Below are 54671 nucleotides of genomic sequence, written 5' to 3' on the forward strand. Positions count from 1 at the left end.
CCCTGACCGCCTCGACTGCTCCCGACGAACCCCTCACCCGCCCGACACCGCCCCCTCCTGTTGCGGCGGTTGCAAGGTCCCCTGGGTCGTCCTGCTGGGCGTGTCGTGATCGCGTTCTCGCTGCGGGTGCCGGGGTGGAGTCCGAGGGCGGCGAGGTGAGTTTGTCCTCGTAGGTGCGCGGGTAGGTCTTGGCCACGAGACGCTCGTGACGGGAGGAAGGCTATGCCGCAGAGCGCGTGGAACTCCAAGGAGGAGCGGCAGTACGAGCACATCAAGAAGGGCACCAAGAAGCGCGGTTCCAGTGAGGGCCGGGCGGAGGAGATCGCCGCCCGGACGGTGAACAAGGACCGCGCGCAGAAGGGGACGGCCAAGCAGCGCAGCAAGGTCTCCACCGAGGACATCCCGCCGCAGCGGCGTGGCGGGAAGCGCTCCGGGAACCGCCAAGGACCCGGCGGCCGCACCAAGCAGCAGCTCTACGAGGACGCCAAGCGGCAGGGCATCGAAGGCCGTTCCAAGATGACCAAGGATGAGCTGCAGAAGGCCCTCTCGCGGAGGTGAGGTTGAGTCCGGGCGTGGCCGCCGGTCACATCCGGACTCCTTCTCGTTCGGAAGCAATCGGGACTTCGCGTTCGTCGCGGAACCGCGCCGGAACCGGCGACGTCGGAGCCGTGCAGGCGGCGTCCGAGCGCGAGCGAGCCATCCAGCTGCTGGAGCGCTGCGGCGACCGGCTGGAACTCGCCCGCGCGCTGGCCGACCTCAGTCAGGCAAACAGCGAGATCGGACAGCTCCGCAACGCCCGCCAGGTGCTGCGCAAGGCCGACCAGATGCCAAGGGGTGCCAGGCCGACGCCCTGTCCCACCGGGTCCGCGACTCCCTCGACGCGGGCCACACCCACGAAAACGCACACACCCCCACGATCGACCCGGCCGGTGTCGCCCGGGCACTCCGTCTTCCAGTCCTCGAAGAGCGGATGGTGATGGTGCCGGTGGAGGTCCGGGGCGACGGTGGCGACCAACTGCGCCAACCCACGTGCTCGTTCGCTGCGCGGGTTCTTCTCGCACTGCTCGCACAGGTTGAGCAACGCTCGCAGTGATGACTTGCGCGTCCGCTGATCGAGGAAGAGACGCCGGAGGAGTCGCGCGACAGCCACGGGTGCGGGTCGATGAGGATTGGGCTCTCCAGCGTGGGGAGGGATTGCACGTCGTGCTTCGCGTCAGTGAGACCGAGCGCGGCTCGTGGCAGACAACCGGCATCGACGTCTGCTGCTGTGCAGATCCACCGGCTGATCGTCCGTAGCGAAGTGGGGACGGCCAGCGCTTCTCGAGCGATTGGTTGCCACTGAACGGATGAGACCTCGTTGTGGAATCCACATTGTAACGATCTTCACCTCGTTGGAGCAGTGGCGGTGTCGGGTCATGCTCCGGTGAGCGGGTTTTCGGGGTGTGGGTTGTTGACGTTGGAAGTGCGGAATGCGACTACCGTGCGCACCACTGAGCCAGCCGTCGCCGTAGACGGCGAAGTACGGGCCCTCGTACCACCGGCCGTGGCGCATCCCGGCGACCCGGCCGCGGTCAAGAAGTTCGACGAGGCCGCGCTGGAAGAGCGTCACTCTGACATGATCTTGATTATGTCTATTCTATTCCAGTGGCTGCGATCCAGGCCGGGTTCCGACGCGCAGCCGCAGCAGGAGCAGCTGTGGGCGATCCCGGTACCGTCGGACATCCGGCAGGCGGTGCGCAAGCTCATGCTCACCGGTGATCAGGTGCGCGCGGTGTCGACGCTGCGCGAAGCGATTCCCGCGCTCTCGCTGGTGCAGGCGAAGTTGCTCACCGACCGCCTCGCCGAGCAGGACGATCACCCCACCAGCTACGCCGAAGTGGTCCGGGAGCTCCGAACACGCGATCCTGAGCTGGACGCGCAGCTATGGTCGCTGGTCGAGAAAAAAGCGGAGACCGAGATCGTGCGCCTGCTGCGGGAACGACTTGGAGTGGACCTCCGCGTCGCGAACGAAATCGCCGAATTCATGCAGGAATCCGTTTGAGTCCTCGGGTCTGACTAAGACCGTGTCTTAGTTGGTTGTGGCGACGTGGATGCTCGTAGCTGATGGATGATCGCGGAAGGAACGGTCGGGGTACGACCCACTCCCACGGCCGCTGCAGGCGGGGGCGCGGGTTAGGTGGTGCCGGACACGGCAGTCAGCCTGACCCGCCACGCCGCCACCTACGCCCTCACGCAAACCCTGACCAAAGCCGCCTGTACCGGGTGGCCGGCCACCGCGTGCACCCTGCAGCCGAGGTGGCCGGAGCCCTCGCCGAAGGTGCGCTGCACGCGTTGATCGAAGACGGGCGAACGGGAAGCATCGCGGCCCATCGCGCTGCGGCGCCCCAAATGTCCGGTTCTGCACCGCGCATAATGGCAGGCACTTATGTGCGGTAGCCGGTCTCGGGCGATCGGGCCAACCCAAGCGGAGCCGTCGAAGTCGCGCGGCGGGCGCACCCCGGCGTCACCTCGGTGATCTCGAACTTGAAGATCGTTCTCCGGTCAGCGAGTGTTGATCATCAGGCGTCGTCGCGGGGAAGTCGGCCCCGGTGACGTCCTCATCAACCAACCGGCCTCCACCTCATCCGCGTAACCGAGACCGCCGAGAATTCCCACCGCAACTCCGGCAACACGGACGAACTGTTCTCGCGGTGATCGTCGACGTCCTCAACACCTTCACCGCCCAGGTGCTCGCAGGAATCGAAGCCGCCGACGTCGATCCAGCGGAACGCGTCGCAGCCGTGTTCGCTTGGCCCCCCGAGACCGCGCGGGGACCGGTCGGAATGGATCACGCGCCACTGGTCGATCCCCATCGGGAAGGTCGGCCTCCGCGGGCGGGCGTGGCGGTGCCGTGTTCTTGAGGTGTTGTTCGATGAACTGGACGTGCGAGGGACCAGGTCCTCAGCCGCCAGCAGCCCGAAGGAGCGGTCGGGGTACGACCCACTCCAGTTGATGGTGGCCGGCCGCTGCAGGCGGGGGCGCGGGTTAGGTGGTGCCGGGCACGGACTCGGCGCGGGCGCAGCCGCGGGCCAGGCGGTGATCGGTGGTGACCAGCGGGACGTCGAGGTGGGTGGCCAGGGCGACGCGGTCTGCACCCGGGCGCGATGGTCGGCTACCGGGACGTCGAGATCGGCAAGGTGCGATCGATCGACCTCGGCGACGGCACCGCGGTGGCCACGCTCGGCATCGACGACGACGTCCGCGTCCCCGCGCGGGTGAGCGCCGGGATCCGCAGCAAGTCAGCGATCGGGGAGCAGTCGGTCAACCTCACCCCGTCCGGCGACGGGCCGCCCTGGCTGGAACCGGGCGACCGCATCACCGACACGACGTCGCTGCCGCGCACCGACGAGCTCATCACCAGCCTCGACGACCTCGCCGCCTCGATCCCGCATGAGGAGCTCAACGTCGTGCTCGATGAGCTCACCACCGGACTGCGAGGCAAAGACCCGCAGGTCACGACCCTCCTGGAGAACACCAGGACGGTGCTGCACCAGGCCGGGCTCAACCTGGAACCCACCGTCGGGCTCATCGCCGAGCTCGGACTGTTCCTGCGCACCCAGCGCGACATCGCACCCGAAACCCGTTCCACGCTGGGAGATCTCGCCTCGTTCAGCGAGCAGCTGCGGCCCAGCGACGGCGACCTGCGCGGAGTCCTGGCCCGCACCCCGCCCGCGGCCGAGGAGCTGATCGGCCTGCAGGACCGGCTGATCCCGGCGCTGCCGCAGCTGCTCGCCGACCTGGACGCCACCGGGCAGGTGGTCCGGACCCAGCTGCCCGGCGTTTCCCAGACGCTGGTGCTCTACCCGGCGATGACCGCGGCGCTGCAACGCGTCGTCCAGCAGCCCGGTGCCGCGCCCACTCGGGCATCCGCTACTCCGTCAACAGCACGCCGCCCTGCTGCTCGGGGTACACGCCGATGTCGCAGCAGCGCTCCTTCGACGACGAATCGCCCGCGCGGACACCTCCGGACCAGTACTGCGAGGTCGCGCCGGACGATCCCCGCTCGATCCGCGGAACGCGGAATCGCCCGTGCGCCAACGATCCTGGCCGACGCGGACCGACCGCGGCCGCGTGCGGTGCACGACCGGAGGAGGTCGTGGCCGAGTACGACCCGAGCACCGGCAACGCGATGCTGCCCGACGGTCATCTCCCGGTGCTCGGTCACGTGGGTGGACAACGGGGAGGGAAGCCGGCGACATGGTGACCTCCCGGGGCGAGGTGGTCGAGGCGGCGCTGTCGAGCTCCGACGGCACGACGGCGGTCGCGCTCGCCGCGGTGCGGGCCACCGTCGGCAACGCGGCGTCACCGGAAGGCCAGCAGCGCCAGTACCGGCTGCGGATCACCTTGGAGAAGACCGGCGAGACCTGGCTCGTCGCCAACCTGGAGTTCGTGCCATGACCACCGCAGAGGTCGTCGAAGAGCAGGAAGTCGTCGAGAAGCCGGGACGTCGGCGGATCGCCACCGCGCTCGTCGTGGTGGTGCTGCTGGCGGGCAGCGCCGCCGTGGTGTTCCTGCACCAGCGGCAGGACGCTGCCGCGCGGGTCGCAGCGGCACGGGCCGCGGCCACGGAGGTGGCGACCCGGCGCATCCCCGAAGTGCTCAGCTGCAGCCACGAATCGCTCGACCGCGACCTGGCCGCCGCCGAGCGCGCGGTGACCGGCGGTTTCGCCCGCGACTACCTCGAACTCCAGCGCACCACGATCCGGCCCGCAGCCGTCCGCGACCGCATCAGCACGCGCACCACGCTGTCCGCACTCGGTGTCACCGCCACCGACCGGCGGGTGGTGCTGCCGGCGTTCATCAACCAGCTCACCACCAGCAGCCGCCAACCGGCTCCGCTGATCGAGGGAGCCCGGGTCCGGGTCACCATGGAGAAGGTCGGCGACGATTGGCTCATGTCCACTCTGGACACCGTTTGAGCTGGGTCTGCACTTCTCGGAATCGATCGCCTCCATGACAGCGGGGGTGAGACCCGGTTCATGTGCCAGTGCTGGTGTGATGTTGACCCCGGGGTGACGCGGTGCGAGTATCGGTCGCACGACGTTCCCACCACGAGCCGCATCAGAGCCCGTTCCGCTGAGTTCACGAGCTGATCCCCCTCTTGTCGTTCACCGAGGTCGTTCCCCGCTCAGGGCGGAGGTGGTCGCTCGACGGTCGGCCGAAAACTCGGTAGGACCACGCCGTTCTTCCAAAGGGGGAGGAGCAGCAATGGTTTTCCAGCTGGAGAAGGTCAACGAAGCGATACGAAGGCGGGTTCCGCCGCTCACCTCGATGCCGCTGCCGCGCTCGGTGGACCAGCGCATCTTCGAGAAGCGGTGGCCCGTCACCGAGCTCGCACCACCACCGCCCGGCAGCGGCCTCAACCCCGTGCTCGGCGACGCCGGAGCACCGCTGATCGGTCACTCGCTGGACTTCATGCGCTACGGCCCCGCGTTCGCGCTGCGCCGGTTCGAGCTCTACGGTCCGGTCTCCTGGGCGTACTCCCTCGGCCAGCGCATGGTCACCCTCGGCGGCCCGGAAGCCACCTCGGCCGCCCTGGTCAACAAGGACAAGGCGTTCTCCCAAGGCGGCTGGCGCAAGCTCATCGACAGGTTCTTCCACCGCGGCCTGATGCTGCTGGACTTCGATGAGCACCTCGGGCACCGGCGCATCATGCAGCAGGCGTTCACCCGGCAGCGCCTCGCCGGCTACGTCGACCAGATGGGCCCGACGCTGCGCGGAGGTGTCACCGCTTGGGGCGGGCAGGACAAGACCCGGCTGTACTGGCTGCTCAAGCAGCTGACGCTCGACGTGGCGACCCGGGTGTTCATGGACCGGCGCAGCGGTCAGGAAGCCGACCGCGTCAACCGCGCCTTCGTCGACTCGGTGCGCGCGGCCACCGCCGTGGTGCGCTACCCCGTTCCGGGCGGGCGCTGGGCGGCCGGCCTCGCCGGGCGCAAGCTGCTGGAGCGCTACTTCGCCGACAACATCGGGACCGCCCGCGCGGTCGAGGGCGACGACCTGTTCTCCGCGCTGTGCCACGCCCGCAGCGAGGACGGTGAGCGGTTCGGCGACGACGACGTCATCAACCACATGATCTTCCTGATGATGGCCGCTCACGACACCTCCACCATCACCAGCTCCGCCGTGGCCTACTACCTCGCCAAGCACCCCGACTGGCAGGAGCGGGCACGCGCCGAGTCGCTGGCGATGGGGAAGGAGATCCCCGACATCGAGGCGCTGGAGGGGCTCGAAACGCTGGACCTGGTGCTCAAGGAGGCGCTGCGGCTGGTGGCGCCGGTGCCGTCGATGGTGCGCGAGACCGTCCGCGACACCGAAGTGCTGGGTCACCACGTGCCGGCGGGCACGATGGTCGGCGTCTCGCCGCTGGTCAACCACTTCTCCCCGGACCACTGGACCAACCCGTTCGACTTCGACCCGGAGCGCTTCGCCGAGCACCGTCGGGAGGACAAGTCGCACCGCTTCGCCTGGATGCCGTTCGGCGGCGGGGCGCACAAGTGCATCGGCCTGCACTTCGGGACGCTGGAGGTGAAGCTGCTGCTGCACGAGATGCTGCGCGCCTACACCTGGAGCGTCCCGGACGACTACGAGGTCAAGTGGGACTACGTCTCGCTGCCGGTTCCGGTCGACGGGCTGCCGGTGCGGTTGCGGCGGAGGTGACCTTCGCTTCAGTGGTTCCCGGCCCGATCTCCGCGGGGCCAGCACCGTTCCTCGTGGAGATCGGGTTGTCCCGGGCCCCGGCTTCGACCAGCTGCCGGGCACCGTCTCGGTGGTGATGGCTCACCTTGACGATCGCGGGCCGCAACACCCCCGTGCCGCTGTCCCTGCCGTACGCCCTCGACCAGTTCCGCCCGGCCTGGAAGCCGCCGCGGCGAAGTGATCGGCCCGCGTGCGCAGCGGGTCTCGACGTCCGCGTTCTGCGAGAAGTGGCCGGTCCTGGCCCGCAACGTCCATGATCGGAGCTCCTTCTGCCCGGTCGTTCCGGGCCGAGAACCGCTGGTGGTCAAACGAACGACGCGCCGATGAGGGGGAGGGCGCGCAGTTCCTCGATCGTGAAGGTGAGGCCGGCGAGGGCGCAGGTGGCGCGCATGGTCACCGCGTGGTCGAGGCCGCGAACGACGCGCAGGACGTGGTTCGGATCCGCGCAGGCCAGTTCATGATCCACTTCGGACCGCCGTCGTCGTCCAGTGCGTTCGGTGGAAGATGTGGTACGGACACGGATTCTCGCTTCCGATCGCTGATCACGTGCGGGCATCCCGCACCCACCACACGTGCGACGGAGCGAATCCGGATCACTCCGGAAGGTGACGAAGGGCCGCATTGACTTGATTAGTTCAAGAAAATGCGGCAGGCTGCAGGGCGTGACGACGACTGCGGACTACGAGCGCATGTTGCGCGAGGCTGCGCTCCGTGTGACGCGACCTCGGGTGGCAGTGCTGTCCGCAGTGCACGAGAACGCGCACGCCGACACCGATTCGATCATCGGTCAGGTTCGGCACGACCTGCCCAAGGTGTCCCACCAGGCCGTCTACGACGTCCTGCGCGCGCTCACCGTCGCGGGTCTGGTGCGCCGAATCCAGCCGATGGGTTCCGTGGCCCGCTACGAGGCGCGGGTCGGCGACAACCACCATCACGTCGTGTGCCGGTCGTGCGGCGAGATACACGACGTCGACTGCTCCGTGGGCGCCGCGCCTTGCTTGGAGGCGTCGGACTCCCACGGCTTCGTCATAGACGAGGCAGAGGTCATCTACTGGGGGCTCTGCGCAGCCTGCGCCCCCGAATCCGCTGAAGAACTGCTTTGAAATTCGGAAGGATTCCCGTGTCTGACAGCCCTGACACCCAAGAGACGAACCAAACCGGTGGTTGCCCGGTCGCGCACGGGGGCCTGACTCACCCCACCCAGGGTGACGCCAACCGCGACTGGTGGCCGAACCGGCTCAACCTGAAGATCCTCGCCAAGCAGCACCCGAACAAGAACCCGCTGGGCGAGGACTTCGACTACGCCGCCGAGTTCAAGACGCTGGACCTGGCCGCGGTCAAGAAGGACATCCAGGACGTCCTGACGGACTCGAAGGACTGGTGGCCGGCTGACTTCGGCAACTACGGTCCGCTGATGATCCGCATGGCCTGGCACTCGGCGGGCACCTACCGGATCAGCGACGGCCGCGGTGGCGCCGGCGGCGGCCAGCAGCGGTTCGCCCCGCTGAACTCCTGGCCGGACAACGTCAGCCTGGACAAGGCCCGCCGCCTGCTGTGGCCCGTCAAGCAGAAGTACGGCCGCAAGCTGTCCTGGGCGGACCTGATGGTCCTCACCGGCAACGTCGCGCTCGAGTCGATGGGCTTCAAGACCTTCGGCTTCGGCGGCGGCCGCGTCGACGACTGGGAGCCCGAGGACGACGTCTACTGGGGTGCCGAGACCACCTGGCTGGGCAGCGACAAGCGCATCTCGACCGAGTCGGGCGAGCGCGAGCTGGACCGCGCGCTGGGCGCCACCCACATGGGTCTGATCTACGTCAACCCGGAGGGCCCGGAGGGTCAGCCCGACCCGGTGGCCGCCGCGCGCGACATCCGCGAGACCTTCGGCCGGATGGCGATGAACGACGAGGAGACCCTCGCGCTGATCGCTGGTGGTCACACCTTCGGCAAGACCCACGGTGCCGCCCCTGACTCCCACCTGGAGGCGGAGCCGGAGGGCGCCGGTCTCGAAACCCAGGGCCTGGGCTGGAAGAACAACTACGGCACCGGCAAGGGCGCCGACACCATCACCAGCGGCATCGAGGTCACCTGGACCACCACGCCCACCAAGTGGACCACCAACTTCCTGTGGAACCTGCTCAGCTTCGAGTGGGAGGTCTACAAGGGACCGGGCGGTGCCTGGCAGTGGCGTCCGAAGGGCGGCGCGGGCGAGGGCACGGTGCCCGACGCGCACGACCCGTCGAAGCGGATCGCGCCGAACATGCTGACCACCGACATCGCGCTCAAGGTCGACCCGATCTACGGGCCGATCGCGCGCCGCTTCATGGAGAACCCGGACGAGTTCGCGGACGCCTTCGCCCGCGCCTGGTTCAAGCTGACCCACCGCGACATGGGACCGAAGTCGTTGTACCTCGGCCCTGAGGTTCCGGACGAGGACCTGATCTGGCAGGACCCGTTGCCGGCCAACGACAACGACACCCTGTCCGATGAGGACATCAAGTCGCTCAAGGCCAAGATCCTGGAGACCGGCCTGTCCGTGTCGCAGCTGGTGTCCACCGCGTGGGCCTCGGCTTCGACCTTCCGCGGCAGCGACAAGCGGGGCGGCGCCAACGGTGCTCGCATCCGCCTGGAGCCGCAGCGGAACTGGGAGGTCAACAACCCGGACCAGCTGGCCACCGTGCTCTCGGCCCTGGAAGGCGTGCAGCAGTCCTTCGGCAAGAAGGTCTCGCTGGCCGACCTGATCGTGCTCGGCGGTTCCGCCGCCATCGAGAAGGCCGCCGCCGACGCCGGTTCCGACATCGAGGTGCCCTTCACCCAGGGTCGCGTCGACGCCGGTGAGCAGCACACCGACGCGAACTCCTTCGAGGCGCTGGAGCCCATCGCCGACGGTTTCCGCAACTACTCGAGCAAGGCCGCGGAGCTTCCCGCCGAGTACAGCCTCATCGACCGGGCGAACCTGCTCACCCTGAGCGCCCCGGAGCTGACCGTCCTCATCGGCGGTCTGCGCGTGCTGGGTGCGAACTACGACGGTTCGAACCACGGCGTGTTCACCGACAAGCCGGGCGTGCTGAGCAACGACTTCTTCGTGAACCTGCTCGACATGGCCTACACGTGGCGGTCCACTTCGGACGACAAGTCCACCTACGAGGCCACCGACGCCTCCGGTGCGGTCGTCTGGACCGGTACTCGCGCCGACCTGGTCTTCGGTTCGAACTCCGAGCTGCGCGTGCTGGCAGAGGTCTACGCCTCGGCCGACGGCAAGGAGAAGTTCGTCGAGGACTTCGTCAAGGCTTGGGTCAAGGTCATGAACCTCGACCGCTACGACCTGGTCTGACACCTCCGATCGTGGCCCCTGCTCGCTCTGCATCGCGGTGCGGGTAGCGGTCTCTGGCTACGATATCCGCGACCGGTGCCCAACCCGCGGCGTCGCGGCTGTCCTCGCCAGAGGACCCGCGGCGGTGCGAGCTGGGTCCCGCACACTCGGAGCAGCGGCTAGCGCTGCGGTGAGGCCCCGTCCTGTTCAGGGCGGGGCCCTTCCGCGTCTTCGGCGCTACTCCTTCTTGCGGGTGACCCAGATGGTGATGGTGGCGCGGACGACGACCTGGTCTTCCTTGTCGTGGACGTTGACCGGGACGTCGATCTCCTGGCCCTCGTCGCCGAACTCCGGGATGCCGTCGAGCTCCGCGACCGCGCGCAGGCTCGTCTCGGCCTTGGCGAGGTACTCGACGTCCATCTTCTTCGGCAGCCAACGGTGCGAGGTGGGCACGGTGGCTTCGGCGAGCATGCCCATCGCGACTTCGGCGAGGTTGCACGCGGCGATGGCGTGATAGGTGCCGATGTGGTTGTGCACGCCCCACCACTTCGGCGAGGTGACCACGCAGCGGCCGGGCTTCATCTCCTGGACCATCGGCAGGATCGTCCGGAAGTAGGGCGCCTTGAGGCTCACGCTCAACGAGAACAGTCCGCGGCCGCCGAAGACCTGGGAAACCTTGTTCCAGAGCGCGAAGGTCGGAGTCTGGGAGCTCATGACCCGAGAGCGTATATTACTCGGCAGTAACCTCTGCGGTCCGGTGCGCCGGCTCACTCAGCCCAGGAACCTCCGCGCCAGCTTCGCCGCACCCCGCAGCACGCCTCCGGACTCGCCAGGCGGCGGGGGAGGAGGCAGCGGCTGGTCACCGGGACGTGGCGCGGTGCCGGCGAACTGCATCGCCCGGTACGGCCAGTTGCGCTCGGTGTTCCACTGGCTGACGACCAGGTGCAGGTCGTCGAGCGTGGATCCGGGAACGATGTAGCCGCCGTAGAGCTGAGCGACGTGACCGGCGCCGTGGTCCTCGCAGCCCCACGCGCAGCCGTGCAGGACCGTGCCCCGGATCGCCTCGTAGAGGTTCGAGGTCGGCTCGTCGATGTTGAGCACGTCCACCCGGTAGTCGCCGGCGTTGAAGAGCGCCAGGAGCCAGCGGTTCTGCACCTTCCGCAGGCACAGCTCGCCGTAGGAACCGGTGAGCACGACCGTCGGCGGGTTGTGCCACGCCCACTGGCCGTCCCGGAAGCCCCAGCCCTGCCACGCGCCGGGATCGGTGATCCGGTCGGCGGGCACGCGTTGCAGGATCAGGCCCTTGTCGCGCTGGAAACCGGTGGAGAAGGCGTAGACGAACCCGTCGTCGCCGAGTTCCCAGGTCAGCACCTGGAACAGGCCGCCGTGCGCGTCGCCGGGCCAGGTGGCCCCGGTGTGCTCCCAGGTCTCGCCGTTGTCGGTCGAGCGGTGGATCTCCGTCCAGTGCACGTTGCCGAGCCCCTGGCACACCATCACGTGCAGGAACATCTCGCCGCCGATGGTGATGAGGTCGGTGGGAAGCACGGTGCTGACCTGGCGTCCGTGGATGACCGAGTCGTGGTCGTAGGGCAGGGCCTGGTCAGCGTAGTCGCTGCGCGGCCCGCACGAGCCCGTCCACCGGATGCCGGTCAGCGCGCGGGCGGCATCGCCGAAGACCACGACCGGCGAGCGCCAGCCCGGTCCGCCGACACCGGCGCGGTCGAAGGTGTCGCCGAACACCGCCACCAGCCGGCCGTCCGGTGCTACTGCGGTGACCCCCAGATCGGTGCCGCCGATGCCCAGGTGGTCGGTGATCCCCGGTCCGGTGAGGTCCTTGACCTTGCGCAAGCCGTTGCCCTTCGTCCGCTCTCGTCCTTCACCCCGACGGTACGTGCTGCAACTCGGTGGCCGCCTAGCGGCGAAGCTCGTTGATCATGTGGTGGGCACTGGATCGCGCATGAGCGGCGAACATCGGGAACCTCCCTGACGATCACCGCGTGCCCGAACCCGTCAAGGTGCTCCGGTCAAGCCCGTGTAGAGGGCGGGGCGGCGTTCGGCGAGCTGGGTGTTGACCCGCCTGGCGGAGGCGGTGGCCGTCGGGTCGACGCGGGCGTAGAGCAGCTCCTCACCGCTGCCTGCGCGGGCGAGTTCGGTGCCGTCGGGGGCGATCAGGCAGGTCTTGCCGATGTAGCTCAACTCGTCCTCGCGCCCGCAGCGATCGACGTAGGCGACGTGCATCTGGTTCTCGTAAGCCCTTGCCGGGACCAGGGTCTCGGCCACGACGTCCTCCGGCGGCAGCAGCGCCGTCGGCACCACCAGGAACTCGGTGCCCGCCAACGCGTGGGCACGCGCCGGTTCGGGGAACTCGATGTCGTAGCAGATCAGCAGGCCGATGCGGACGCCGTCGAAGTCGGCTTGAACGACCGGCACATCACCGGGGCGGAAGTGCTCCTGCTCCATCGGACCGTAGAGGTGGGTCTTGCGGTAAGCCGCGAGCAGCTCGCCGGTCGCGGAGACGAGGAACGACGTGTTGTAGACGGCATCGCCGTCGCGCTCGGGGTTGCCGTAGACGATCCCGATCCCGTGCTCGGCGGCGATCCGGCGGACGCGCCGGCCGACCGGTCCGTCGGCGGGCTCGGCGAGCCGCTCGATGTCGGCGCCGATGTTGTAGCCGGTCACCGACATCTCCGGGCACACCAGCAGCCGGGCGCCTCCGGCTGCGGCGCGGTGCGCGACCTCGTCGAGGCGCGACAGCGCCGCCTGCGGGGTGTGGCGTTCGATCGGACCCTGGTCCAGTGCGACGGTGAGCATCAATCCGACAGACTAGAGCGCCGCCGTCCGTAAGCGAAGTAGACCAGCAGTCCGGCCAGCATCCAGACGCCGAAGGCCACCCACGTCGCCGAGCCCAGGCTCAGCATCAAGTAGCAGCAGGACAGCACACCCAGCATCGGGACCAGCGGGACCAGAGGCGCCCGGAACGAGCGAGGCAGCTCCGGGTTGCGCCGTCGCAGGACCACGACCGCCAGGTTGACCAGCGCGAACGCGAACAGTGTCCCGATGCTGGTGGCGTCGGCGAGCTCGCCGAGCGGCACCACCGCCGCGAGCACCGCGATGAAGCCCGACACCAGCACGGTGTTCGCCCGCGGGACCCCGGTCCGCTCGTCGACCCGGGAGAACAGGGGCGGGACCAGGCCGTCCCGCGACATCGAGAACAGGATCCGGGTCTGCCCGTACAAGACCGTGAGCACCACGCTGGCCACCGCCACGATCGCACCCGCCGACAGCAGGACCGACCCCGTCGTGCCGCCGAGCACCTTGCTCAGCGCCGCCTCGGTGCCCTCGAACAGCGTCCAGTGCATCGCGCCCACCGCGGCCAGCGCGACCAGGCAGTACAGCACCGTGATCAGCACCAGCGACAACATGATCGCGCGCGGCAGGTCGCGCTGCGGATCGCGGGCCTCCGAACCGGCGGTGGAGGCGGCGTCGAAACCGATGTAGGAGAAGAACAGCTTCCCGGCCGCCGCGCTCACCCCGCCCATGCCCAGCGGCAGCAGTGGCGAGAAGTTGCCGTCCTGCACGGCGGTGAACGCCAGCGCGCAGAACAGCACCAGCGTCGCCGTCTTGATCAGCACCATCGCGGTGTTGATCCGCGCGCTCTCCCGCGCGCCGCCCAGCAGTGCGACCATCGCCAGGACCACCACGACAGCGGCCGGCACGTTGAGGATTCCGCCGTCGCCCGGTGGTGAGCTCAGCGATTCAGGCAGCGACACGCCCGCCACCAGTTGCAAGAGCTCGTTGACGTACTGCCCCCAGCCGACCGCGACGGCCGCGACCGACACGCCGTACTCCAGCATCAGGCACCAGCCGCACACCCAGGCGGCCAACTCACCCATCGTCGCGTAGGCGTAGGAGTAGGACGATCCGGCGACCGGGATCATGCCCGCGAGCTCGGCGTAGGACAGCGCCGAGAGCAGTGCGGTGACACCGGCGATGACGAACGCCAGCGCCACGCCCGGTCCGGCCAGCGGCACCGCCTCGCCCAGCACCACGAAGATCCCGGTGCCCAGCGTGGCCCCGACGCTGAGCATGGTCAGCTGCCACAGCCCCAGGGAACGCCGCAGCGAGCCGCCCTGACCCTGCCCGCTGTCGGCGACGAGGTCCGCGATGGCTTTGCGCCGCATGAGCTGCGCCCCAACGCCGGTCCTCGGTCCGCGCGACGGCGCGGTAGCGTCCTGCACCACGAATTCCTCCACTGTGGACGCCTCGATGCGCCCGGCTCGATGTGAACTGCCACACCACGCTCGGCGGGCAACGTTAGCGAGGCAACCGTGTACAGAGAAGCCGCATTCGTTGCGGAGGAAGCCGCCTCGCGATCGAACGTTGCGGCATCCGGAAATACCGGCGATATCGCCGCATCGGCTCCCGCTGGGGCGGGTTGCGCGGTGCCGGGCCAGGTGGCGAGTAGGGTCGGCGTTTTCGGGAGAGGTGGCGCTGTGGGTGTGCGGTTCGAGGAGCTCGATTGGCGGGAGACGCCGATCGGTGCGATCAGCCTGCGGAGGCGCCGGGACCCGGTGCTCGACGTGGACGTCTTCGAGGTCAAGCTCGACGACGAGTACCTGATGTCGAGCCTGTTCACCGTCGCCGAGGTCGAACTCGCGCGGCTGGGCCTGGCCAAGTCGTCCGGATCGGACCTCGACGTCGTGGTCGGCGGCCTCGGGTTGGGCTACACCGCGCGGGCCGCGCTGGAGGACCGGCGCGTGCGGTCGCTGCTGGTCGTGGAAGGGCTCGGCGAGGTCATCGAGTGGCACGAGCGCGGATTTCTCCCGCTCGCGCCCGAGCTGACCGGTGATCCGCGGAACCGGTTCTTGCGAGGGGACTTCTTCGCCCTCGCCGAGTCACCCGGAGGATTCGACGGCGGTCGGCGGTTCGACGCGATCCTGCTCGACATCGACCACTCGCCGCAGAACGTGCTCGACACCGGGCACGCCGGTTTCTACGCCCCCGACGGCCTGCGGAAGATGGCCGCGCACCTGCGTCCGCGCGGCGTCTTCGCGCTGTGGTCCGACGATCCGCCCGAGGACGGCTTCACCCGCGACCTCGCCGAGGTCTTCGACGACGTCACCGCCCACGTGGTCCGCTTCGACAACCACTACACCGGCGGCACGTCGGCAAACACCGTCTACGTAGGGGTGTCCACCTAGGACGTGTCCCGTCTGCACCCACGTCGCTTCCTCCCTCACGCCCGGGTGGACCGCCGAGCGACGCCGGGCGCGGGGCAAGGGGCTTCCGGTCACGCACCCGCGGTCAGCGCGGCGTAGGCGATGATGTTGTCGCGGTAGCTGTCGCGCTCCGGGTCGAACGATCCGCCGCAGGTGATCAACCGCAGCTCCGCGGCGTTGCTGTTGCCGTAGACCTCCTGGACCGGGAACTCGGTCTTGGGCACCTGCGCGACGCGGGTGACGGTGAACGTCGCGGTGCGGCCGTCGCGGCGGGTCACGATCACCTCGTCCTCGGGCTCGACCTCGTGGAGCCGGGCGAAGATCCCGTCGTGACCGCCGCCGTCGACGTGTCCGAGGATCACCGCCGGGCCGAGCTGCCCGGGTGTCGGCCCGAACCGGTACCACCCCGCCTGCATCGGTGTCTCCACCGGCGGCACCTCGACGGTGTCGTCGGCGTTCAGCCCGAGCGGGACGAGCGTCGACGTGGCCTCGATGGCGGGGATGTGCAGCTCCACCGGGTTCGAGGCGGGAAGCGCGACGCCTTCCCGCGTGATCGGCGTCGGAGGTGCGGTGGGGCCGTTGATGGCGGCCCCACCGCAGCTGGTGAGCGACCCGATCAGCGCTGCGAGCAGCACCGCGCGCAGTCGGTTCACCGGTTCACCGCGACGGCGTGGAACCACGCCGGACTAACGCCCTCCGGGCCACCGCCGGTCTCGGGAGCGCCCTTCGGGATCCGGGTGACCTGCCGCGGCTCCGCGCCGCTGCTCCTGGACGGTGCAGCCGCCTCGTCGCCGTCGTCCGAGGCGTCGGCCGGGTAGACGGTGAACGTCCACTTCAGGTGGTGCCCTCGCCCGCACCACGCGGTGACCGGGTAGTCGCCTGGCACGGTCTTGGGGTCGATGGTGGCGGGCGCCACGTGCGTGTTGATGCCCGAAGGCGTCTCCACCTGCTCGTAGGCGCCGATGTCGAGCACGGGCGAATGAGCCTCGCGCGGTTCGAACGGGCATCCGACCACGACCCCGATGTCGTCACCGGGCTGCGGTCGGCCGTCGCCGGTGATGTGGATGAACGGAGATGGCGGTGGGTAGCCCGGCTCCGTCGTCGTCGGTTCGGTGGGAACCGGTTCGGTGGTGGATGTTTCGGCCAGCGCCACCGGCGCAGCCGCCAGGGTTGCGGTCAACCCCAGCAGCGCGAGCGTGCTGGAAGTGGGCGTGCGCATGGTGTGCCTCCTTCACCAAGCCCCGATCAGGCGGATCGCCTCGGGGTCATGTGAGAGGAACGCCGGTGGCCGGGAAAGGTTGGGCGCGTTGCTCAACCGAGATGTCCGGTCCGGTTCACCGCATGAACAGGCCTCCGTTGACGTCCCAGCAGGCGCCGGTGACCGAGTGGGCACCCGGTGATGCGAGCAGGGCGACCACCTCGGCGACGAACGCGGGGTCGCCGAGGCGGCCCACCGGGATGCTGCGCTGGAACGCCTCCAGGTTCTGCTCGCCGACGATGTCGCGGACCATCGGGGAGTCCTGGGGGCCGGGGGAGACGGCGTTGACCGTCACGCCCCGGGCGGCGAGCTCGCGGGCGAAGACCTTCGTGGCCGACATGACCGCGCCCTTCGACGACGCGTAGTGTCCGCCCGTGGCGGTGCCGCCGTTCTGCCCGGCGAGCGAAGCCATGTTCACGATCCGCCCGTATCCCTGCTCGGCCATGTGGGCACCGAAGACCTGGCAGGCGGTGAAGGTTCCGGTGAAGTTGACGGCCATCACGGCCTCCAGCTCCTGCGGGGTGATCTCGAGCAGCGGCGTGGCGCGGGTGCGGGCCGCGTTGTTCACCAGCACCCGCACCGGCCCGAAGTCCGCGAGCACCGAGTCCAGGAGGCCGGTGAGCGCGGCGCGGTCGGCCACGTCGGCGGAGTACCCGCGCGCGGTCTCGCCGCTGGGATCCAGCGCGGTGGCCAGCTCCACCGCCCCGGTGCCGTCGACGTCGGCGACCGCCACGGCCTGACCCTCCGCGTGCAGGCGCCGGGCGATGGCCTCGCCGAGCCCGTTGGCGCCTCCGGTGACCACGGCGGTCATAGGAGGAATCCCGCCGCCGGGACCGCGTCCTCGCTGTTGACCAGCCGGATCACCTTGCGCGCGATGGTGTCCTCGGCGGGCGCGGCGCCCAGCCGGACGGTGTAGTCGACGTCGGCGGCCCACAGGTCGTGGATGCCGCGCTTGTGGGCCACCAGCACCTGCGCGGCGTGCAACGACACCTCCGAGTCGGAGACCTCGGTGGCCACGAACCGGGAGACCGTTCGAACCGTGGTCGCCGAGTCGACCGCGGCGATCGCGTACCCCTCGGTCATCCGGTTCACCCGCAGCCGCCGCATCCGCTGGTCGTCGTAAACCATGTTGAGGACGTCGTCGAACTCCTCGGCGTCGCGGTCGATCGGGATGACGTAGATGCCGTCGTCGGCGTAGAGCCCCTGCCAGGTGACGTAGTCCTTGCGGTCGAGCAGGTCGGCCTCCCGCCACACCAGCTCGATCGCGCGCGACACGCGCACGTCGCCGAGCGTCGTCGGGTTCGGCAGATCAGTCATCGCCCATCACCTGCTTCCACTTCGCGTAGGCGGCGCGCATGCCGGTCTCGTCGGTGACGTGGGAGGTCGGCCAGCCCTCCGGCGAGGGCTTCTCGCGTCCCAGCCCGCGGTTGACCATGATCGGCATCTCCGGGGCGCCCGCGGTGCCGCGCTGCACGCGGTCCCAGCCCTCGGCGTCGTCGGGCGTGCCGAAGCCGAACGGGCCCTGGAAGTGCTCGTGGACGCGCAGCCGCTCGCGGTTGACCGGACCGGTGATCTCTGCAGGTCCGTCCGGGCCGATCGCGATGTGCTCGACCTCGGTCTCGCCGACGCTGATCGGGCGCAACACCCGGAAGAACGAGATCGACATCGACACGTTCGGGAACAGGTTGAGGTTGAACCCGGTTCCGTGCATCGCCCGCACGAGCCGCCGGATCTCGACCTGGTCGACACCCACCGACTCCAGCTGGGAGATGAGGCCGCCGAAGCGGTCCGGGAGCTTCTCCGTGCCCTCGTCGGCGTCGAGATCGGAGTGCTCGGGCACCATCTGCATGACCGAGTGCCCGTTGCCGAGGTCGTGCGTGGTGGCCGCGGGATCGGTCATGAAGCTCATCATGTTCGCCGTCTCGGCGTCCACGGAGGCCATCCAGGACCGGTGCACGATCGGGAAGTGGTATCCGTCGGTGGTGTTCTCCAGCTGGATCTTCCAGTTCCCGCTGAACCGGAACCGGTGCGTTCCCAGCACTTTCACCGGGTACCCGCCGCCCTGCTTCATGAACCGGTCGATCCACGTCCGCGCATCGCCCAGGAACTCGGCGAGCGGTTCGGCGTCGTCGGCGAACGTCGCGAAGACCATCCCGCCGTAGGACTCGGTGCGCAGCCGCTTGAGCCCCATGTCGCTGCGGTCCACCACCCCGTTGTAGCCGTCGGGGTAGGGGAGTCCGCGCAACGAGCCGTCCAGGCCGTAGGACCAGGCGTGGTAGGGGCAGGTGAAACCGTTGGCGCGACCGGTCTTCCGCTCGCACACGCTCGCGCCCCGGTGGCGGCAGCGGTTGAGCATCGTGCGGACCTCGCCGTGCCGGTCCCGGGTGACGATGACCGGCTGCCTGCCGACGTGGGTCGACTTGAAGGTGCCAGGCCCGGGCAGTTCGCTGTCGTGGGCGACCCACACCCAGGTCCGCTCGAAGACCCGGGTCATCTCCAGCTCGAAGATCTCCGGGTCGGTGTAGACCCGGCCCGCGACCCGGTCGGGTGCGACGAGGTCGGCGGGCGCGAGGTCGTGGACGTTGCTCGCGGTGATCTCGGAGTGCATCGGGTCACCTCAGTACTCGCGCGGCGTGAGCGCCCGGCCGATCCGGGCCTCGATCTTGGCGTACTTCCACAGCTTCCAGTCCGACCGTCCTACCTGGACCGTCCGGAAGAGGTTGCAGGCGGCCTTCACGGTCTCCTGGGTGTCGACGTCGGCCAGCAGGTAGCAGGTCCACGGCCACGAATCGGACGGCCCCACCAGGTGGCCGTCGTCGTCGATGTCGCCGATGAAGTCGACCCCGGGCAGCGCCTTGATGCCGTCCATCATCTCGACGAAGGCCGTCCACACGTCGCCGGCGGTGACCCCGTCGCGCGGGAGGTCGAAGAAGTTCTGGTTGATGCCGATGCAGAACAGCACGCGCAATGGCGGATTGGCCATGGGAACTCCTGTGTCGTGGGCGGCGTCAGCGGAATCCTGGGACGGTCGGCGGCCTGCCCAGCAGCACGGCGCCCGCGGCGTCGTACATCGAGGGCATCAGGAACGCGTGCAGCGCGGGCACCTGCGAGTCCTGGCGCATGCGTTGCAGCGGGTGGGAGTTGTCGATGGTGGAGGTCCCGGAGAAACCGCAGACCTCGTGCACGACCTGCGCCGCCGTCGCGGCCAGGTGGGTGGCCGAGAGCCGGACCAGCGCGTTGTGCTCGTCGCTGACCTCGCCGCCGCGGGCCACGGCGTCCCAGACCTCCTCGGCGACCTCGTAGTAGAACGCCCTCGCCGAGCGCATCGCGGCCACGGCTTGGGCGTACCCGGTGCGGTAGTAGGCGCGGTCGGCCAGCGGTGGAGCTCCGGTGACACCCGTGCGAGAACCGGCCCGGGCGGCGAAGTCCAGCGCGGCCTGCGCTACCCCGAGACCGACGGCGGCGTGCACCTGCGCCTGGTAACCGATGGTGGGGTAGCGGTAGAGCGGTTCGTCCACGCACGCCCCGCCGCCCCGGATGAACGTCCACTCGCGCGGCACCTCGACTTCGTCGACGACCACGTCGAAGGAGCCCGACGCCCGCATCCCCGAGACGTCCCAGTCCCGCACGATCTCGACCTGATCGGGCCGCAGCATCGCCGCGCGCGGCCGGTTGTCGCCGTCGGCGTCGCCGGGGATGCCGACGCTGAGGACGTCGGCGGCCATGCAGCCGCTGGCGAACCGCCACCGCCCCTTGACCAGGTAGCCGCGCTCGGTCGGGGTGACGGGGTTGACCGGGAACATCGCGCCCCCGTACACCACGTCGGGCCCGTCGGCGTAGAGCTCGGCCTGGGTGTCGAGCGGCAGGCACGCCAGGTACGTCCCGGCCGAGCCGAAACCGGCCACCCACCCGGTCGACCCGTCCACCGACGCGATGCGCTCGACGCCGCGCAGGAACTCCGGCGGCGGCATCGGCTCACCGCCGAACCTCTCAGGCGTGGAGGCGCGGAACAGGCCGAGCTCCTTGAGCCGGCCGACGAAGTCAGGAGGTACGTAGGACTGCTCGTGGAACTCATCGCGGCGCTCGGTGAGCTCGGCCAGCACGGCCTCCCACACCGCGTCGCCGGCGAATCCCTGGGACATGGCACGCTCCTGTCGTCGGGTTGTGATCCGACGCTATGCAGCCGCGACCCGACGCGACATCGGGATTGCCCAGACACCCACTAGGGGAATCCTTCAGGCGCGGTGGCGGGATGACCTATCCGCTCACCGGGCCACCGGGATCTAGCCTGGCCCGATGGTGGTCGACTCGCAGGCACCCGAACTGGTGGATTCCGACTTCGTCGCGATGATGCGCGCCTCCCACCTGTGCGTGCTGATCCACGACGCGGCGACCAAGAACATCCTGTGGGCCAACCCGGCGGCCTGCGCGCTGCTGGAGTGGAGTGTCACCGAGTTGCGCCCGCTCAAGGCCAACCACATGAGCAGCTCCGCCCAGCAGTACGACCGGGTGATCGGCCGCGCCTGGTTGCACGAGGCGGTCGAGAGAGGCATGAGCCGCATCGAATGGCACTACCGGTCCAGGTCGGGCCGGGTGATCCCCACCGACGCGATCGCGGTGCGCGTCGAACTGGCCCAAGGACCTGCGGTGATGGTGCAGTTCCGGGACGTCGAGCGGGAGCAGCGCGTGGAGCGCGAGCTGCGCCAGACCACCTCCTACGTCGACGCCCTGGCGCGGCACACCTCGACGGTCGCGTTCATGCTCGACTCGGTCGGCGCGATCCGCTTCGCCACCGACACGGCCCTGGCGCACCTCGGCCTGTCGGGTGACGCCGACCCACCGGTCGGCCTGCTGCTGGAGTCACACGCCCGGCTGCGCCGGGACGGCACCGAGGTCAGCTGGGAGCAGGCGGCCGCCGCGGCCGACCCGGTCGAGCCGGTGCGACTGGAGATCCCGGGAGCCGATCCGGTGACGCTGGAGGGCAGCCTGGAGCGGCTGCGCGACGTCGACGCGTTCCTGATGATCCTGCACGACGTCTCCACCCGAGTTCGCGGTGAGGAGCGGCGCGAGCTGGAGCTGCGCCACGAGAACTACCTGGCCCGCTACAACGCGATGGGCGACATGGCGATGGCCATCGCCCACGAGCTCGGCCAGCCGCTCGCCGCGGCGGCGAACTTCATCGCCGGGGTGCACGCCCGCGCGCAGGTGCTGGAAACCTCCGGGCAGGTTCCGGAGGGCACGACCGGACAGCTCGCGTACGGGCTGGACAGCGCCAACCGCCAGATCGATCGGGTCTCGGCGATCGTCAGCGCACTGCGGTCGTTCGTCGGCCACCTCGAACACGTCGAGCAGGTCGCCGACCTCAACGCGGTGATCGATGAGTGCCTCTACTTCGTGCGGCTGCGCGCCGCGGCCGTCGGCGTGGAGGTCGAGGTGCGGTTGAGCGAGCAGCCGGTGCTGGTGCGCTGCGAACGGGTGCTGACCGGGCAGGTGGTGCTCAACCTGTGCTTCAACGCGGTCGACGAGATCGTCGAGGGCGACGCCGAGCAGCGGCGCATCGAACTGGTCACCGAAACCCGGGAGGCAGGCGGCACCGTCACCGTCGCCGACCGGGGCCGGGGTGTGCGCAAGGACGTGTTCGCCGAGTCGTTCACCAGCAAGGAGCACGGCAGCGGCATCGGACTCGCGCTCTGCTACCGCATCATCAACCGCCAGCACGGCTCCATCTGGTGCCGACCGCGCGACGGCGGCGGCTCGGTGTTCGGCTTCTCCTTGCCCTCGGCGTAGGAGGCCGCTGCCGGTGGGGCTCTAGGGGAAAGCTTCAGGTCGCGCCGAGGAATCCTCGATACCGGCAAGACCGCCGACGGCCGTAGTTTCGAGAGGGATCAGCGGGGAGGAGGCACCGTGGCGGATTCGACGCCCGCCCAGCGGGAGTTCCGCGCGGCGATGGCGAACCTCTCGTCCGGGGTCAACATCGTCACCACCGACGGTCCGCGCGGACGCGCCGGGATCACGGTCAGCGCGGCCTGCTCGGTCACCGACGACCCGCCGACCATGCTGGTGTGCGTGCACCGAGCGAGCCGCGCCCACGACGTGCTGGCGGGCAACGAACGGGTCTGCGTCAACGTCCTCGGCTCGGGGCAGCAGGACCTGGCGCTGCGGTTCGCGGGCGCGACCGGGCTGCCGATGCACGAGCGGTTCGCCGGGGTGGTCTGCGACTTCGCGGAAGTGCCCGTGCTGCGCGACGCCGCCGCGTCGGTCATCGGACACCTCGCGCAGGTGCGCGCGCAGGGTTCGCACTCGGTGATGTTCGTGGAGGTCGAGCGTGTGATCACGCGCTCTGGCAGCGGCGCCCTGGTGTACTTCCAGCGGGAGTTCCACAGCCTCGCAGGAGCACGTCGTGGATGACCGGAACATGACTCTGACCTGCTACAACGACACCCACGGCTACGGGTGGCGACACGTCGACCTGTTCGTGCACGACGCCTCCGGCCGCGAGGTCGAGTGGGTGCACTGGCTGGTCGCCGCCGACGGCCCGGAGGCCGCCGACGCCGCCACCGCCGAGGTGGAGCCGCTGCTGCGCCGCACCTCGCCGTGGCGGCACGGCCTCAGCGCCTCCGGCATGGACTACTGGGTCGCCGACGCCGAGTGGGAGCGACCGTGACGCTGTGGAACCCGTGGTCGCTGCGCGAACTGGTCACCGACCTGGCCGCTGGGCGCACCACCCCCGCCGAGGCGCTGGAGCGCAGCCGCAGCAGGATCGCCGACACCGACCCCGTCCTCCGGGCGTGGGTCGAGCACCTGCCCGAACCCGCTCTCGCGGGAGGCCCGCTGCGCGGAGTTCCGCTGGCGGTCAAGGACATCATCGACGTCGCAGGTGCGCCCACCCGCTGCGGTTCGGCGCTCCGCGCCGATTCGCCACCCGCGACCGACGACGCCGCGATCGTGCGGGCGTGGCGGGCAGCCGGTGCCACGCCGATCGGCAAGACCGTGACCACCGAGTTCGCGTTCTTCTCCCCGGGGCCCACCCGCAACCCGGCCGCGCCCGAGCACACACCGGGCGGGTCGTCCAGCGGATCGGCCGCAGCCGTCGCCGCCGGGCAGGTCCCGCTCGCGCTCGGCTCGCAGACCGCTGGCTCGGTCACCCGGCCGCGTTCTGCGGCGTCGCCTCGTTGGTGCTCGGCCACGGCAGGTTCCCGGCCGACGGCGTCGTGGGCCTCGCACCGAGCCTGGACTCGCACGGCGTGTTCACCGCTACGGCGGGCGACCTCGCCCTGGCCTGGTCGGCGCTCACCGGCACCGCGGAACCGCCGCCGAACCGCGCACCTCGCCTGCTGCGCTGGAACGCGTCCGCGCTGGGCGTCGACCACGAGATGGGCGCGGCGCTGGAGAAGACCTGCGCGGCCCTCACCGGCCGAGGCGCGGTGGTCACCGCCTTCCCGGAGGAACAGCTCATCGCCGAACTCACCGAAGCCCACCCGGTGGTCATGGCCTACGAGGCGGCGCGGGAACGCGCCGACGAACTCGCCGCGGCTGACGAGCTCAGCGACCACCTCGCCACCCTGCTGCGCTACGGAGCGACCATCACGGACGCCGACCACCAGGCGGCCCGGCGGGTCGTCGTCGAGGCGGAACGGCACCTGGCGCGGCTCACCGAGTCCTGCCACGCCATCATCGGTCCCGCCGCCCAGGGGGCCGCTCCGCGCGGTCTCGACGCGACCGGTGATCCGGTGATGAGCCGCGCCTGGCAGGCGCTCGGCCTCCCGACGACCACCGTCCCCGGCCCGCGCGGTGGAAGCGGATTGCCGCTCGGAATTCAGCTCATCGGCCACGACAGCGGTGAAACCACCTTGCTGGCAACGGCCAGGGGAGTCGAAGAAGCCTAGAACTCCACCCCGTGCAGGAGGAGGTCCCGGACGAGCGTGCCCAGGCTCTCGGAACCGGTCTTGGCCTTGATGCGGGCCCGGTGCACGTCAACGGTTTTCACACTCGTGCCGAGGTCGCGGGCGATGAGCTGGCTCGACCGCCCGTCCACGACCAGCCGCAGCACCTCCCGCTCACGCGGCGTCAGCGACGCGACCCGCCCGCGCACGCGCAGCCGCTCGGCGTGGGCGGCGAAGCACTGCTCCGCCTCGCGCAGCTGGTCCTGGACGACGTCGAGCATGCGCTGCGGCTCGTACGGCTTCTCCAGGAAGTCCACCGCGCCCAGGCGCATCGCCCGCACCGACATCGGGATGTCGCCGTGGGCGGAGCAGAAGATCACCGGGGCCGGGTACTCGCGTTCGGACAGCTCCTCCTGCAGCTGGAAACCGCTCAGGCCGGGCATCCGGACGTCCACGACCACCACACCGGGCTCGCCGGGGTCGAACTCGGCGAGGAACCCGGCGGCGTCGGGATAGGTGAGGGCCTGAACACCGACGGTCTGCAGCAGGAACACCAGGGACCGCCGGTGCGCCTCGTCGTCGTCGACGATGTGCACCACCGGCGCGGGAAGCGTCGTCGTCATCGTTGCTCCAGGCGAACCAGGGGAAGACCGCTGTCGAGGGGCTGCGTTGCTCAGCGGTCGAGCAGCGGCACTGGGCGGCGCTGTGGAATCCGCGCCACTGCTCGGGTATGCCAACACGGCGTCGCGGCGTGCTCGCCACAGCACCGCTTGCGGACCGCGGCGGTGCGAGCTGATTCCCTCACCAGGAACAGCGGCTCCGCCGCGCGCCTGAGCAGATCCTAGGCAAGCGGTCCGAGCCTGGGATAGGTCCGTTGGCGTTAGTCCCGCAGCAGCACCGAGGTCGTCGGGTGGTCGGAGGTGAAGCGGTCGGGAAGCGGAGCGGTGAACACGTTCTCCGTGCGGGTGCGGGTGATCTTCCAGCCTTCGGGGTCGCGGCGGAAGGCGTTGTTGAGCCGGCTGGAGCGCAGCAGAGCGCTGCCGTCGGCGAACAGCCAGGGCTGCACGTGGATCCACAGCCCGGTGGCCTGATCGCCGCTCACGTGGATCTGCTCGGAGGTCAGGTAGTGCGCGTTGAGCAGCAGCGCCGGGTCCCCCTCCCGGCTCCAGAACCGCTCGAAGTGCGCCCGGATCGCCGCGTGCCCCTCGGCGCGGCCGAACTGGCCTTCGTAGTGCTCGCCGACGCCCTCCCAGACCGCGTCGGAGGCGTAGAGCTCCATGATCGCGTCGATGCGCTCGGCGTCGTCGCGCACCGCCAACTCCGGGCACGGCGAGTCGCACAGGAACATGTAGCGGGCCTGGATGCGGCGGATGTCCGCCTCGGCCTCCAGGGCCTCGATCCGCCTGGTCAGCGCGGTGATGGTCGACTCGGTCATCGGGCTCCTCTCGTGCGCGCGGGCGCGGTTTCGGGCAGGCGGAGCAGGCACAGCAGGGACACCAGCAGACCGGCGGCGATGTACCAGCCGACAGACGTCGAGCTGCCGGTCACGGCGATCAGGCGGTTGGCGATCATCGGTGCGAACCCGCCGCCGAGCACGCTGCCGATCTGGAACGCCAAACCCACGCCGGACTGCCGCTGCTCGACGGTGAACAGCTCCGAGTAGTAGGTCAGCAGCGGGCCCCACAGGAATCCACCGATGGTGAACCCGATGATGACCGCCAACCCCACCGCGAGCGGCGTGCCGATGTCGGCGATCCGGAACATCACCAGCGCGTACACCAGCGCACCCACCGCGCCGGAGATCATCACCGGTTTGCGGCCCACCCGGTCCGACAACCAGCAGGCCAGCACGATCGTGATCGCGTGGCACAGCAGCCCGACCATGCTGCCGATCACGATCGGCTGTCGAGGCAGCGCGAGCCCCTGCGGTGCGGCGGCCGTGGCGTAGGACAGCATGAACGTCGCCAGGATGAACATGTTGGCGTTCAGGCCCAGGTTCACCCCCGCAGCCAGCAGCAGCCGTCTCCGGTCCTGCCGGAACACCGCGAGGAACGGCACCTCGCGGCCGCGGGCGAGGGCGACGAACTCCGGTGTCTCGGCGATGCCGCGGCGCGCCCACACGCCGAGTGCCAGCACGAAACCGCCGATCAGGAACGGCACGCGCCAGCCCCAGGCGATCACGGCCTGCATCGGCATCAGCAGCACCAGTGCGAACGCCAGGTTGGCCAGCAGCTGCCCGAGCGGCGAGCCCATCGTCGCGAACGACCCGTACAGCCCTCGCCGGTGCGGCGGTGCGTGCTCGACGGCCAGCACCGCGGCACCGCCGATCTCCCCGCCGCGCGCGAGCCCGTGCAACATGCGCAGCGCGATCAGCAGCAGCGGAGCGGTGATGCCGATCGCCAGGTAGGACGGCAGCACGCCCATCAGCAGCGTCGAGGAACCCATCACCACGAACGTCAGCTGCAGCGAGAACCGGCGCCCGTAGCGGTCGCCGAGCCACCCGAACAGCAGCGCCCCCAGCGGGGTGAGCAGGAACCCGACGGCGAAGGTCGCCAGTCCCACGAACGAGCCGAACCACTCGTCGCCGCTGATGAAGAAGATCTGCCCGAACACCAGGGCCGCGGCCGTGCCGTAGATGGCGAAGTCGTAGAACTCCAGCGTGGAACCCACCCCGCTGGCCAGGCCGATCCGTCTGACACCGGCGCGCGAGGCGCCGTCCTCACTGAGCACGGGCATGGCGAGTCCTGTCGGTCGAGGAGACGGGCGCGTCCGCGTTGTCGCTCAACGCTAGGGACGGCCCCGAGACGCCGCCATTGGTGATTTCCCGACCTGCCACTAGGGGATTTCCCTACCGCAGCGCCGCCGCGCGGATCGCCAGGAGCAGTGGCAGCGAACTGGATTCCCGGAGCGACTGCGGAAGGCTGGGCGCTTCCAGAACGTTGGTGCCCGCGCGGAGCGCGCGGCTCATCGTGGCCAGGTCGATGTCTGCGTCGTCCTGGTGATAGCCCATCGACGGCCAGCGCCGGCTTTCCCGGACCCGTACCGCTGTCGGAGACGTAGAGGGCCGGGCATTCCTTGCCGGCGCACTCGGACACCTCGTGCAGCTTCATGGTCGCAAACCTTGACCAGGTGATCAGTTGTGTTCGCGTGCTGTCCGCGCTCCGCGCAGCTCGATCGGGCTCAAGATCACCACGACTCGGTTCCGGGTCCGGGTTGTCGGGTCCGGGCGGTACCGTCGCGCTCGTAGTTGGGGAGGGGGCCGAACGGGGGGAGTCGGAGATGCCGGACGTCGCAGTCGAGGCCGCGTGCTTCATCGCGGGTCATGCCGGGGAGCCGATCACCCTGGCCGACGTCGCCGACCACGTCGGCTACAGCCCGTTCCACCTCGCCCGCGCGTTCGCGCGCGCCCACGGTCAGCCGCCGGGGAGGTTCTTGGCCGCGCACCGCTTCCAACGGGCGAAGCGGCTGCTGCTGGCAACCGACGAACGCGTCAGCGAAATCTGCTGCGAGGTCGGCTTCAGCTCGGTGGGAACGTTCACCCGCCGCTTCACGGCTGAGATCGGCCTGCCCCCGGTGAGCTTCCGCAGGCTGCCCGACCTGCTCAGCGACGCACCGCCGCGCCCGGTGCTGGTACCAGGCCACGACGACTCGGGCGGCGTCGTCACCGGGCAGGTCCACCTGGCCACCGCAGCGCGCATCGCGCTCGGCGGCGCCGCCGCCATCTACGTGGGCCTGTTCGCGCAGCGAACCCCGCGCGGCGTCCCGGTCGTCGGGGCGCTGCTGGACGAGCAGGGACGCTTCGCGCTCACCGGGATCCCGCGCGGGACCTACTGGGTGCTGGCGACCGCCTTCTCCGCGCGGGCCGACCACGCCGAGCAGCTGGTTCCCGGCTGGAACGTCGTCGGGGGCTCACCCGCACCACTGGTCATCGGCCCCGCCCGGCCCCCGGAGCACCGCGAGATCACCTTGCGGGTCGTGCCGCCGTGGTCGGCCCCGGTGCTGGTGGCGCTGCCGCCGCTGGCCGCTCCGATTGCGCAAGATCGGAGAAGACAACCCCTCGCAGCGGGCCTACCTTGAGCTTGACACCAGCCGTGACCAGCGCAGGGATCCCATCATGAGTCGAGTCCGAGTCCTCGTCGGCACCCGCAAGGGAGCTTTCATCCTCACCGCCGACGGCAAGCGCGAGTCATGGGAAGTCGACGGCCCGCACTTCGGCGGCTGGGAGCTCTACCACCTCAAAGCCTCCAAGGTCGATCCCGACCGCATCTTCGCCTCCCAGTCCATGGGCTGGTTCGGGCAGCAGATCCAGCGCTCCGACGACGGCGGTCGAAGCTGGCGGCCGGTCGACAACCACTTCTCCTACGACGGAACGCCCGGCACGCACCTCTGGTACGACGGGACGCCGAGACCGTGGGAGTTCACCCGCGTGTGGCACCTGGAACCGTCGGCCACCGACCCGGACACCCTCTACGCCGGTGTCGAAGACGCCGCGCTGTTCCGCACCACCGATGCCGGGCGCAGCTGGCACGAGCTGCCCGCGCTCCGCGAGCACGAATCGGCGCCGAACTGGCAGCCGGGCGCTGGCGGCATGTGCCTGCACACGATCATCCAGGCGCCGAACAACCCCGACCGCTTCTACATCGCGATCTCGGCGGCGGGCGCGTTCCGCACCGACGACGGCGGCAAGTCCTGGCGGCCGATCAACAAGGGCTTGCACTCCGGCCAGATCCCGGCTCCGGACGCCGACGTCGGCCACTGCGTGCACCGCCTCGCCCTGCACCGCGACCGGCCGGACGTGCTGTTCATGCAGAAGCACTGGGACGTGATGCGCAGCGACGACGCGGGCGACTCCTGGTACGAGATCAGCGGCGACCTGCCCAGCGACTTCGGGTTCCCGATCGACGTGCACGCCCACGAGCCCGACACCGTCTACGTGGTGCCGATCCTCAGCGACGAGCAGCACTTCCCGCCGGAGGGCAAGCTGCGCGTGTACCGCAGCCGGGTCGGCGGCAACGAGTGGGAACCGCTGACCAACGGCCTCCCGCAGGAGAACTGCTACGTCAACGTCCTGCGCGACGCCATGGCCGTCGACGAGGTGGACGACTGCGGGATCTACTTCGGCACCACCGGCGGTGACGTCTACGTCTCGCCCGACTCCGGTGACACGTGGCGGCCCATCGTCAACAACTTGCCCTCGGTCCTGTCGGTGGAGGTGCAAACTCTCCCGTGATCCGCATCCTGCTTCCCGCGCACCTGCGCACGCTCGCGAAGATCCCCGAGCGCGAAGTGGTTGTCGAGGTCGACGGCATCCCGACGCAGCGGCTCGTGCTCGACGCCTTGGAGGCCCGCTACCCGGCGCTGCGCGGCACGGTCCGCGATCACGACACCAAGAAGCGGCGCGCATTCATCAGGTTCTTCGCCTGCGAGCAGGACCTGTCCAACGAGCCGCTCGACGACCCGCTGCCCGAAGAGGTCGCGGTCGGCAAGGAGCCCTACATGATCATCGGAGCGATGGCCGGTGGCTGATCGCGAGCGAGCTGCGGGCATAGCCGCTGTTCGAGGTGTGGGACTCAGCTCGCACCGCTGAGCAGGAGCGCCCCGCAACGGTTCTAGTGTGGTGGCATGAGAGTTCATCACCTGGATTGCGGCCCGATGCGGCCCTTCGGCGGCCGGTTGATCGACGGCGAGGGGTCAGTGCTGCGCCGGGCGCGGATGGTGTGCCACTGCCTGCTGATCGAGACCGAGAGCGGGTTGGTGCTGGTCGACAGCGGTATCGGCACCGAGGACTCCGACCCGGCGCGGACCTCGCTGCCGAAGGCGTTCCGGATGCTGATGAACCCGCAGCTGGATCCGGCGACCACCGCTGTCGCGCAGGTGAGGCGGCTCGGGTTCGACCCGGCCGACGTGCGGCACGTGGTGCTCACCCACCTCGACCTCGACCACGCGGGCGGGCTGCGGGACTTCCCGCAGGCGAAGGTGCACGTCCACGGGCCCGAACTGCGGGCGGCCACCGGCAGTTCGGACATGCGCTACCGCAAGGCCCAGTGGGCGCACGGACCCGACTGGGCCGTCCACGACGACCGTTCCGGGCAGGACTGGTTCGGGTTCGAGGCGGTGCGCGAGCTCGACGGGCTCCCGGAGGAGATCCTGCTCGTCCCGCTGGTCGGCCACACCACCGGCCACGTCGGCGTCGCCGTGGACGCGGGCGAGCGGTGGCTGCTGCACGCGGGCGACGCGTACTTCTGGCAAGGGGAGATGTCGCAGCCCCCGCACTGCCCGCCCGCGCTGCGCGCGTTCCAGCGTGCGATGGCGGTGGACGACCGCGCGCGGCTGAACAACCAGGGCCGTCTCCGCGACCTCGCACGCGCGATCGACGTCATCTCCGCGCACGACCCAGTCGGCTTCGACAGCCACGTGCGCGCTCTCAGCTGACGCTCCGGCTCTTCCCGGTGCAACCGGTGCCCAGCCGCGTTCACCGATCAGCGGCCAGCACTGCGGCGAGTCCTTCTCGCCAGCATCATCGCGGGCGAGCGAGACGGGAGGTTGGCCTTGTGCGCATCGCAGACCTGCCGGGCCGCCTTCTTCGACACCAGTCAGAGCCGCACCCGCAAGTGGTGTGACATGAACACGTGCGGGAACCGCCAGAAGAAGGCGCGCTTGAACGCCAACCAGCGGAAGAACAGGACCGGCGCGCGGATGAGCACCAGCTGACCCGGCCGAAGGGGCGGCCTGCTCCCCGGAACTGGTTTGACCGCTCACCTGCGAGGGCCGCAGACTGGTGCGCGGTCTGGATCGATGCTGGGGGTCGTGGTGGCGGTCGAAACGCGCGCAGATTCCGGTGTGCTGCGTGCTCGCAACGCTGTCGCGGTGGTGTTCGCCCTGAACGGGTTCGCGATGGCCAGCTGGATGTCGCGAATCCCGGAGGCGCGCGACGCGCTGTCGGTTTCGCCGGGCGAGCTGGGCAGGCTGCTGCTGGCGATCTCCGTCGGATCGATCCTCGCGCTGCCGCTGGCAGGTGCGCTGGTGCACCGCTTCGGCGCCCGCGCGGTCATCACCGGCGCTGCCGTGCTCGACGCCGTCGGAGTGGCGCTGGCCGGCACCGGTTCCGGGATGTTCGGCGACGTCTGGGTCACCGCTGCGGGCCTGCTCGCGTTCGGGCTGGGCACGGGCCTGTGGGACGTGGCGATGAACATCGACGGCGCCGCGGTGGAACGCCGGATCGGTCGCACCATCATGCCGCGCTTCCACGCGGGTTTCAGCCTCGGCACGGTCGTCGGAGCCGGGGTGGGGGCGGCCTGCGCCGGGCTGGGCGTGCCGATGGTGGTGCACCTGGTCGGTGCGGCGGTCCTGGTCGCGGTGGTCCCGACGCTCGCGGCACCCTCACTGCTGCCCGCGCACGATGACGAGGAGGAGGAGTCGCCAGGCGGCGGGATCGTCCGCGCCTGGGCCGAACCGCGAACCCTGCTGGTGGGGTTGGTGGTTCTGGCGATGGCGCTGACCGAGGGCACCGCCAACGACTGGCTGGCCGTGGCCCTGGTCGACGGCTACGACATCCCGCCGTGGCTCGGTGCGGTCGGTTTCGCGGTGTTCCTCAGCGCCATGACCGCCGGCCGCGTGGTCGGCACGATCCTGCTCGACCGCTTCGGCCGCACGAAGGTCCTCTGGGCGACCATGGCGACCGCCGGGATCGGCGTGCTGCTGGTGGTCTTCGGAAACTGGCTCCCGCTGGTGTTCTTGGGTGCCGCGATCTGGGGGATCGGCGCGTCCCTGGGCTTCCCGGTGGGCATGAGCGCAGCCGCCGACGACCCGGCCCGCGCGGCAGCCCGCGTCAGCGTCGTCTCCACCGTCGGCTACACGGCGTTCCTCGCGGGTCCGCCGCTGCTGGGCTACCTCGCCGACCACGTCGGCACGCTGCACGCCCTGCTGCTTGTGGCAGCACTGCTCGTCCCGTCCGCACTGGCCGTTCCGGCCGCGAGGCCACCCGCGCACGAACCAGGTTAGGCCTCGACCTCGGAGCGGTCACCGCCCCACAGGGTGTGGAAGGTGCCTTCCCGGTCGGTGCGGCGGTAGGTGTGGGCGCCGAAGAAGTCCCGCTGGCCCTGCGTGAGCGCCGCCGGGAGGCGTTCGGCGCGCAGCGCGTCGTAGTGGGCGAGGGCGGCGGCGAAACCCGGTGCGGGAACGCCCTGTTCGGTGGCACCGACGAGCACCGCGCGCCAGTCGTCCTGGGCTTCGGCGATCTCCTCCGCGAACTCGTCGTCGGAGAGCAGGCTCGGCAGGTCGGGTCGGTTGTCGTAGGCCGCGCGGATGCGGTCCAGGAACGCCGCGCGGATGATGCACCCACCGCGCCAGATCGCGGCGATGGCACCGAGGTCCAACCGCCAGTCGTACTCGGCGCTGCCCGCGGCGAGCTCGTGGAAGCCTTGCGCGTAGGACACGATCTTCGACGCGTACAGCGCCTGCTCAACCCTGTCGGCGAACCTCGCCGCCTCGGCGTCCCCGAGCGCTCGCGGGGTGGGGCCCGCCAAGCCGCGGGAGGCCTCCCGCAGCGCGGTGTGCCCGGACAGCGAGCGCGCGAACACCGCTTCGGCGATGCCCGAGACAGGAACGCCCAGTTCCAACGCCAGTTGCACCGTCCAGCGCCCGGTTCCCTTCTGCTCGGCCCGATCGGCGACCACGTCGACGAACGGTCGCCCCGTCGCAGCGTCCACGTGGGACAGGACTTCGGCGGTGATCTCGATCAAGTACGAGTCGAGCCTGCCGGTGTTCCACGCGCGGAAGATCCCGGCGATCTCCTTCGGCGGATATCCGGCGACGTCACGGAGCAGCTGGTACGCCTCACCGATGAGCTGCATGTCGGCGTACTCGATGCCGTTGTGCACCATCTTCACGAAATGCCCGGCTCCGTCCGCGCCCACGTGCGTCACGCACGGTGCGCCGTCGGCGGCCTTGGCGGCGATCTTCTCCAGCATCGGGCCGAGTGAGGCGTAGGACTCCGCTGAACCACCGGGCATGATGCTCGGACCGTGCAGCGCGCCTTCCTCCCCACCGGAGATGCCGGTGCCGACGAAGTGGATGCCCTGCGCGCGCAGCTCCTGCTCGCGGCGGCGGGTGTCGGCAAGGTGCGCGTTGCCGCCGTCGATGATCACGTCCCCGGTGTCCAGCAGCGGGGCGAACTCGCGGATCACCGCGTCGGTGGGGTCACCGGCCTTGACCATGATGACCAGTCGTCGCGGCCGTTCGAGCGCTGCCACGAAGTCTTCGGCGGATTCGGCCGGGACGAACGTGCCCTCCTGCCCGAACTCGGCGACGAGCTCGCGGGTTCTGGCCGGGGTGCGGTTGTGCAGCGCGACGGCGTAGCCGTTGCGCGCGAAGTTGCGCGCCAGGTTGCGGCCCATGACCGCCAGTCCGCTGACGCCGATCTGCGCTGTTGTGCTCATCGGTGCGACTCCCGTGGTGACGTCGGTTGTCGGCGGGCTCAGCTGCTCGCGGCGGGCTCCGGGACGTCGAGCGGTTGCAGCAGCGAGGTCTCGTCGCGGCCCCAGGCGCCCAGCAGGTGGTCGGCGAGCCTGCCCTCCAGGAGTTCGGTGGCCCGGACGCCGAAGACGACGTCCTCGGCCAGCTGCGGTTCCCGATCGAGCAGATCACCGATCACGTCCCGCCGCATGACCTGCTCGTGCACCGCGTCGGCCTCGACGTGCTCGGTGAAGAAGTGGACGCACTCCTGCGCCGCCCCGAGCCTGTCCAGGGCCTTGGCGAGGCGTTGCGCGCTGGGTGCCGTGGTGATCTCGGCGGCGGCGAAGTGACCGACGAGCGCACCGCGCAGTCCCCGGTGCAGCCCCAAAAGCGACATCAGGTTGACGATGGCGATCTGCGGTGCGGGCACCACGTCCAGGTAGTGCAGGTAGTCGGCGGACAGTCCGGCACCGGCCAGCAGGTCGGCGAAGAGCTGCGCGTGGACCCGCTCACCGCGCCCGCCGCCGAACTCGTCGAACTCCACCGCCACCAGCGACGCCTTGGCCTGGCCCTGGAGGCGCGGGATGACCCACACGTGCGGGTCGGCCTCCTTGAGGTGGTAGATCGAGCGGTGCGCGAAGTACTCCTGCACCTGCCACCACTGGCCCCGGTCGCGCAGGTGGTGCGAGACGCCGTTACCGGGCACGGGTTCCACCAGCAGTGCGTCGAGCACGCTCGCGACGTCGTCGGAGGCGTCGGTGCTGGCGCGCAGCGCGTGCAGGAAGACGCGTTCGAGCTCGCCGCGCAGGGCCAGCAGGCCCGGGTCCCACTCCCACTCCGGTGAGACGCCGTGGAACCCGCGGTAGTGCAGCTCGTAGCAGGTGTGCAGTGCGATCGCGAGGTCTGACCCCCAAGGGTCGCAGTCGTGCGCCAGCTCAGGCGGTGGCGCGGGGGCGGGTGGTTCCCGGCGGAGCGTGGCGGTGACCGCGGCGGACAGCGGGCCGCGCGGTTCCGGCAGGCTGGTCATCGCACCCCTCCCTCGAGTCGGATGGCGGCGAGCAGCGCCCGATCACCTCGGGCCGCCGCAGCGCGTTGTCTGCGGGCGCCGGTACCGCAGTGCAGCAGTCCGGCGATGAGCTTGCGGACCGTCGCAAGATCGCGGGTCTCCTCCAGTTCGGGCGCCGCCCACCGGATCATGCGGTGCACGAGCTCGGCGGACTGCACGCGGCGCTGCGCCACCAGGTCGATGCCAGGCCCGTCGAGCCCGTGGCGGGCTGCGGTCCACACGGCGGCCTGTTCGAGTCGCGGGTCGATCTCGGGTGCCTCGCGGCCGGCGTCCAGCTCGCGCTGCGCGGTGCGCACCAGAGCCCGGGTCACCACCGCTTGCAGCAGCGCCTCGCCCACGGTGGTGGCCGCGTCGGCGACGCGCAGCTCGATGGTCGGCAGATGCGGTGATGGCCGCGCCAGCCAGAACGACATGGCCTCGTCGACGAGCACTCCGCACTCGACCAGCCGTGCGACCTGCTCGTCGTGCTCGGCCGCGGAGCGGAACCGCGGTGGGATTCCCGAGCCGGGGAACCGCGTCTGCTGCACCATGCGCCAGCTCGCGTAGCCGGTGTCGGCGCCGAGGTGGAACGGCGAGTTCGCCGACATCGCCAACAGCGACGGCAGCCACGGGTGGAGGTGGTTGATCACGGCCACGGCCTTCTCCCGGTCGGGCACGCCGACGTGCACGTGGCAGCCGCAGGCCTGGTAGTCGGTGACGACCGCGCGGTAGGTCTGGGCGATCCGGGTGAAGCGCGTGCCGGGTGAGATCGCGCCCGGTTCCCCCAGGAACGGCGGTGTTCCGGACGAGATCAGCGCGAGCCCTTCAGCCTGCGCCGCCCGGCTCATCCGCTCGCGCGCGGAGCGCAGCTGCCCGCGCAGCTGCGCCGAGGAGGTGCACACACCGGTGGCGGCCTCGGCCTGGCTGGTCAGCAGTTCGGGGTGGAAGCTGTGCCGCGGATCGAGGTCGGTCGCTCCGGCCAGCACGGCCGGGCCACGTCCGGACGGCGCACCGCTTTCCGGATCGACCACGAGGAACTCCTCTTCGACACCGAGCGTGCGGGGGAGTTCGGCAGCTTGTTCGACCGCTGGCTCGGCGTTCTCGACCGCGGGAGTGTTCACCGGCGAGCTCCTCCCCATGGCTGCGATCCGGCCTGCATGGCGTTGCTTTCCCTGGTGAGGGCGTGGTCAAACCTCGGAGCTCGTGGTTTGCGGCCCGGCGGGGACGGAAACCTGATGTGCATGAGATTGCTGAGGACCTCGGCTGTCTACCGGCCGCAGGGCGACACCTGGCTACTGGCGCGGGCTTTGGGTGACGCGGGGATCAAGCCGGGCAGCCGGGTGCTCGACGTGGGCACCGGAACGGGTGCTCTGGCGCTGGCGGCAGCCCGAACCGGCGCTGGTGAGGTGACGGCCGTGGACGTCTCGATCGCGGCGGTCGCGGTGGCGGGCGTCAACGCCTGGCTGCGCGGCTTGCCGGTGCGCGCGGAGAGGGGCGACGCGCTGGCGCGCGACTACTCCGATCCGTTCGACGTGGTGGTGGCCAACCCGCCCTACGTCCCCGCCCAGGGCCCCGAGCCACCACGAGGTGCCGCGCGTGCGTGGGACGCCGGGTACGACGGCCGCGCGGTCATCGACCGGCTGTGCGTTCGCGCGCCCGAGCTCCTGGGCAGTGGCGGGACGCTGCTGCTGGTCCAGTCCGATCTGGCCGACGTAGAAGCGACGTTGGCGCGACTCCGCGCCGGGGGCCTGAAGGCCGCTGTGGTGGACCGCCAAGCGCAGGCGTTCGGCCCGGTCCTCGACGAGCGCGCGACCATGATGGAGGACCGCGGGCTGATCCGGCGAGGACAGCGCTGCGAGGAACTGGTGGTGATCCGTGCGGACCGGCCCCGCTGACCCCGACGTCCGGCGGGTCACCGTCGTCCCCGGAGGGCCGGTCCTCGTCGAAGGTCCGGTGCGACTGGTCCTCGAGGACGGGACCACAGTGGACTCCGACCGGTTCGTGGTCGCCGTCTGCGCGTGCCGCCGCAGTCGGAACTACCCCTTCTGCGACACCAGCCACCGCCGCAAGGTGCGCGAGGCCTGAGCCGTGCGCGACGCCTGAGCCGGGGACCAACCGCCGCGCTGATCCGCTTGACGTTTCGCCAGCAGGGCCTCCGGGTAAACCGTGGTTTCCCGAGATGAGGAGGGTGTTCAGATGTCTGCGATGGACAAGGCTCGCCACAAGGTCGAAGAGGCCGTGGGCAAGGCAAAGGACAAGCTCGGCGGTGCCACGGGCGATCGCAGGACCCAGGCCGAGGGCAAGACCGAGCAGACCAAGGGCAACCTCAAGCAAGCCGGTGAGAACGCGAAGGACGCCGTCCGCAAGGACGAGTGACTCCCAGCGCCGGTCCGGAAGTCCGTGCGCGACTCAGCCGGTTCCCCGGCGGGGGCTGCGAGCCCCCGCCGAGTCACGCCCGAAAACTCCCGAGGAGGCTCCCGATGCAGGAGCAGGACTTTCCGCTGCCGGACTACGACCAGTTGTCGACGGGCTCGTTGCAGCACATGATCCGTTCGCTCGGTAAGGACGAGTTGACTCGCGTGCTGGGGTACGAGCAGGAGCACAACGACCGCCCGCAGGTCGTCGAGATGATGCGGCAGCGGCTCGACGAGCTCCGCCGTGGTGCGGAACCCGGGTCGGGTGAGCACCGCGCGGAGCCGGCAGAGGCGCAGGGCTCCACGAAGGGGTCGCCGGTGACTCCGGCCGGTGCCCCGGAACCGATGCATCCGCTGCGGCACGGAAACCACAACCGTCCCGGCACGACGTAGCCCGCGAGAGTCCGCTGACCAGGAAGTCGCGCGCGAGGCGGGGTCGGGGCCACCAGCGGCGCGGACCCGCCTCGCGGTGGCACGACGCTGGGGTCTTGTTCGACCCGGGACGACATCGCCGCGAGCGCATCCGGGCGCTCCTCCCGGACGGTGCCGACCGCCCGGCGAGTCGCAGCGCCCACCGCGGTCCCGGCACGGCCTCACCTGCCTCGGCGTGGCTCTGATCACCGAGGTCAGTCGCTCGTCTTGAGCTTCTTCATGATCATGTGCGAATCGACCCTGGCCACCGCGCGCAGGGCCATGAGCTTGGTCGTGAGGAAGGACTCGAAGGTCGCCGAGTCCTCCACGGCCACGCGGATGAGGTAGTCGGGGCGGCCGAAGAGGCGGTGGACCTCGACCACCTCGTCGTAGGCGGTGATGGCTCCTTCGAGCTCCTCGACGGTCTGCAGGTCGTTGATGCTGATCTCGACCGAGACCATGACCTCGAAGCCGCGACCGGTCGCGGCCGGGTCGATGCGGGCGCGGTACCCGGTGATGATCCCCTCGGACTCCAGGCGCTTGACCCTGCGCAGGCACGGGGCGGGCGTGAGGCCGACCCGCTGGGCGAGTTCGACGTTGGTCAACCTGCCGTCCTGGCTCAGGTGAGACAATATTGCGCGGTCTAGGGCATCTATCGACATCGCGTTGCTCTCAGTGCCGGGAATGGGGAACTCACGGCAACCACATTACTGCTTTCGCCGCCTAAGATTGCAGCCATGCCTGCTGTTCTGGTCGCTGAGACCGCTCCCTCGCCGCGCGCCGACCTGCGGGGTGCTCTGCGCGACTCGAGCTCCGTGGGGCTCGCGATGATCCCGTTGGGCATCGCGTTCGGACTGCTCGTGGCGCACGCCGGTCTCGACTGGTGGTGGGCGACGGCGTTCGCCGCCCTGGTGTACGCGGGGTCGCTGGAGTTCCTGCTGATCGGCCTCGTCGTGGCCGCCGCGCCGCTGGCGCACGTCGCGGTGACGGCGCTGCTGGTCAACTTCCGTCACGTGTTCTACGCGCTGTCCTTCCCGCTGCACCGAGTGCGCGGCCGAATCGGCAAGGTGTACAGCACTTTCGCGCTCACCGACGAGGCCTACGCGCTGTCCACCGGCCCCGCGGCGCAGGAGTGGAGCGGCAGGCGGATCGTGTGGTTGCAGGTGCTGCTGCACTTCTTCTGGGTGGCAGGCGCGACGCTGGGCGCGCTCTTCGGGGCGCTGGTGCCGTTCCGGCTCGACGGTCTCGACTTCGCGCTCACCGCGCTGTTCGTCGTGCTGGCCATCGACGCCTTCCGGGCGCGTCGCAGCGTTCCCGTCCCGGTGCTGGCGATGATCTGCGCGCTGGTGAGCGCGCTGCTGTTCCCCGAGCAGCTGCTGCTGGTCTCCTTCGGCCTGTTCACCGCCTGCCTGCTGGCGAGTCGATTCCTGCTGCGGAAGAAGGACGTCGATGCCTGACCCGATGCACATCGCCGGCGCGGTGGCCGTGTCCGTCGCCGTGACCTGGGCGCTGCGGGCGTTGCCGTTCGCCGCGCTGGCACCGCTGCGCAGCAGCGCGACCGTGCACTACCTCGGCGCGCGGATGCCGGTCGGCGTCATGGTGATCCTCGCCGTCTACACGTTGCACGACACCCAGGCCACCGCGCACGCGCCGACCGCGCTGTCGCTGGTGGCGACGATCGGGTTGCACCTGTGGAAGCGCGACCCGGTGCTGAGCATCCTCGGCGGAACGACCGTCCACGTGCTGCTGACGAGCGTGGTCTTCGCTCAGTCCTGGTAAGTGCGGTAGGCGGCGACGAGCTGGGTCTCGGCGGCGTCGAAGTAGGCGTCGAGCTTCTCCGCCGCCGCCTCCCGGCGTCCCGCGGTGAGCAGGTCGGCGATCTCCCGGTTGAACCCGAGGTAGGGCTTGTGGAACTCCTCCGGGCGCGACATCACGTGGAACGCCAGGCGCAGCTCGGCCAGCAGCTGGCGCATCGTGTCGTTGACCCGGGGACTGCCCGCCAGCGCCGCTAGCGCCTCGTGGAAGCGCATGTTCGCCGTGCCCACGTCCCACCAGCGCTCCTCGGTCGCCGCGCGCTCGCCGTCGCTGACCGCGCGGTCGACCGCGGGGACCAGGTCGGGGTTCTCGCCGCGGCGCACCGCGCTGGTCTCCAGCAGGCGGCGGATCCGGTAGAGGTCGATGACGTCCTCGCCGGAGAGAACCCGGACGAACACGCCGCGGTGGAACTCGTGCACCAGCAGTCGTTCGTGCACCAGCAGCCGGAAGGCTTCGCGCAGCGTGTTGCGGGAGACCGCGAGGGCCTTGCCCGCGCTCTCCTCGGACAGCCGGGTGCCCGGGGACAGGGCGCCGTCGATGATCCGCTGCCGCAGCACGTCGGCGACCCGCTCGGCGGTGCTGGTGCGGTCGAGCAGCGCCCGGTCGGCCGCCAGCAGGTCAGCCCACGGATCGGTCGCGGTCAAGCCGGCTCCCTGTTCAGTAGGTGTAGGTGATCAACAGTCTAACGGGAGAGTTCCAAACGGGGTATTGCGGGATTGTTGAACAATTCTCTATGTTGTTCCGAACCACAGCCACCGCGGGATCGGAGTGCCATGACCGAGACGAGCACACCCCGGCAGAACGGATCGAAGGGGAAGCGCAGCACGCTGCTCGGTGCGGTGTTCCTGATGGCCACCAGCGCCATCGGACCCGGATTCATCACGCAGACGACCCAGTTCACCATCCAGCTCGGGGCCGCCTTCGCCTTCGCGATCCTGGTGTCGATCCTGGTCGACATCGCCGTCCAGCTGAACGTCTGGCGGGTCATCGGCGTCTCCGGCATGCGCGCCCAGGACCTGGGCAACAAGGTGCTGCCCGGCCTCGGCTACGTGATGGCCGCGCTGGTGGTCTTCGGCGGGCTCGTGTTCAACATCGGCAACATCGCGGGCACCTCGTTGGGCATGGACGCGCTGTTCGGGCTCGACGCCAAGATCGGTGGCACGCTCTCCGCGGTGATCGCGATCGGCATCTTCCTCAGCAAGCGCGCGGGTGTGGCGATGGACCGCATCGTCGTGGTGCTGGGGATCGTGATGATCGCGCTGACCGCCTTCGTCGCGTTCTCCTCCGCACCTCCCGTCGGCCAGGCGCTGGTGCAGGCCGTGTGGCCGAGCGAGGTCGACTTCCTGGCCATCACCACGCTCATCGGCGGCACCGTCGGCGGCTACATCACCTACGCCGGGGCGCACCGGCTGGTCGACGCCGGCGTGACCGGACCGGACCAGATCACCGACGTCAGCCGCAGCTCCGTGGTGTCGCTGCTGGTCACCGGCGTGATGCGGCTGGTGCTGTTCCTCGCGGTGCTCGGCGTGGTCGCCGGTGGCGTCGCGCTCGGATCGGCCAACCCCACCGCGGAGGCGTTCCAGCAGGCGGCCGGTGAGGTCGGGCTGCGGCTGTTCGGCATGATCCTCTGGGCGGCCAGCATCACCTCGGTCGTCGGCGCCGCCTACACCTCGGTGTCGTTCCTGGTCACCTTCTCCAGCTCGCTGGAGAAGGCCCGCAACTGGCTGGTCGTGGCGTTCGTGGCGGTCTCAGCGCTGGTGTTCGTGCTGCTGGACCAGGCGCCCACCACACTGCTGGTGCTGGCCGGTGCGCTCAACGGGTTGATCCTGCCGGTGGGCTTCGGCGTGCTGATGTTCGTGGCGGCCCGGCGCGGCGACCTGCTCGGCGGCTATCGCTACCCGCGCTGGCTGCTGGTGATCGGAGCGGTCGCCTGGCTGCTGACGGTCTACCTGGGCGTCAACTCCGTCGGCGGCATCGCGGCGCTGTGGAAGTGAGGGCGACGATGGATCTCAACGCGGACCTGGCCGAGGGTTTCGGCCGCTGGGAACTCGGCGACGATCAAGCTCTGCTGGGCGTGGTGACCAGCGCCAACGTGGCCTGCGGCTTCCACGCCGGAGATTCCGTGGTGATCCGCGCGGCGGTGACCCGGGCCGCCGAGCGCGACGTGGCGGTCGGCGCGCAGGTCGGCTACCGGGACCTGGCCGGGTTCGGCCGCCGGTTCATCGACGTGCCGCCGCGAGAGCTGACCGACGACGTGATCTACCAGATCGGCGCGCTGTCCGGGTTCGCCCGCGTGGCCGGCACCGAGGTCGCCTACGTCAAGCCGCACGGCGCCCTCTACAACGCGATCGTGCACCACGCCGAGCAGGCCGCCGCCGTGGTCGAAGCGGTCCGCTCCTACGACCCGGGACTGGCCGTGCTGGGCCTGCCCGGTTCGGAATGGCTCTCCCAGGCCGAGCAGGCCGGGCTGCGGACCTTCCGCGAGGCCTTCGCCGACCGCGCCTACACGCCGGAAGGCACCCTCGTGTCGCGGCGAGAACCCGGCGCGGTGCTGCACGACCCCGAGGAGATCGCCCAGCGCTGCCTTGACCTCGCCGCGGGCGAACCGATCCGCGCCGTCGACGGCAGCGAGATCCAGGTGTGCGCCGATTCGATCTGCGTGCACGGCGACAGCCCGGGAGCGGTCGCCATCGCCCAGGCCGTGCACGACCGGCTCAGCGGTGCCGGCGTTGCGCTGCGGCCGTTCGTGGCGGGAGGAAGCTGATGCGCTTCCTTCCCTGCGCCGACTCGGGACTGCTGATCGAACTGGCCGATCTGCAGGAGGTGCACGCGTTGTACGCGGCGCTCGCCGACTCGCCGCCCGAAGGCGTCATCGACCTCGTGCCGGCGGCGAGAACGCTGCTGCTGCAACTGGATCCGCAGCGGTCCGACGTCAAGGCGGTCGAGGCCGCGGTGCGCGCCGCCGAACCGCGCGCCGGCCTGCGCGAGGTGGGCGAGCAGCTGGAGGTGCCGGTGGTCTACGACGGCGCCGACCTCGCCGAGGTCGCCCGGCTGACCGGGCTCACCGAGCGAGAGGTCGTCGACAAGCACACCGGAGCGGAGTGGAAGGTCGCCTTCGGTGGATTCGCACCGGGTTTCGGCTACCTCAGCGGCGGTCCGCAAGACCTGGTGGTGCCTCGCCGGTCCGAGTCGCGCACTGCCGTTCCCGCCGGAGCCGTGGGGCTGGCGGGCGCGTTCAGCGGCATCTACCCGCGGGAGTCGCCCGGCGGCTGGCAGCTCATCGGGCACACCGACCTGCAGGTCTTCAGCATCGACCGCGATCCGCCCGCGCTCCTGCGCCCGGGTGTGCGAGTGCGGTTCCGGGAGATCGGATGACACTGGAAGTCCTGGCCACCGGCCCGCTCGCCACCGTTCAAGACCTCGGCAGACCGGGCCTGGCGGGTATCGGCGTGGGCACCTCCGGCGCCGCCGACGCCGCTTCGCTGCGGCTGGCGAACCGACTGGTGGGCAACGACGAGGACAACGCCGCCATCGAGGTCACCTTCGGCGGACTCACCGTGCGCCCCACCTGCGACGTGACCGTGGCGCTCACCGGAGCACCGTGCCCGATCGCGGTCGACGGTCGAGGCGCGGCTGCGAACGCGGTGCTGCGCGTGCCCGCCGGGGCGGTGCTGCGGCTCGGCGTCCCGGCGATCGGGTTGCGCAGCTACCTCGCGGTGCGCGGCGGCATCGACGTCGAACCGGTGCTGGGATCGCGCTCCACAGACGTGCTCTCCGGGCTCGGTCCCGCTCAGCTCCGTCCCGGCTCCGTGCTGCCGATCGGTGCGCCGCCCTCCCGGTTCCCGGTCGTGGACATCGCGCCCGTCGCCGGTCCGGCCGAGCAGGTCGTGCTTCGGGTCCAGCCGGGCCCGCGCAACGACTGGTTCACCGACGAGGCGCTGGAATCGCTGGTCAGCGCGCCGTACGAGGTCACCGCTGAGAGCAACCGGGTCGGCATGCGCCTCGACGGACCGGTGCTGGAGCGCAGCCGGACCGAGGAACTGCCCAGCGAGGGCGTGGTCGCCGGCGCGCTCCAGGTACCGCCGCTGGGAACCCCGACGCTGTTCCTGGCCGACCACCCCGTCACCGGCGGGTACCCGGTGATCGGCGTGGTGCTGGCCGCCGACGTGGCCAAGGCCGCGCAGGCGCGACCCGGCCAGCACGTCCACTTCCGCTGCATCTGAGGAGGCCAGGATGTCCAAGGACATGCCACCCGAGCAGGCCCGGGAAGCGTTCCGCGGTGGGCTGCGCGTGCCGACCTCGGGCTTCAGCGCCGGGTGGGCGCAGGCGAACCTGATCTCGCTACCGCGCGAGCACGCCTACGACTTCCTGCTGTTCGCCCAGCGCAACCCCAAGTCCTGCCCGGTGCTGGACGTGACCGAGCCGGGGGAGACCAGCGCGTCGATCTTCCGGGGAGATCTGCGCACCGACCTGCCCGCCTACACGGTCTACCGGGACGGCGAGCTGGTGGAGGAACGCGCCGAGGTCGTCGACCTGTGGCGGGAGGACCTGGTCAGCTTCTTCGTGGGGTGCAGCTTCACCTTCGAGGCCGCGCTGCTGGAGTCCGGCGTCCCGGTCCGGCACATCGAGGCCGGCAGCAACGTGCCGATGTACCGGACCGCCCGGCAGTGCCGACCGGCCGGAGGACTGTCGGGTCCGCTGGTGGTGTCGATGCGTCCCATCCCCGCCGAACTGGTCGCCACCGCCGTGCGGGTGACTACCCGCTACCCGGCGGTGCACGGAGCCCCGGTGCACGTCGGTCCTCCGGAAGCCCTGGGGATCAACGACCTCGACGCACCTGACTTCGGCGAAGCCGTGGAGATCCGCCCCGGTGAGGTCCCGGTCTTCTGGGCCTGCGGGGTCACGCCGCAGGCCGCGGTGATGCAGTCAAAGCCGCCGTTCGCCATCGGTCACGCCCCCGGCCACATGGCCATCACCGACGCACGCGACAGCGCCTACCAGGTCCCGTAGCCCGGCGGCGGGGTCGTGGGCGCGGACCACGATCGGCTGCGATCCACGTCATGATTGCGACACCGACGCGGTGACCTCCGATTAGCGTGGGCGCGTGACTTTTCGCATTCCGCTCCAGGTCCGCAGCTACGAGCTCGATGCGCTCGGCCACGTCAACCACGCCGTGTACCACCAGTACGGCGAGGTGGCGCGGGTCGCCGGGTTCCAGGCGGCCGGGTGCGACTGGAACCGGCTGGTCGCCCAGGAGCTGTCGCCGGTGCTGCTGAGCACGACGGTGAACTTCCGGCGCGAGCTGCGCGCCAACGAGCAGATCGAGGCGTCCTGCGAGGCGAAGTTCGGCTCCGGGAAGTCCTTCAACCTCGACACGGTGATCACCAAGGCCGACGGCACGACCTCCGCGGACATCACCTGCGTGCTGGGCTTGATGGACCTCGAAGCGCGCAAGCTCGTCGCCGACCCCAAGGGCGCTCTCGAAGCCGTCGGTTTCGACGCCGAGGCGCTCGCACCGGGGGCCTGAGCGGTTCGGCGCACGGCGTCTACCGAGGTGCGCCGACCGGGGAGTCCGAATTCCAGTGCTCGACGAGCGGCGGCCGCGGCATCGCGGTCGAGTCGCCGCCAGTCGTCGTGGGGTTCGGCTTGCGCCCGCAGCGGGGCGAGGTTGTCCAGCAGGGCTCCGCGCGTGGAGCTTCCCGGCGTCGGGGTGTTCGCGCGGCGCGGGGCTCCTCGGTCTCAGCGGCCGCAGTTCGTCCGGTGTGGACGTTCCGGGGGGTCCGCGCACGTCCCGGTGACCGCGGCGGGGCGTTCCGGGACGGGAGGGAAGCCGCCGGCACCCGTCAGCGCGTTCGGAACCAGGACGCCGCGCGGCTGCGGAACTCGCGGGGTTCGAGCGCGCCCACCCCTTCGGGCAGCGCGGCGAGCACGGGCACGCCGGTGGTGCGGGGGAGTTCGGTCAGGTTGCAGCGCTCGGCCAGGCCCGGATCTTCCGGCACGGCGCCGAGCACCAGGCCGGCCGGTTCCAGGCCGCGTGAGCGCAGCGCCTCGACGGTGAGCTCGGTGTGGTTGAGCGTGCCCAGGCCGACCCGGGTGACGACGTGGACCCGGACCTCGTGGTCGCGGGCGAGTTCGGCGGCGAGGTCGGGCAGGGTGCCCCCGGTGGTGTCGAGGCGGACCAGCGCACCGCCCGCGCCCTCCACGATCACCGTGCCGTGCGCTCCGGCCAGCGCGCGGATGCGGGTCGCGTGGTCGCCGACCGTCGGGATGCCCACCTCGCGCAGGCGGGCGGCGGTGTCCGGGGCGAGGGGGTCCGGGAGGTGGGTGAACTGCGCGACCGCGCAGCCCGCCAGGCGGCGGACCACCTCGGCGTCGGGCTCGTCGGTGCCGGTCTGGGTCGGCTTCGCCACCACCAGTTCGGGTCCGAAGTGGACGGCCATCGCCGCCGTGGCCACCGTCTTGCCGACCCCGGTGTCGGTTCCGGTGACGAAGATGATCACGGTAGTCCTCCGTGCTGCTCGACGACGCGCGTCAGCGCCTCGACCGCGTGCTCCCAGGCGTCATCGGCCATCCCGGCCTGGGTGGTGATCCGCAGCCGCGACACGCCGTCGGGCACCGACGGCGGCCGGAAGCATCCGACCCGCACCCCGGCGTCGAGCGCGGCGGCCTGCGCCGCGAGCGCGACCTGCGGAGACGGCATCGGCACCGAAAGCACCGCGCCAGCGGACCGGCTCACCGAGAAGCGGTCGGCGAGCTCGGAGGCCCGCCGGTGGATGCGCTGCGGGAGTTCGGGCCGGTCGCGCAGCAAGCGCAGCGCGGCCAGCGCCCCCGCGACGGGCGCCGGGGCCAGCGCGGTGTCGAAGATGAACGGCCGCGCGCGGTTGACGAGGTGGTCGATCAGCGCGTCCGACCCGAGCACCGCGCCGCCCATCGCGCCGAGGGACTTCGACAACGTCGCCGTCATGACCACCTGCGGCGCCTCGCCCAGACCAGCCACCAGGCCCCGGCCGCCATCGCCCACCACGCCCAACCCGTGCGCTTCGTCGACCAGCAACAACGCGCCCCGCTCGGCGCAGATCTCGGCCAGTTCGGGCAGTGGTGCCGCGTCGCCGAGCACCGAGAAGACCGACTCGGTCAGCACCAGCGCCCGCCGCCCACCGGCTTCGTCCAGCACCGCCCGCACCGCGTCGACCTCGTTGTGCGGCACCACCTCGATCGTCGCCCGGGACAACCGGGCCGCGTCGATCAGCGACGCGTGCACGTGCGCGTCCGAGACGATGAGCGCGTCGCGGTCGGCCAGCGCGGTCACCGCGGACAGGTTCGCGTGGTAGCCGCTGGACATCACCAGCGCCGACCGCCGGCCCGTGAACCCAGCGAGCTCGGCCTCCAGCTCGCCGTGCGCCGTGGTGGTCCCGGTGACCAGCCGGGAGGCACCCGACCCCGCGCCCCACGCCAGCGCCGCGTCGGCGCTGGCCCGGCGCACCTCGGGATGCGTGCTCAAACCCAAGTAGTCGTTGCTGGCGAGGTCGATGACGTCCTCGTCCACCGAGCGCGCCCGCAGCGCGCGCTGCAGCCCCGCCCGCTCGCGAGCCTCCCGCTGCTCGGCCAGCCACCCGTCCCAGCTCATCCGGCTTCCACCGCTGCGGCGATGCCTGCGCACAGCACCGCCACGTCCTCGTCGGTGCACACGTACGGCGGCATCACGTAGATCAGGTCCCGGAACGGGCGCAGCCACGCGCCCTCCGCGAGCGCGGCCTCGGTCGCCGCGACCACGTCGACGGGGTGATCGAGCCGCACCACGCCGACGGCTCCGAGCACCCGCACCTCGGCCGCGTCGATGTCGTGCAGCGCCTGCAAACCGCGGTTGATCCGCCGCACGTCGTGCACCCACCGGCCGGTGGCGAGCAGGTCGAGGCTGGCGGAGGCGACCGCGCATGCCAGCGGATTTCCCATGAACGTCGGACCGTGCATGAGCACACCCGAATCGCTGCCGGAGATGCCGCGAGCCACCTCGCTGGTGCACAGCGTCGCAGCCAGCGTGAGGTACCCGCCCGTCAGCGCCTTGCCCAGGCACAGCACATCCGGGCTGACACCGCCCGCTTCGGACGCGAAAAGCGTTCCGGTGCGCCCGAAACCGGTGGCGATCTCGTCGAAGACCAGCACCAGCCCGTGCTCGTCGGCGACCTCCCGGAACACCCGGAGGCATTCGGCGGGGTAGGGGTGCATCCCGCCCGCCCCCTGCAGCAGCGGCTCCACGATCAGCCCGGCCAGGGTGCCCGCGTGCTGGGCTGCGAGCGCGCGGAAACCCGACGCCCACTCGGCGACGTCACCGCCGAGCCCCGGCGGACGCTCGCCGAAGACCTGCTCCGGCAACACCGCCGACCACATCGAGTGCATGCCGCCGTCGGGATCGCACACGCTCATGCAGTCGAACGTGTCGCCGTGGTACCCACCGCGCACGGTGAGGAACCGCGTCCGCTCGGGCCGCCCGACGCCGCGCTGGTGCTGCAAGCACATCTTCATCGCGACCTCGACGCTCACCGATCCGGAATCGGCGAGGAAGACCCGGTCGAGCCCGTCAGGGGTGTGCTCGACCAGGCGTCTGGCCAGTTCGACGGCCGGCTCGTGGGTGAGGCCGCCGAACATCACGTGCGAGAACCGCTCCGCTTGCTCCCGCAGCGCCTCGTCGAGCACGGGGTGCCGGTAGCCGTGGATCGCCGACCACCACGACGCCATCCCGTCGACCACCTCGCCGGTGCCGTCGATGGTGATCCGGCTGCCCGAAGCACCCGTCACCAGCCGCGTCGGCGCGGGATCGAGCATCGAGGTGTAGGGGTGCCACAGGTGCTCGCGGTCGAAGGCGAGCAGGTCAGCCGCGCCCATCACGCGTTGGGCAGGACGTCGGTGCCCGCGCCCCGGCGCCGGATCGCCGGATCGACGGGTCGCTGCGCGATCTCCTCGTCGGAGCCCAGGACGACGAAGCCGTTGTCGCGGATCATCGCGATGTCCGCATCGGCCTCCTGGCCCTCGGAGGTGAGGTAGTCGCCGAGGAAGATCGAGTTGGCGACGTGCAGCGCGAGCGGTTGGGCGGAGCGCAGGTGCATCTCGCGGCCACCGGCGATCCTGACCTCCCGGTCCGGGCAGACGAACCGCGCCATCGCCAAGATCTTCACGCAGCGGGTGGGGGAGAGCTCCCAGGTGTTCTCGAACGGGGTGCCGTCGAAGGGCATCAGGAAGTTCACCGGGATCGAGTCGGATTCGAGCGCCTTGAGCGCGAACAGCGCCTCGACCAGCTGCTCATCGGTTTCGCCCAGTCCCGCGATGAGCCCCGAGCAGGGCGACAGGCCCGCGGCCTTGGCCTTGGCCACGGTGGCGACGCGGTCGGCGTAGGTGTGGGTCTGGACGATCGTGTCGTGGTGGCTCTCCGCCGTGTTGATGTTGTGGTTGTAGGCGTCCACCCCGGCGTCCCTGAGCCGCTCGGCTTGGCCGTCGGACAGCAGCCCGAGGCAGGCGCACACCTCGACGTCCGGGTGCTCGGACTTGAGCGCGCCGACCATCTCGGTGACCTTGTCGATGTCGCGGTTCGACGGGCCGCGGCCGGAGGCGACCATGCACACCCGGCTGGCCCCGCCCTGGAGGCCGGCTCCCGCCTGCCGCAGCGCTTCGTCCTTGGACAGCCACGAGTACTTCAGGATCGGTGCGTTCGAGCCGAGGGCCTGCGAGCAGTAGTTGCAGTTCTCCGGGCACAGACCCGACTTCAGGTTCACCAGGTAGTTGACCTTCACGGTGTTGCCGAAGTGCGCCCGCCGCAGCCTGCCCGCCGCCGCCACGACGGACATCAGGTCGGCGTCGTCGGCGCGCAGGACGGCGAGCGCGTCGTCGGCCGTCGCCGGAGTTCCGGCCAGGACCGCGTCGGCGAGCTGATCGAAGGTGGTGCCCATGGGGTCCTCTCCCGAAGTCGACCTGAACAGTGTTCACCTGAACAGTGTTCAGGCTAGACTGGGGGCACCGACCGGTCAACTGGAGGTTTTCGAGTGCGCTACCACCGCAGCGATGTCGTGGCTCGGGCCATCGAGGTCCTCGACGAGTACGGGCTGGAATCGCTCACCATGCGCCGCCTCGCTTCGGAGCTCGGCGTGCAGCCCAGCGCGCTCTACCACCACGTCCCCAACAAGCAGTCGTTGCTGGCGGCCGTCGCCGACGAGATCCTCCAGCGCGGCGGCAGACCTCGCCACGCCGAGCGCTGGGACCGGCGGGTGATCGAGGTCTGCGCCGAACTGCGCGACGCGATGCTCGCCTACCGCGATGGCGCCGAAGTCGTCGTCACGGCGCACACCTTCGGGCTCGGGGCCCGCGAGCCCGCGACCGCGCTGCGCTCGGCGCTCGGCGACGGCGGGCTCCCCGGCGACCTGGTGGACGTGGGCACCCGCGCGATCCTGCACCTGGTCTTCGGCCACACCGTCGAGGAGCAGACCGCGATGCAGGCGGCCAGCGCCGGCGCCATCGACCGGAACCCCGACGGCGCAGCTGATTTCGAGCAGGGCCTGCAATTGCTGCTCGACGGTCTCCGCGCTCGGGTCTCGGCGAGCTGAGCCGGTCAGGTCGCTGCGGTGGCGCGATGAGGCTCTTCACCGCCTGTGGGCGTCGTTGCGCTCGGCCGTGGCGGATCTCGCCGACGACGACCTGATGCAGCCGTCCGGGTGCCGCGGCTGGCTGGTGCGAGACCTGGTGCGCCACCTGATCACCACCGATGCGCAGGACGTCCCGGCATGCACCAGGAGTGGCGCACGGAGTTGCGGCACCGGTCTCAGGTCCTGCTACCCCGCACCGCTGCGCAAGGCGAATGCCGAACAGCTCCTGGTCAGTCCCCGACCGTCCCGTACCCGGGGCGGCCCGTGGTCCGGTAGGTCTGGATCGCCACGCCCCGCGGCGTGGTTCGACTCGCGACGAGTTCGAGCTCGGTGTCGAGCCCCCGCTCGGCGAACAGCCGCATCCCCTGGCCGACGATCACCGGGAAGGTGATCAGGTTGAGCTCGTCGACCAGGTCGTTCGCCAGCAAGAACCGCACCAGTGTGGCGCTGCCGTGGACCTGCAGCTCCTCGCCGGGCCGGTCCTTGAGTTCGCGCACGGCCGCCGCGACGTCGCCGTTGAGCACCGTCGTGTTGGCCCAGCTCGGGTCCGTCAGGGTCGTGGAGGCGACGTACTTCGGCAGCGTGTTGAGCTGGGTCGCGATCGGGTTGTCCGGGTCATCGACCTTCGGCCAGTAGGCGGCGAAGATGTCGTAGGTCCGCCGCCCGAGCAGGAAGGCCCCGACCCGCCCGAACATCGCGTCCATGAACTGCCCGACCTCGTCGTCGAACAGCGGCGCGAGCCATCCGCCGCGTTCGAAACCGCCGCTGCGGTCCTCGTCCGGGCCGCCGGGGCCTTGCATCACGCCGTCGACCGAGAGGAACGTGCTCACCGTCAGCTTCATCGTCCTGGTCCTTTCCGTGGTCGTCACCAGGGTGGACTCCCCGCGGCCGGAAAACTCATCGGTGGTCAGTCGCGGCGCGGCTGGCGGTGCAGGAGCCTGAACCGCGACCACTGCGTCTCGGCAGCCTCGATGGAGCGCCGGGTGCGGTCCGGATCCACTGTGGAGAGCTGGGCGGCGATCGCCTGTGCGACCGCGAGCCCGGGGACCAGCGACGGGAAGAAGGCGACGCCCTCGGCGGGGATCAGGAGGATCTGCTCGGACGCGGCCGCCAGGGCGGGGCTGGCCGCGTCGGTGAGGGCGAAGACTCGCGCGCCTCGGTCGTGGGCTTCCTGGGCTGCGGTCACCGTGCTCTGGTAGAGCCGCCAGAAGCTGATCGCGATGAGGACGTCGCCCGGTTCGATCCGGGAGACCGCGTTGGCCAGCTCGGCGTCGTCGTGCACGACCGTCGCCTCGTAGCCGGCCAGCTGCACGTTGTGCCCGAGTGCGGAACCCACCGAGAAGTAGCTCCCGTTGGCCACGATCACGGTCCGCCTGGACTGCGCGATCGCCTCGGCGGTGGTGCGCAGCAGCTGCTCGTCCAGACGGCGGGTGAGCAGAGCCAGCGACTCCAGATCGCGGCGCATCGACGCCCCGCCCAGCTCACCCTCGGTCTGCTGCGCGGCGGCCACTTCCGGAGCGCTGAGCGAGGACAGGTAGCGGGCCCGCAGCTCCTGCTGCAGGTCGGACCAGCCGCTGAACCCCAAGGCCTGGGCGGTCCTGCTGACCGTGGCGACGTTGACGCCGGCCAGTTCGGCGGCCTCCGCTGCCGAGCTGTAGGACACCCGCCGGGGCTGCGTGAGCAGCACCTGCAGAACCGAGGCGCCCTTGCTGCGCAACCCGCGTTCGGGAACGCGCCCGCGCAACCAGCTCTCGAACCCGTCGGGCTCGGCATCGGTGGTCAATCGGGCTCCCCTCGTCGACGCACAGCTTAACGAGCTCAAAACGCAACAGGTATTGCAGTTTGCGATTACTGCACTATATGTTGCTGGTCACTTCGCTCGGTGCTGCGACTCACCTGGACGCACCCCCTCAACTGGAGGCAATCGTGTCCCTGCTGGCCCGACTCGACCGGCTCCCGCTGAGCCGGCCGCACTACCTCCTGCTGCTGCTAGGCGGACTCGGCTACACCTTCGACGGCATGGACTCGGCCGTGGTGGCCTTCCTGCTGCCGAGCGTCCAGGACGAGTGGGGGCTGACCAACGCCCAGCTCGGCCTGATCGGCTCGGCCACGCCCTTCGGCTTCCTCTTCGGCGCCACCTGCGCTGGCCTGCTCGGCGACCGCATCGGCCGCCGCAAGGTCATGATGTGGGCGCTGGCCGTCTACGCGCTGTTCTCCATCATCGGAGCCCTCTCACCCAACTACGAGATCTTCCTCGGCGCCCGCGTGCTCGCCGGGTTCGGCGCCGGGGCCGAGAGCGCGATCATCGCGCCGTTCCTGTCCGAGTTCGTCCCCGCCGCTCGGCGGGGGTGGTTCGTCGGCGCGCTCGCCGGGTTCTTCTCCTTCGGCTTCGTCGCCGCGGCGCTGCTCGGCCGGTTCGTGGTGCAGCCGGTCCCCGAGGGCTGGCGCTGGGCCCAGCTCATCACCGCACTGCCGATCGTGATGCTGCTCTGGTGGCGCCGATCGCTACCGGAATCACCCCGATACCTGCTGGCCAACGGGCGGACGGGCGAGGCGGAGGAGGTCGTGGTCGACCTGGAGGAGAAGGTTCGGGCGGCCACCCGCGCCCCGCTGCCGCCGATCCCCGAAGTCGCGGTCGAGAAGCCGGTGGAGGCGCGCAAGATCGGGCTGGTCTCCGCGCTGAAGTACCTGTGGAGCGGCTCGATGGCACGGCGCACCGCGATCACCTGGCTGATCTGGTTCGTGATCACCTTCTCCTACTACGGCTTCTTCACCTGGATCCCGACCTTGCTCGTGCAGCAGGGGATCGCGGTCACCAAGAGCTTCGAGTTCGCGATCATCATCTACCTCGCGCAGGTGCCCGGGTACTTCTCAGCGGCCTGGCTGGGCGAGTACCTGGACCGCAAGAACACCATCGCGCTCTACCTCGCCGGGGCCGCGGCCAGCGCGTTCTGGATGAGCCAGATGACCGACCCGGTGCTGATCACGACTTCCGCGGCGGTGCTGTCGTTCTTCCTCAACGGCACCTACGCGGCGGTCTACTCATACACCCCGGAGGTCTTCCCGACCTGGATCCGGGCCTCGGGAACCGGCCTGTCCAGCGCGTTCGGCCGCGTCGGCAGCATCATCGCACCCTCGGTGATCGGCATCTCCGCCGCTTCCTTGGGGTTCGCCGGAGTCTTCGGGCTCACCACCGCTGTGCTGGCGGTCGGTGTCGTGTGCACCCTGCTGTTCGGGCTGTCCACCGCGGGCCGGTCGCTGGAGGACCTCACCGAAACCGACCGGATGGAGGCGGTGCCGCGATGATGTTGTCCGAAGTGGAGCAACGCGTCCGCGAGGACGTCGGAGTCCGGCTGTTCACCGTGCTCGCGTGGTTGCCCGGCCGTCGCGTGCTGCACCGCGCGCACAGCAGCCACCCCGAGCAGTACCCGGTGGGGGGTGAGAAGTCCGTCGAGGTCACCGCGGGATGGCTGGACCGGTGCATCACCGCGCAGCTGCCCTACTTCGGCCCCGACGAGGCCGCGGTGCGCGAGGTCTTCGCCGACCACATGCTCATCGCCGGGCTCGGGTGCGGATCGGTGATCAACGTCCCGGTCCTTGGCCAGTCCGGAACGTTGGGCGTGCTCAACCTGCTCGACGCGTCCGGCGCCTACGAGCGGTCCCAGGTGGCGCGGGCCGCAGGACTGGCGGTGCTGGCCGCGCCGGCGCTGAGCGAGCTCGTGCAGCGCATCGACGAACCCGAGGAGGACCCGACACCGTGACCACCCTGCTGCTGCGTTCGGGCACGTTGCTCGACGTCGAGACCGGCGAGTGCGCCGAAGCCGACCTGCTGTGCGCCGACGGCCGCATCGTCGAGACCGGCCGCGGCCTGCGAGCACCGGACGGTGCACGTGCGGTGGAGCTGGCCGGCGCGACGGTGCTCCCCGGTCTCATCGACGCCCACGTGCACGTCACCGCCGCCACCGCCGACCTCGGGGCGCTGACCACCTGGTCCCCGTCCTACGCCACCGCGCACTCCGCGCGGATCATGGGCGGGATGCTCGACCGCGGCTTCACCACCGTGCGCGACGCCTCCGGTGCGGACTTCGGGCTCGCCGACGCGCAGGCCGAGGGGCTCGTTCGCGGGCCACGGCTCGCGTTCTGCGGAAAGGCGCTGAGCCAGACCGGAGGTCATGGCGACAGCCGACCGCGCGGCACCCGCGTGCACGACGGCCACCAGTGCTGCGCGGGGCTGGGCCGCATCGCCGACGGCGTGGACGCGGTGCGCGCCGCCGCCCGCGACGAACTGCGCAAGGGCGCCCACCACATCAAGGTGATGGCTGGGGGAGGGGTCGCCTCGCCGACCGACCGCATCGACTCCACCCAGTACTCGATGGACGAACTGCGCGCCATCGTGCAGGAAGCCGAGGCGGCCAACCGCTACGTCGCCGCCCACGCCTACACGGCGCGCTCTGCAAGCCGCTCGCTGCGCGCCGGAATCCGCTCCATCGAGCA

60 protein-coding genes and 3 pseudogenes (1 of these 63 running past the window's edge) are annotated in these 54671 nt (G+C 70.4%); 34 read left to right on the top strand and 29 right to left on the bottom strand.

The genetic code is table 11. From position 1 onward, the window contains the following. Positions 1 to 222: 222 nt before the first annotated feature. A complete protein-coding gene (locus tag E1161_RS14695) occupies positions 223 to 558 on the top strand; it encodes a plasmid stabilization protein (protein ID WP_132623700.1) in 336 nt (111 codons plus the stop codon). Between the two features lie 202 nt (positions 559 to 760). On the opposite strand, the gene E1161_RS14700 is transcribed toward E1161_RS14695, so the two are convergent. Then, positions 761 to 1024 carry a hypothetical protein gene (locus E1161_RS14700; RefSeq protein WP_132623702.1) on the bottom strand — a complete coding sequence of 88 codons (264 nt, stop codon included), beginning with the start codon at positions 1022 to 1024 and terminating at the stop codon, positions 761 to 763. Positions 1025 to 1450: 426 nt separating this feature from the next. On the opposite strand from E1161_RS14700, the gene E1161_RS14710 reads away from it, so the two are divergent. Beyond that, entirely contained in the window at positions 1451 to 2041 is a 591-nt protein-coding gene (locus tag E1161_RS14710; RefSeq protein WP_207920252.1) for a hypothetical protein, read from the top strand. Between the two features lie 559 nt (positions 2042 to 2600). Here the strand turns inward: E1161_RS14710 and E1161_RS14715 are convergent. Beyond that, positions 2601 to 2852, bottom strand: a complete 252-nt coding sequence (locus E1161_RS14715; protein ID WP_132623706.1) for a hypothetical protein — start codon at positions 2850 to 2852, stop codon at positions 2601 to 2603. Between the two features lie 276 nt (positions 2853 to 3128). Between E1161_RS14715 and E1161_RS14720 the strand changes: the two genes are divergently transcribed. Both E1161_RS14720 and E1161_RS14725 read left to right on the top strand, forming a co-directional pair. Then, on the top strand, positions 3129 to 4958 hold the full coding sequence (locus E1161_RS14720; protein ID WP_268951393.1) for an MCE family protein: 1830 nt from the start codon (positions 3129 to 3131) through the stop codon (positions 4956 to 4958). A 289-nt stretch (positions 4959 to 5247) separates the two neighbouring features. Beyond that, complete coding sequence (locus E1161_RS14725; RefSeq protein ID WP_132623710.1) at positions 5248 to 6699, top strand: cytochrome P450; 1452 nt, start codon at positions 5248 to 5250, stop codon at positions 6697 to 6699. 343 nt (positions 6700 to 7042) lie between these two features. Here the strand turns inward: E1161_RS14725 and E1161_RS14730 are convergent, their stop codons facing one another. Continuing rightward, positions 7043 to 7294: a hypothetical protein gene (locus tag E1161_RS14730; RefSeq protein WP_132623711.1), complete on the bottom strand. Its 252-nt coding sequence runs from the start codon at positions 7292 to 7294 to the stop codon at positions 7043 to 7045. 133 nt (positions 7295 to 7427) lie between these two features. Between E1161_RS14730 and E1161_RS14735 the strand changes: the two genes are divergently transcribed. After that, on the top strand, positions 7428 to 7841 hold the full coding sequence (locus tag E1161_RS14735) for a Fur family transcriptional regulator (protein ID WP_132623949.1): 414 nt from the start codon (positions 7428 to 7430) through the stop codon (positions 7839 to 7841). 17 nt (positions 7842 to 7858) lie between these two features. Next, positions 7859 to 10069: a catalase/peroxidase HPI gene (gene katG / locus E1161_RS14740; RefSeq protein ID WP_132623713.1), complete on the top strand. Its 2211-nt coding sequence runs from the start codon at positions 7859 to 7861 to the stop codon at positions 10067 to 10069. A 216-nt stretch (positions 10070 to 10285) separates the two neighbouring features. On the opposite strand, the gene E1161_RS14745 is transcribed toward katG, so the two are convergent. The 4 genes from E1161_RS14745 to E1161_RS14760 all read right to left on the bottom strand — a co-directional run bounded on the left by E1161_RS14745 (position 10286) and on the right by E1161_RS14760 (position 14229). Beyond that, complete coding sequence (locus E1161_RS14745; protein WP_132623715.1) at positions 10286 to 10762, bottom strand: hotdog fold domain-containing protein; 477 nt, start codon at positions 10760 to 10762, stop codon at positions 10286 to 10288. Between the two features lie 57 nt (positions 10763 to 10819). After that, entirely contained in the window at positions 10820 to 11896 is a 1077-nt protein-coding gene (locus E1161_RS14750) for a DUF4185 domain-containing protein (RefSeq protein WP_132623717.1), read from the bottom strand. Between the two features lie 162 nt (positions 11897 to 12058). Continuing rightward, positions 12059 to 12859 carry a carbon-nitrogen hydrolase family protein gene (locus tag E1161_RS14755; RefSeq protein WP_132623719.1) on the bottom strand — a complete coding sequence of 267 codons (801 nt, stop codon included), beginning with the start codon at positions 12857 to 12859 and terminating at the stop codon, positions 12059 to 12061. After that, entirely contained in the window at positions 12859 to 14229 is a 1371-nt protein-coding gene (locus E1161_RS14760; protein ID WP_132623951.1) for an amino acid permease, read from the bottom strand. Before E1161_RS14760 ends, E1161_RS14755 begins: the two co-directional genes overlap by 1 nt. A gap of 312 nt (positions 14230 to 14541) precedes the next feature. Here E1161_RS14760 and E1161_RS14765 point away from each other — a divergent pair, with 312 nt between their 5' ends. Further along, entirely contained in the window at positions 14542 to 15249 is a 708-nt protein-coding gene (locus tag E1161_RS14765) for a polyamine aminopropyltransferase (protein ID WP_132623721.1), read from the top strand. An 89-nt stretch (positions 15250 to 15338) separates the two neighbouring features. Here E1161_RS14765 and E1161_RS14770 read toward each other — a convergent pair whose 3' ends face one another. From E1161_RS14770 to E1161_RS14800, 7 genes are all read right to left on the bottom strand, one after another. Beyond that, on the bottom strand, positions 15339 to 15920 hold the full coding sequence (locus tag E1161_RS14770) for a class F sortase (RefSeq protein ID WP_132623723.1): 582 nt from the start codon (positions 15918 to 15920) through the stop codon (positions 15339 to 15341). After that, the gene (locus E1161_RS14775) at positions 15917 to 16486 is read right to left on the bottom strand and encodes a hypothetical protein (protein WP_132623725.1); all 570 of its coding nucleotides are present in this window, start codon (positions 16484 to 16486) and stop codon (positions 15917 to 15919) included. Before E1161_RS14775 ends, E1161_RS14770 begins: the two co-directional genes overlap by 4 nt. A gap of 115 nt (positions 16487 to 16601) precedes the next feature. After that, positions 16602 to 17336 carry an SDR family NAD(P)-dependent oxidoreductase gene (locus E1161_RS14780; RefSeq protein ID WP_132623727.1) on the bottom strand — a complete coding sequence of 245 codons (735 nt, stop codon included), beginning with the start codon at positions 17334 to 17336 and terminating at the stop codon, positions 16602 to 16604. Then, a complete protein-coding gene (locus E1161_RS14785; protein WP_132623729.1) occupies positions 17333 to 17842 on the bottom strand; it encodes an aromatic-ring-hydroxylating dioxygenase subunit beta in 510 nt (169 codons plus the stop codon). Before E1161_RS14785 ends, E1161_RS14780 begins: the two co-directional genes overlap by 4 nt. Next, the gene (locus E1161_RS14790; protein ID WP_132623731.1) at positions 17835 to 19133 is read right to left on the bottom strand and encodes an aromatic ring-hydroxylating oxygenase subunit alpha; all 1299 of its coding nucleotides are present in this window, start codon (positions 19131 to 19133) and stop codon (positions 17835 to 17837) included. The genes E1161_RS14785 and E1161_RS14790 overlap by 8 nt, the downstream gene beginning before the upstream one ends. Before the next feature lie 9 nt (positions 19134 to 19142). Next, a complete protein-coding gene (locus E1161_RS14795) occupies positions 19143 to 19508 on the bottom strand; it encodes a hypothetical protein (RefSeq protein WP_132623733.1) in 366 nt (121 codons plus the stop codon). Positions 19509 to 19533: 25 nt separating this feature from the next. Continuing rightward, on the bottom strand, positions 19534 to 20667 hold the full coding sequence (locus E1161_RS14800) for an acyl-CoA dehydrogenase family protein (protein ID WP_132623735.1): 1134 nt from the start codon (positions 20665 to 20667) through the stop codon (positions 19534 to 19536). 154 nt (positions 20668 to 20821) lie between these two features. On the opposite strand from E1161_RS14800, the gene E1161_RS14805 reads away from it, so the two are divergent. From E1161_RS14805 to E1161_RS14820, 4 genes and pseudogenes are all read left to right on the top strand, one after another. Continuing rightward, on the top strand, positions 20822 to 22312 hold the full coding sequence (locus E1161_RS14805) for a PAS domain-containing sensor histidine kinase (RefSeq protein ID WP_132623737.1): 1491 nt from the start codon (positions 20822 to 20824) through the stop codon (positions 22310 to 22312). Between the two features lie 117 nt (positions 22313 to 22429). Then, complete coding sequence (locus tag E1161_RS14810) at positions 22430 to 22933, top strand: flavin reductase (RefSeq protein ID WP_235875036.1); 504 nt, start codon at positions 22430 to 22432, stop codon at positions 22931 to 22933. Next, positions 22926 to 23189, top strand: a complete 264-nt coding sequence (locus E1161_RS14815; RefSeq protein WP_235875037.1) for a hypothetical protein — start codon at positions 22926 to 22928, stop codon at positions 23187 to 23189. Before E1161_RS14810 ends, E1161_RS14815 begins: the two co-directional genes overlap by 8 nt. Continuing rightward, positions 23186 to 24411 (top strand): annotated as a pseudogene (locus tag E1161_RS14820) (amidase). Before E1161_RS14815 ends, E1161_RS14820 begins: the two are co-directional and overlap by 4 nt. Here the strand turns inward: E1161_RS14820 and E1161_RS14825 are convergent. The 4 genes from E1161_RS14825 to E1161_RS27175 form a co-directional block, all read right to left on the bottom strand. Further along, positions 24408 to 25031, bottom strand: coding sequence for a response regulator transcription factor (locus E1161_RS14825; RefSeq protein WP_132623739.1), 624 nt, complete (start codon positions 25029 to 25031; stop codon positions 24408 to 24410). The pseudogene E1161_RS14820 and the gene E1161_RS14825 sit on opposite strands and share 4 nt — an antisense overlap. A gap of 257 nt (positions 25032 to 25288) precedes the next feature. Then, complete coding sequence (locus E1161_RS14830; RefSeq protein WP_132623741.1) at positions 25289 to 25843, bottom strand: nuclear transport factor 2 family protein; 555 nt, start codon at positions 25841 to 25843, stop codon at positions 25289 to 25291. After that, positions 25840 to 27144: an MFS transporter gene (locus tag E1161_RS14835; protein ID WP_132623743.1), complete on the bottom strand. Its 1305-nt coding sequence runs from the start codon at positions 27142 to 27144 to the stop codon at positions 25840 to 25842. Before E1161_RS14835 ends, E1161_RS14830 begins: the two co-directional genes overlap by 4 nt. Before the next feature lie 112 nt (positions 27145 to 27256). After that, positions 27257 to 27418 (bottom strand): hypothetical protein, encoded by a 162-nt coding sequence (locus E1161_RS27175; protein WP_165939800.1) that lies wholly within the window; start codon positions 27416 to 27418, stop codon positions 27257 to 27259. 269 nt (positions 27419 to 27687) lie between these two features. Here E1161_RS27175 and E1161_RS14840 point away from each other — a divergent pair, with 269 nt between their 5' ends. From E1161_RS14840 to E1161_RS14865, 6 genes and pseudogenes are all read left to right on the top strand, one after another. Further along, on the top strand, positions 27688 to 28485 hold the full coding sequence (locus E1161_RS14840) for a helix-turn-helix domain-containing protein (RefSeq protein WP_132623745.1): 798 nt from the start codon (positions 27688 to 27690) through the stop codon (positions 28483 to 28485). Positions 28486 to 28522: 37 nt separating this feature from the next. Beyond that, on the top strand, positions 28523 to 29638 hold the full coding sequence (locus E1161_RS14845; protein ID WP_132623747.1) for a WD40/YVTN/BNR-like repeat-containing protein: 1116 nt from the start codon (positions 28523 to 28525) through the stop codon (positions 29636 to 29638). Beyond that, complete coding sequence (locus E1161_RS14850; RefSeq protein ID WP_132623749.1) at positions 29635 to 29934, top strand: MoaD/ThiS family protein; 300 nt, start codon at positions 29635 to 29637, stop codon at positions 29932 to 29934. Before E1161_RS14845 ends, E1161_RS14850 begins: the two co-directional genes overlap by 4 nt. Before the next feature lie 96 nt (positions 29935 to 30030). Further along, positions 30031 to 30840 (top strand): MBL fold metallo-hydrolase, encoded by an 810-nt coding sequence (locus tag E1161_RS14855; RefSeq protein ID WP_132623751.1) that lies wholly within the window; start codon positions 30031 to 30033, stop codon positions 30838 to 30840. A gap of 81 nt (positions 30841 to 30921) precedes the next feature. Further along, positions 30922 to 31119, top strand: a pseudogene (locus E1161_RS14860) (CGNR zinc finger domain-containing protein); the annotation flags it as partial. Between the two features lie 96 nt (positions 31120 to 31215). Further along, positions 31216 to 32409, top strand: a complete 1194-nt coding sequence (locus E1161_RS14865) for an MFS transporter (protein WP_235875038.1) — start codon at positions 31216 to 31218, stop codon at positions 32407 to 32409. Here the strand turns inward: E1161_RS14865 and gndA are convergent. From gndA to E1161_RS14880, 3 genes are read right to left on the bottom strand one after another with little or no spacing between them, the layout of a single operon-like run. Further along, the gene (gene gndA, locus E1161_RS14870; RefSeq protein ID WP_132623753.1) at positions 32406 to 33845 is read right to left on the bottom strand and encodes an NADP-dependent phosphogluconate dehydrogenase; all 1440 of its coding nucleotides are present in this window, start codon (positions 33843 to 33845) and stop codon (positions 32406 to 32408) included. The genes E1161_RS14865 and gndA overlap by 4 nt on opposite strands. A 38-nt stretch (positions 33846 to 33883) precedes the next feature. Beyond that, positions 33884 to 34888, bottom strand: a complete 1005-nt coding sequence (locus E1161_RS14875) for an iron-containing redox enzyme family protein (RefSeq protein ID WP_132623755.1) — start codon at positions 34886 to 34888, stop codon at positions 33884 to 33886. After that, complete coding sequence (locus E1161_RS14880) at positions 34885 to 36045, bottom strand: carboxylate-amine ligase (protein ID WP_132623757.1); 1161 nt, start codon at positions 36043 to 36045, stop codon at positions 34885 to 34887. Before E1161_RS14880 ends, E1161_RS14875 begins: the two co-directional genes overlap by 4 nt. A 102-nt stretch (positions 36046 to 36147) precedes the next feature. Here E1161_RS14880 and E1161_RS14885 point away from each other — a divergent pair, with 102 nt between their 5' ends. The 4 genes from E1161_RS14885 to E1161_RS14900 all read left to right on the top strand — a co-directional run bounded on the left by E1161_RS14885 (position 36148) and on the right by E1161_RS14900 (position 37713). Further along, positions 36148 to 36801, top strand: a complete 654-nt coding sequence (locus tag E1161_RS14885; RefSeq protein ID WP_132623759.1) for a HemK2/MTQ2 family protein methyltransferase — start codon at positions 36148 to 36150, stop codon at positions 36799 to 36801. Beyond that, the gene (locus E1161_RS14890) at positions 36782 to 36991 is read left to right on the top strand and encodes a CDGSH iron-sulfur domain-containing protein (RefSeq protein ID WP_132623761.1); all 210 of its coding nucleotides are present in this window, start codon (positions 36782 to 36784) and stop codon (positions 36989 to 36991) included. Before E1161_RS14885 ends, E1161_RS14890 begins: the two co-directional genes overlap by 20 nt. 111 nt (positions 36992 to 37102) lie before the next feature. Further along, positions 37103 to 37282 carry a CsbD family protein gene (locus tag E1161_RS14895; RefSeq protein WP_132623763.1) on the top strand — a complete coding sequence of 60 codons (180 nt, stop codon included), beginning with the start codon at positions 37103 to 37105 and terminating at the stop codon, positions 37280 to 37282. Between the two features lie 104 nt (positions 37283 to 37386). Continuing rightward, positions 37387 to 37713 (top strand): hypothetical protein, encoded by a 327-nt coding sequence (locus E1161_RS14900; RefSeq protein ID WP_132623765.1) that lies wholly within the window; start codon positions 37387 to 37389, stop codon positions 37711 to 37713. Between the two features lie 233 nt (positions 37714 to 37946). Here E1161_RS14900 and E1161_RS14905 read toward each other — a convergent pair whose 3' ends face one another. Further along, positions 37947 to 38393: an Lrp/AsnC family transcriptional regulator gene (locus E1161_RS14905; RefSeq protein WP_132623767.1), complete on the bottom strand. Its 447-nt coding sequence runs from the start codon at positions 38391 to 38393 to the stop codon at positions 37947 to 37949. A gap of 75 nt (positions 38394 to 38468) precedes the next feature. Here E1161_RS14905 and E1161_RS14910 point away from each other — a divergent pair, with 75 nt between their 5' ends. After that, positions 38469 to 39188, top strand: coding sequence for an AzlC family ABC transporter permease (locus E1161_RS14910; protein WP_132623769.1), 720 nt, complete (start codon positions 38469 to 38471; stop codon positions 39186 to 39188). Further along, the gene (locus E1161_RS14915) at positions 39181 to 39510 is read left to right on the top strand and encodes a branched-chain amino acid transporter permease (protein ID WP_132623771.1); all 330 of its coding nucleotides are present in this window, start codon (positions 39181 to 39183) and stop codon (positions 39508 to 39510) included. Before E1161_RS14910 ends, E1161_RS14915 begins: the two co-directional genes overlap by 8 nt. Here the strand turns inward: E1161_RS14915 and E1161_RS14920 are convergent. Further along, on the bottom strand, positions 39498 to 40190 hold the full coding sequence (locus E1161_RS14920; protein WP_132623773.1) for a GntR family transcriptional regulator: 693 nt from the start codon (positions 40188 to 40190) through the stop codon (positions 39498 to 39500). The genes E1161_RS14915 and E1161_RS14920 overlap by 13 nt on opposite strands. A gap of 129 nt (positions 40191 to 40319) precedes the next feature. Between E1161_RS14920 and E1161_RS14925 the strand changes: the two genes are divergently transcribed. The 6 genes from E1161_RS14925 (at position 40320) to E1161_RS14950 (ending at position 45073) form a co-directional block, all read left to right on the top strand. Beyond that, the gene (locus E1161_RS14925) at positions 40320 to 41540 is read left to right on the top strand and encodes an NRAMP family divalent metal transporter (RefSeq protein WP_132623775.1); all 1221 of its coding nucleotides are present in this window, start codon (positions 40320 to 40322) and stop codon (positions 41538 to 41540) included. Between the two features lie 8 nt (positions 41541 to 41548). Next, on the top strand, positions 41549 to 42310 hold the full coding sequence (locus E1161_RS14930; protein WP_132623777.1) for a LamB/YcsF family protein: 762 nt from the start codon (positions 41549 to 41551) through the stop codon (positions 42308 to 42310). After that, positions 42310 to 42921, top strand: a complete 612-nt coding sequence (pxpB, locus tag E1161_RS14935) for a 5-oxoprolinase subunit PxpB (protein ID WP_132623779.1) — start codon at positions 42310 to 42312, stop codon at positions 42919 to 42921. The genes E1161_RS14930 and pxpB overlap by 1 nt, the downstream gene beginning before the upstream one ends. Further along, positions 42918 to 43769 (top strand): 5-oxoprolinase subunit C family protein, encoded by an 852-nt coding sequence (locus tag E1161_RS14940; protein WP_132623781.1) that lies wholly within the window; start codon positions 42918 to 42920, stop codon positions 43767 to 43769. Before pxpB ends, E1161_RS14940 begins: the two co-directional genes overlap by 4 nt. A gap of 10 nt (positions 43770 to 43779) precedes the next feature. Next, a complete protein-coding gene (locus E1161_RS14945) occupies positions 43780 to 44556 on the top strand; it encodes a putative hydro-lyase (protein ID WP_268951389.1) in 777 nt (258 codons plus the stop codon). 94 nt (positions 44557 to 44650) lie between these two features. Then, the gene (locus tag E1161_RS14950; protein ID WP_132623783.1) at positions 44651 to 45073 is read left to right on the top strand and encodes an acyl-CoA thioesterase; all 423 of its coding nucleotides are present in this window, start codon (positions 44651 to 44653) and stop codon (positions 45071 to 45073) included. A gap of 316 nt (positions 45074 to 45389) precedes the next feature. On the opposite strand, the gene bioD is transcribed toward E1161_RS14950, so the two are convergent. The 4 genes from bioD to bioB are packed head-to-tail and all read right to left on the bottom strand — an operon-like array spanning position 45390 to position 49487. Next, positions 45390 to 46046: a dethiobiotin synthase gene (bioD, locus tag E1161_RS14955; protein WP_132623785.1), complete on the bottom strand. Its 657-nt coding sequence runs from the start codon at positions 46044 to 46046 to the stop codon at positions 45390 to 45392. After that, complete coding sequence (locus E1161_RS14960) at positions 46043 to 47173, bottom strand: 8-amino-7-oxononanoate synthase (RefSeq protein WP_132623787.1); 1131 nt, start codon at positions 47171 to 47173, stop codon at positions 46043 to 46045. The genes bioD and E1161_RS14960 overlap by 4 nt, the downstream gene beginning before the upstream one ends. After that, complete coding sequence (locus tag E1161_RS14965; RefSeq protein ID WP_132623789.1) at positions 47170 to 48429, bottom strand: adenosylmethionine--8-amino-7-oxononanoate transaminase; 1260 nt, start codon at positions 48427 to 48429, stop codon at positions 47170 to 47172. The genes E1161_RS14960 and E1161_RS14965 overlap by 4 nt, the downstream gene beginning before the upstream one ends. Beyond that, a complete protein-coding gene (bioB, locus tag E1161_RS14970) occupies positions 48429 to 49487 on the bottom strand; it encodes a biotin synthase BioB (protein WP_132623791.1) in 1059 nt (352 codons plus the stop codon). The genes E1161_RS14965 and bioB overlap by 1 nt, the downstream gene beginning before the upstream one ends. Before the next feature lie 93 nt (positions 49488 to 49580). Between bioB and E1161_RS14975 the strand changes: the two genes are divergently transcribed. Both E1161_RS14975 and E1161_RS28070 read left to right on the top strand, forming a co-directional pair. Beyond that, positions 49581 to 50138: a TetR family transcriptional regulator gene (locus E1161_RS14975; RefSeq protein WP_132623793.1), complete on the top strand. Its 558-nt coding sequence runs from the start codon at positions 49581 to 49583 to the stop codon at positions 50136 to 50138. Between the two features lie 13 nt (positions 50139 to 50151). Beyond that, a pseudogene (locus tag E1161_RS28070) lies at positions 50152 to 50310 on the top strand (maleylpyruvate isomerase N-terminal domain-containing protein); the annotation flags it as partial. 97 nt (positions 50311 to 50407) lie between these two features. Here E1161_RS28070 and E1161_RS14985 read toward each other — a convergent pair. Further along, positions 50408 to 51019, bottom strand: a complete 612-nt coding sequence (locus tag E1161_RS14985; RefSeq protein ID WP_132623961.1) for a dihydrofolate reductase family protein — start codon at positions 51017 to 51019, stop codon at positions 50408 to 50410. Positions 51020 to 51084: 65 nt separating this feature from the next. Next, entirely contained in the window at positions 51085 to 51960 is an 876-nt protein-coding gene (locus E1161_RS14990) for a MurR/RpiR family transcriptional regulator (protein ID WP_132623797.1), read from the bottom strand. 143 nt (positions 51961 to 52103) lie between these two features. Here E1161_RS14990 and E1161_RS14995 point away from each other — a divergent pair, with 143 nt between their 5' ends. The 3 genes in view from E1161_RS14995 to E1161_RS15005 are tightly spaced (each overlapping or abutting the next) and all read left to right on the top strand, a layout consistent with a single transcriptional unit that may run on beyond the window. Beyond that, a complete protein-coding gene (locus E1161_RS14995) occupies positions 52104 to 53483 on the top strand; it encodes an MFS transporter (RefSeq protein ID WP_132623799.1) in 1380 nt (459 codons plus the stop codon). Beyond that, positions 53480 to 53938, top strand: a complete 459-nt coding sequence (locus E1161_RS15000) for a GAF domain-containing protein (RefSeq protein WP_132623801.1) — start codon at positions 53480 to 53482, stop codon at positions 53936 to 53938. The genes E1161_RS14995 and E1161_RS15000 overlap by 4 nt, the downstream gene beginning before the upstream one ends. After that, positions 53935 to 54671, top strand: partial view of a metal-dependent hydrolase family protein gene (locus E1161_RS15005; RefSeq protein WP_132623803.1) — the 5' portion only. 472 nt of this gene lie beyond the right edge of the window; only the first 737 of its 1209 coding nucleotides appear in the window; it begins with the start codon at positions 53935 to 53937; its stop codon lies off the right edge, out of view. The genes E1161_RS15000 and E1161_RS15005 overlap by 4 nt, the downstream gene beginning before the upstream one ends.

It is taken from the genome of Saccharopolyspora aridisoli (assembly GCF_004348445.1).
GTDB lineage: Bacteria > Actinomycetota > Actinomycetes > Mycobacteriales > Pseudonocardiaceae > Saccharopolyspora > Saccharopolyspora aridisoli.

Bases quoted from the DNA above. Each gene is read 5' to 3' on its own strand.
- E1161_RS14695 (WP_132623700.1), top strand. From the start codon at position 223: ATGCCGCAGAGCGCGTGGAACTCCAAGGAGGAGCGGCAGTACGAGCAC.
- E1161_RS14715 (WP_132623706.1), bottom strand. From the start codon at position 2,852: ATGGGGATCGACCAGTGGCGCGTGATCCATTCCGACCGGTCCCCGCGC.
- E1161_RS14725 (WP_132623710.1), top strand. From the start codon at position 5,248: ATGGTTTTCCAGCTGGAGAAGGTCAACGAAGCGATACGAAGGCGGGTT.
- E1161_RS14730 (WP_132623711.1), bottom strand. From the start codon at position 7,294: ATGCCCGCACGTGATCAGCGATCGGAAGCGAGAATCCGTGTCCGTACC.
- E1161_RS14735 (WP_132623949.1), top strand. From the start codon at position 7,428: ATGTTGCGCGAGGCTGCGCTCCGTGTGACGCGACCTCGGGTGGCAGTG.
- E1161_RS14745 (WP_132623715.1), bottom strand. From the start codon at position 10,762: ATGAGCTCCCAGACTCCGACCTTCGCGCTCTGGAACAAGGTTTCCCAG.
- E1161_RS14755 (WP_132623719.1), bottom strand. From the start codon at position 12,859: ATGCTCACCGTCGCACTGGACCAGGGTCCGATCGAACGCCACACCCCG.
- E1161_RS14760 (WP_132623951.1), bottom strand. From the start codon at position 14,229: ATGCGGCGCAAAGCCATCGCGGACCTCGTCGCCGACAGCGGGCAGGGT.
- E1161_RS14775 (WP_132623725.1), bottom strand. From the start codon at position 16,486: ATGCGCACGCCCACTTCCAGCACGCTCGCGCTGCTGGGGTTGACCGCA.
- E1161_RS14780 (WP_132623727.1), bottom strand. From the start codon at position 17,336: ATGACCGCCGTGGTCACCGGAGGCGCCAACGGGCTCGGCGAGGCCATC.
- E1161_RS14785 (WP_132623729.1), bottom strand. From the start codon at position 17,842: ATGACTGATCTGCCGAACCCGACGACGCTCGGCGACGTGCGCGTGTCG.
- E1161_RS14790 (WP_132623731.1), bottom strand. From the start codon at position 19,133: ATGCACTCCGAGATCACCGCGAGCAACGTCCACGACCTCGCGCCCGCC.
- E1161_RS14795 (WP_132623733.1), bottom strand. From the start codon at position 19,508: ATGGCCAATCCGCCATTGCGCGTGCTGTTCTGCATCGGCATCAACCAG.
- E1161_RS14800 (WP_132623735.1), bottom strand. From the start codon at position 20,667: ATGTCCCAGGGATTCGCCGGCGACGCGGTGTGGGAGGCCGTGCTGGCC.
- E1161_RS14805 (WP_132623737.1), top strand. From the start codon at position 20,822: ATGGTGGTCGACTCGCAGGCACCCGAACTGGTGGATTCCGACTTCGTC.
- E1161_RS14825 (WP_132623739.1), bottom strand. From the start codon at position 25,031: ATGACGACGACGCTTCCCGCGCCGGTGGTGCACATCGTCGACGACGAC.
- E1161_RS14830 (WP_132623741.1), bottom strand. From the start codon at position 25,843: ATGACCGAGTCGACCATCACCGCGCTGACCAGGCGGATCGAGGCCCTG.
- E1161_RS14835 (WP_132623743.1), bottom strand. From the start codon at position 27,144: ATGCCCGTGCTCAGTGAGGACGGCGCCTCGCGCGCCGGTGTCAGACGG.
- E1161_RS27175 (WP_165939800.1), bottom strand. From the start codon at position 27,418: ATGGGCTATCACCAGGACGACGCAGACATCGACCTGGCCACGATGAGC.
- E1161_RS14840 (WP_132623745.1), top strand. From the start codon at position 27,688: ATGCCGGACGTCGCAGTCGAGGCCGCGTGCTTCATCGCGGGTCATGCC.
- E1161_RS14845 (WP_132623747.1), top strand. From the start codon at position 28,523: ATGAGTCGAGTCCGAGTCCTCGTCGGCACCCGCAAGGGAGCTTTCATC.
- E1161_RS14855 (WP_132623751.1), top strand. From the start codon at position 30,031: ATGAGAGTTCATCACCTGGATTGCGGCCCGATGCGGCCCTTCGGCGGC.
- gndA (WP_132623753.1), bottom strand. From the start codon at position 33,845: ATGAGCACAACAGCGCAGATCGGCGTCAGCGGACTGGCGGTCATGGGC.
- E1161_RS14875 (WP_132623755.1), bottom strand. From the start codon at position 34,888: ATGACCAGCCTGCCGGAACCGCGCGGCCCGCTGTCCGCCGCGGTCACC.
- E1161_RS14880 (WP_132623757.1), bottom strand. From the start codon at position 36,045: ATGGGGAGGAGCTCGCCGGTGAACACTCCCGCGGTCGAGAACGCCGAG.
- E1161_RS14885 (WP_132623759.1), top strand. From the start codon at position 36,148: ATGAGATTGCTGAGGACCTCGGCTGTCTACCGGCCGCAGGGCGACACC.
- E1161_RS14895 (WP_132623763.1), top strand. From the start codon at position 37,103: ATGTCTGCGATGGACAAGGCTCGCCACAAGGTCGAAGAGGCCGTGGGC.
- E1161_RS14900 (WP_132623765.1), top strand. From the start codon at position 37,387: ATGCAGGAGCAGGACTTTCCGCTGCCGGACTACGACCAGTTGTCGACG.
- E1161_RS14905 (WP_132623767.1), bottom strand. From the start codon at position 38,393: ATGTCGATAGATGCCCTAGACCGCGCAATATTGTCTCACCTGAGCCAG.
- E1161_RS14910 (WP_132623769.1), top strand. From the start codon at position 38,469: ATGCCTGCTGTTCTGGTCGCTGAGACCGCTCCCTCGCCGCGCGCCGAC.
- E1161_RS14915 (WP_132623771.1), top strand. From the start codon at position 39,181: ATGCCTGACCCGATGCACATCGCCGGCGCGGTGGCCGTGTCCGTCGCC.
- E1161_RS14925 (WP_132623775.1), top strand. From the start codon at position 40,320: ATGACCGAGACGAGCACACCCCGGCAGAACGGATCGAAGGGGAAGCGC.
- E1161_RS14930 (WP_132623777.1), top strand. From the start codon at position 41,549: ATGGATCTCAACGCGGACCTGGCCGAGGGTTTCGGCCGCTGGGAACTC.
- pxpB (WP_132623779.1), top strand. From the start codon at position 42,310: ATGCGCTTCCTTCCCTGCGCCGACTCGGGACTGCTGATCGAACTGGCC.
- E1161_RS14940 (WP_132623781.1), top strand. From the start codon at position 42,918: ATGACACTGGAAGTCCTGGCCACCGGCCCGCTCGCCACCGTTCAAGAC.
- E1161_RS14945 (WP_268951389.1), top strand. From the start codon at position 43,780: ATGTCCAAGGACATGCCACCCGAGCAGGCCCGGGAAGCGTTCCGCGGT.
- E1161_RS14960 (WP_132623787.1), bottom strand. From the start codon at position 47,173: ATGAGCTGGGACGGGTGGCTGGCCGAGCAGCGGGAGGCTCGCGAGCGG.
- E1161_RS14965 (WP_132623789.1), bottom strand. From the start codon at position 48,429: ATGGGCGCGGCTGACCTGCTCGCCTTCGACCGCGAGCACCTGTGGCAC.
- bioB (WP_132623791.1), bottom strand. From the start codon at position 49,487: ATGGGCACCACCTTCGATCAGCTCGCCGACGCGGTCCTGGCCGGAACT.
- E1161_RS14985 (WP_132623961.1), bottom strand. From the start codon at position 51,019: ATGAAGCTGACGGTGAGCACGTTCCTCTCGGTCGACGGCGTGATGCAA.
- E1161_RS15000 (WP_132623801.1), top strand. From the start codon at position 53,480: ATGATGTTGTCCGAAGTGGAGCAACGCGTCCGCGAGGACGTCGGAGTC.